50 protein-coding genes (2 of these 50 running past the window's edge) are annotated in these 56,802 nt (G+C 72.3%); 17 read left to right on the top strand and 33 right to left on the bottom strand.

The annotated features are described in order from the left end of the window. On the top strand, window positions 1-142 hold the end of the coding sequence (locus DQ392_RS29895) for a peptide MFS transporter (RefSeq protein ID WP_245982140.1). It extends 1,295 nt beyond the left edge of the window; 142 of the gene's 1,437 nt are visible here — the last part of the coding sequence; its start codon lies off the left edge, out of view; its stop codon occupies window positions 140-142. Window positions 143-286: 144 nt separating this feature from the next. Next, window positions 287-2,314 (top strand): CocE/NonD family hydrolase, encoded by a 2,028-nt coding sequence (locus tag DQ392_RS29890; RefSeq protein WP_114018838.1) that lies wholly within the window; start codon window positions 287-289, stop codon window positions 2,312-2,314. A gap of 144 nt (window positions 2,315-2,458) precedes the next feature. Here DQ392_RS29890 and DQ392_RS29885 read toward each other — a convergent pair whose 3' ends face one another. Next, window positions 2,459-3,778, bottom strand: coding sequence for a hypothetical protein (locus tag DQ392_RS29885; protein ID WP_245982131.1), 1,320 nt, complete (start codon window positions 3,776-3,778; stop codon window positions 2,459-2,461). 25 nt (window positions 3,779-3,803) lie between these two features. Then, entirely contained in the window at window positions 3,804-5,963 is a 2,160-nt protein-coding gene (locus DQ392_RS29880) for a hypothetical protein (protein ID WP_114018836.1), read from the bottom strand. A 126-nt stretch (window positions 5,964-6,089) separates the two neighbouring features. Here DQ392_RS29880 and fahA point away from each other — a divergent pair, with 126 nt between their 5' ends. Continuing rightward, window positions 6,090-7,292 carry a fumarylacetoacetase gene (fahA, locus tag DQ392_RS29875; RefSeq protein WP_114018835.1) on the top strand — a complete coding sequence of 401 codons (1,203 nt, stop codon included), beginning with the start codon at window positions 6,090-6,092 and terminating at the stop codon, window positions 7,290-7,292. 100 nt (window positions 7,293-7,392) lie between these two features. Here fahA and recQ read toward each other — a convergent pair whose 3' ends face one another. Then, a complete protein-coding gene (gene recQ, locus DQ392_RS29870; RefSeq protein WP_181856636.1) occupies window positions 7,393-9,483 on the bottom strand; it encodes a DNA helicase RecQ in 2,091 nt (696 codons plus the stop codon). 476 nt (window positions 9,484-9,959) lie between these two features. Here recQ and DQ392_RS29865 point away from each other — a divergent pair, with 476 nt between their 5' ends. Beyond that, on the top strand, window positions 9,960-10,568 hold the full coding sequence (locus DQ392_RS29865; RefSeq protein ID WP_181856635.1) for a hypothetical protein: 609 nt from the start codon (window positions 9,960-9,962) through the stop codon (window positions 10,566-10,568). Between the two features lie 152 nt (window positions 10,569-10,720). Here DQ392_RS29865 and DQ392_RS29860 read toward each other — a convergent pair whose 3' ends face one another. From DQ392_RS29860 to DQ392_RS29790, 15 genes are all read right to left on the bottom strand, one after another. Beyond that, window positions 10,721-11,104 (bottom strand): cupin domain-containing protein, encoded by a 384-nt coding sequence (locus DQ392_RS29860; protein WP_114018833.1) that lies wholly within the window; start codon window positions 11,102-11,104, stop codon window positions 10,721-10,723. A gap of 146 nt (window positions 11,105-11,250) precedes the next feature. Further along, window positions 11,251-12,921 (bottom strand): NADH-quinone oxidoreductase subunit NuoN, encoded by a 1,671-nt coding sequence (nuoN, locus tag DQ392_RS29855; protein WP_114018832.1) that lies wholly within the window; start codon window positions 12,919-12,921, stop codon window positions 11,251-11,253. A 5-nt stretch (window positions 12,922-12,926) separates the two neighbouring features. Beyond that, entirely contained in the window at window positions 12,927-14,576 is a 1,650-nt protein-coding gene (locus DQ392_RS29850; RefSeq protein WP_114018831.1) for an NADH-quinone oxidoreductase subunit M, read from the bottom strand. Window positions 14,577-14,579: 3 nt separating this feature from the next. Further along, window positions 14,580-16,526, bottom strand: a complete 1,947-nt coding sequence (gene nuoL / locus DQ392_RS29845) for an NADH-quinone oxidoreductase subunit L (protein ID WP_114018830.1) — start codon at window positions 16,524-16,526, stop codon at window positions 14,580-14,582. Between the two features lie 13 nt (window positions 16,527-16,539). Beyond that, complete coding sequence (gene nuoK, locus DQ392_RS29840) at window positions 16,540-16,839, bottom strand: NADH-quinone oxidoreductase subunit NuoK (RefSeq protein ID WP_027738854.1); 300 nt, start codon at window positions 16,837-16,839, stop codon at window positions 16,540-16,542. Continuing rightward, on the bottom strand, window positions 16,836-17,759 hold the full coding sequence (locus DQ392_RS29835; protein WP_114018829.1) for an NADH-quinone oxidoreductase subunit J: 924 nt from the start codon (window positions 17,757-17,759) through the stop codon (window positions 16,836-16,838). Before DQ392_RS29835 ends, nuoK begins: the two co-directional genes overlap by 4 nt. Beyond that, the gene (gene nuoI, locus DQ392_RS29830; protein ID WP_425470638.1) at window positions 17,756-18,382 is read right to left on the bottom strand and encodes an NADH-quinone oxidoreductase subunit NuoI; all 627 of its coding nucleotides are present in this window, start codon (window positions 18,380-18,382) and stop codon (window positions 17,756-17,758) included. The genes DQ392_RS29835 and nuoI overlap by 4 nt, the downstream gene beginning before the upstream one ends. A 37-nt stretch (window positions 18,383-18,419) precedes the next feature. Beyond that, window positions 18,420-19,817, bottom strand: coding sequence for an NADH-quinone oxidoreductase subunit NuoH (nuoH, locus tag DQ392_RS29825; RefSeq protein WP_114018827.1), 1,398 nt, complete (start codon window positions 19,815-19,817; stop codon window positions 18,420-18,422). Then, on the bottom strand, window positions 19,814-22,327 hold the full coding sequence (locus DQ392_RS29820; protein WP_114018826.1) for an NADH-quinone oxidoreductase subunit G: 2,514 nt from the start codon (window positions 22,325-22,327) through the stop codon (window positions 19,814-19,816). Before DQ392_RS29820 ends, nuoH begins: the two co-directional genes overlap by 4 nt. Then, entirely contained in the window at window positions 22,324-23,721 is a 1,398-nt protein-coding gene (nuoF, locus tag DQ392_RS29815) for an NADH-quinone oxidoreductase subunit NuoF (protein WP_114018825.1), read from the bottom strand. Before nuoF ends, DQ392_RS29820 begins: the two co-directional genes overlap by 4 nt. After that, the gene (gene nuoE, locus DQ392_RS29810; RefSeq protein WP_425470637.1) at window positions 23,721-24,440 is read right to left on the bottom strand and encodes an NADH-quinone oxidoreductase subunit NuoE; all 720 of its coding nucleotides are present in this window, start codon (window positions 24,438-24,440) and stop codon (window positions 23,721-23,723) included. The genes nuoF and nuoE overlap by 1 nt, the downstream gene beginning before the upstream one ends. An 11-nt stretch (window positions 24,441-24,451) precedes the next feature. Then, the gene (locus DQ392_RS29805) at window positions 24,452-25,783 is read right to left on the bottom strand and encodes an NADH-quinone oxidoreductase subunit D (protein ID WP_114018823.1); all 1,332 of its coding nucleotides are present in this window, start codon (window positions 25,781-25,783) and stop codon (window positions 24,452-24,454) included. Beyond that, complete coding sequence (locus DQ392_RS29800) at window positions 25,783-26,520, bottom strand: NADH-quinone oxidoreductase subunit C (protein ID WP_114018822.1); 738 nt, start codon at window positions 26,518-26,520, stop codon at window positions 25,783-25,785. The genes DQ392_RS29805 and DQ392_RS29800 overlap by 1 nt, the downstream gene beginning before the upstream one ends. Next, window positions 26,517-27,071, bottom strand: coding sequence for a NuoB/complex I 20 kDa subunit family protein (locus tag DQ392_RS29795; protein WP_027738848.1), 555 nt, complete (start codon window positions 27,069-27,071; stop codon window positions 26,517-26,519). The genes DQ392_RS29800 and DQ392_RS29795 overlap by 4 nt, the downstream gene beginning before the upstream one ends. Window positions 27,072-27,087: 16 nt before the next feature. Beyond that, the gene (locus tag DQ392_RS29790; RefSeq protein WP_114018821.1) at window positions 27,088-27,447 is read right to left on the bottom strand and encodes an NADH-quinone oxidoreductase subunit A; all 360 of its coding nucleotides are present in this window, start codon (window positions 27,445-27,447) and stop codon (window positions 27,088-27,090) included. An 838-nt stretch (window positions 27,448-28,285) separates the two neighbouring features. Here DQ392_RS29790 and DQ392_RS29785 point away from each other — a divergent pair. Beyond that, complete coding sequence (locus DQ392_RS29785) at window positions 28,286-29,089, top strand: C40 family peptidase (RefSeq protein ID WP_114018820.1); 804 nt, start codon at window positions 28,286-28,288, stop codon at window positions 29,087-29,089. A 116-nt stretch (window positions 29,090-29,205) separates the two neighbouring features. Here the strand turns inward: DQ392_RS29785 and DQ392_RS29780 are convergent, their stop codons facing one another. From DQ392_RS29780 to DQ392_RS29750, 6 genes are all read right to left on the bottom strand, one after another. Then, the gene (locus DQ392_RS29780; RefSeq protein ID WP_114018819.1) at window positions 29,206-30,519 is read right to left on the bottom strand and encodes a geranylgeranyl reductase family protein; all 1,314 of its coding nucleotides are present in this window, start codon (window positions 30,517-30,519) and stop codon (window positions 29,206-29,208) included. A gap of 111 nt (window positions 30,520-30,630) precedes the next feature. Beyond that, a complete protein-coding gene (locus tag DQ392_RS34650) occupies window positions 30,631-32,253 on the bottom strand; it encodes an NACHT domain-containing protein (RefSeq protein WP_181856634.1) in 1,623 nt (540 codons plus the stop codon). Window positions 32,254-32,938: 685 nt separating this feature from the next. Next, a complete protein-coding gene (locus DQ392_RS29765) occupies window positions 32,939-33,637 on the bottom strand; it encodes a demethylmenaquinone methyltransferase (protein WP_114018817.1) in 699 nt (232 codons plus the stop codon). 18 nt (window positions 33,638-33,655) lie between these two features. Next, the gene (gene mqnC / locus DQ392_RS29760) at window positions 33,656-34,897 is read right to left on the bottom strand and encodes a cyclic dehypoxanthinyl futalosine synthase (RefSeq protein WP_114018816.1); all 1,242 of its coding nucleotides are present in this window, start codon (window positions 34,895-34,897) and stop codon (window positions 33,656-33,658) included. Window positions 34,898-34,960: 63 nt separating this feature from the next. Beyond that, complete coding sequence (locus DQ392_RS29755) at window positions 34,961-36,742, bottom strand: serine/threonine-protein kinase (protein WP_114018890.1); 1,782 nt, start codon at window positions 36,740-36,742, stop codon at window positions 34,961-34,963. A gap of 186 nt (window positions 36,743-36,928) precedes the next feature. After that, window positions 36,929-37,768 (bottom strand): menaquinone biosynthetic enzyme MqnA/MqnD family protein, encoded by an 840-nt coding sequence (locus DQ392_RS29750; protein ID WP_114018815.1) that lies wholly within the window; start codon window positions 37,766-37,768, stop codon window positions 36,929-36,931. A 316-nt stretch (window positions 37,769-38,084) separates the two neighbouring features. Here DQ392_RS29750 and DQ392_RS29745 point away from each other — a divergent pair, with 316 nt between their 5' ends. Next, a complete protein-coding gene (locus DQ392_RS29745) occupies window positions 38,085-38,288 on the top strand; it encodes a cold-shock protein (RefSeq protein ID WP_027739251.1) in 204 nt (67 codons plus the stop codon). A 107-nt stretch (window positions 38,289-38,395) separates the two neighbouring features. On the opposite strand, the gene DQ392_RS29740 is transcribed toward DQ392_RS29745, so the two are convergent. The 5 genes from DQ392_RS29740 to DQ392_RS29720 all read right to left on the bottom strand — a co-directional run bounded on the left by DQ392_RS29740 (window position 38,396) and on the right by DQ392_RS29720 (window position 44,049). Continuing rightward, the gene (locus DQ392_RS29740) at window positions 38,396-38,881 is read right to left on the bottom strand and encodes a ribose-5-phosphate isomerase (RefSeq protein WP_114018814.1); all 486 of its coding nucleotides are present in this window, start codon (window positions 38,879-38,881) and stop codon (window positions 38,396-38,398) included. Window positions 38,882-38,986: 105 nt separating this feature from the next. Further along, window positions 38,987-40,759, bottom strand: coding sequence for a dihydroxyacetone kinase family protein (locus tag DQ392_RS29735; RefSeq protein WP_114018813.1), 1,773 nt, complete (start codon window positions 40,757-40,759; stop codon window positions 38,987-38,989). Between the two features lie 82 nt (window positions 40,760-40,841). Beyond that, window positions 40,842-42,290, bottom strand: coding sequence for an FGGY-family carbohydrate kinase (locus DQ392_RS29730; protein WP_114018812.1), 1,449 nt, complete (start codon window positions 42,288-42,290; stop codon window positions 40,842-40,844). A 2-nt stretch (window positions 42,291-42,292) separates the two neighbouring features. Continuing rightward, a complete protein-coding gene (locus DQ392_RS29725) occupies window positions 42,293-43,375 on the bottom strand; it encodes a 2-hydroxyacid dehydrogenase (protein WP_114018811.1) in 1,083 nt (360 codons plus the stop codon). Then, window positions 43,372-44,049 (bottom strand): HAD family hydrolase, encoded by a 678-nt coding sequence (locus DQ392_RS29720; RefSeq protein ID WP_114018810.1) that lies wholly within the window; start codon window positions 44,047-44,049, stop codon window positions 43,372-43,374. Before DQ392_RS29720 ends, DQ392_RS29725 begins: the two co-directional genes overlap by 4 nt. Window positions 44,050-44,197: 148 nt before the next feature. Here DQ392_RS29720 and DQ392_RS29715 point away from each other — a divergent pair, with 148 nt between their 5' ends. Continuing rightward, window positions 44,198-44,983, top strand: coding sequence for a DeoR/GlpR family DNA-binding transcription regulator (locus DQ392_RS29715; RefSeq protein WP_114018809.1), 786 nt, complete (start codon window positions 44,198-44,200; stop codon window positions 44,981-44,983). A gap of 100 nt (window positions 44,984-45,083) precedes the next feature. Beyond that, the gene (locus DQ392_RS29710) at window positions 45,084-46,397 is read left to right on the top strand and encodes an MFS transporter (protein WP_114018808.1); all 1,314 of its coding nucleotides are present in this window, start codon (window positions 45,084-45,086) and stop codon (window positions 46,395-46,397) included. A gap of 106 nt (window positions 46,398-46,503) precedes the next feature. On the opposite strand, the gene DQ392_RS29705 is transcribed toward DQ392_RS29710, so the two are convergent. Then, window positions 46,504-46,635 carry a DUF3224 domain-containing protein gene (locus tag DQ392_RS29705; RefSeq protein ID WP_245982138.1) on the bottom strand — a complete coding sequence of 44 codons (132 nt, stop codon included), beginning with the start codon at window positions 46,633-46,635 and terminating at the stop codon, window positions 46,504-46,506. Between DQ392_RS29705 and DQ392_RS29700 the strand changes: the two genes are divergently transcribed. The 9 genes from DQ392_RS29700 (at window position 46,634) to DQ392_RS29660 (ending at window position 54,910) form a co-directional block, all read left to right on the top strand. Beyond that, window positions 46,634-47,200: an HTH domain-containing protein gene (locus DQ392_RS29700; protein WP_114018807.1), complete on the top strand. Its 567-nt coding sequence runs from the start codon at window positions 46,634-46,636 to the stop codon at window positions 47,198-47,200. The genes DQ392_RS29705 and DQ392_RS29700 overlap by 2 nt on opposite strands. A gap of 159 nt (window positions 47,201-47,359) precedes the next feature. Then, the gene (locus DQ392_RS29695; protein ID WP_114018806.1) at window positions 47,360-48,193 is read left to right on the top strand and encodes a helix-turn-helix domain-containing protein; all 834 of its coding nucleotides are present in this window, start codon (window positions 47,360-47,362) and stop codon (window positions 48,191-48,193) included. Continuing rightward, entirely contained in the window at window positions 48,184-48,393 is a 210-nt protein-coding gene (locus DQ392_RS29690; RefSeq protein ID WP_114018805.1) for a DUF397 domain-containing protein, read from the top strand. The genes DQ392_RS29695 and DQ392_RS29690 overlap by 10 nt, the downstream gene beginning before the upstream one ends. Window positions 48,394-48,644: 251 nt before the next feature. Beyond that, the gene (locus DQ392_RS29685; protein ID WP_114018804.1) at window positions 48,645-49,673 is read left to right on the top strand and encodes a TetR/AcrR family transcriptional regulator; all 1,029 of its coding nucleotides are present in this window, start codon (window positions 48,645-48,647) and stop codon (window positions 49,671-49,673) included. 91 nt (window positions 49,674-49,764) lie between these two features. After that, window positions 49,765-50,658, top strand: coding sequence for a beta-keto acid cleavage family enzyme (locus tag DQ392_RS29680; RefSeq protein ID WP_114018803.1), 894 nt, complete (start codon window positions 49,765-49,767; stop codon window positions 50,656-50,658). 48 nt (window positions 50,659-50,706) lie between these two features. After that, the gene (locus DQ392_RS29675) at window positions 50,707-51,672 is read left to right on the top strand and encodes a 3-hydroxyacyl-CoA dehydrogenase NAD-binding domain-containing protein (protein WP_114018802.1); all 966 of its coding nucleotides are present in this window, start codon (window positions 50,707-50,709) and stop codon (window positions 51,670-51,672) included. Continuing rightward, window positions 51,669-52,166: a thioesterase family protein gene (locus DQ392_RS29670; protein WP_114018801.1), complete on the top strand. Its 498-nt coding sequence runs from the start codon at window positions 51,669-51,671 to the stop codon at window positions 52,164-52,166. Before DQ392_RS29675 ends, DQ392_RS29670 begins: the two co-directional genes overlap by 4 nt. 335 nt (window positions 52,167-52,501) lie before the next feature. Beyond that, entirely contained in the window at window positions 52,502-53,461 is a 960-nt protein-coding gene (locus tag DQ392_RS29665) for a TauD/TfdA dioxygenase family protein (RefSeq protein WP_181856633.1), read from the top strand. Between the two features lie 159 nt (window positions 53,462-53,620). Then, a complete protein-coding gene (locus tag DQ392_RS29660; RefSeq protein WP_114018800.1) occupies window positions 53,621-54,910 on the top strand; it encodes a lipase family protein in 1,290 nt (429 codons plus the stop codon). Window positions 54,911-54,965: 55 nt separating this feature from the next. On the opposite strand, the gene DQ392_RS29655 is transcribed toward DQ392_RS29660, so the two are convergent. From DQ392_RS29655 to DQ392_RS29645, 3 genes are all read right to left on the bottom strand, one after another. Then, entirely contained in the window at window positions 54,966-55,364 is a 399-nt protein-coding gene (locus DQ392_RS29655) for a zinc-binding dehydrogenase (protein WP_114018799.1), read from the bottom strand. Between the two features lie 115 nt (window positions 55,365-55,479). Then, on the bottom strand, window positions 55,480-56,463 hold the full coding sequence (locus DQ392_RS29650) for a hypothetical protein (RefSeq protein WP_114018798.1): 984 nt from the start codon (window positions 56,461-56,463) through the stop codon (window positions 55,480-55,482). Window positions 56,464-56,610: 147 nt separating this feature from the next. Next, window positions 56,611-56,802 carry the end of an AMP-dependent synthetase/ligase gene (locus DQ392_RS29645; RefSeq protein ID WP_114018797.1) on the bottom strand. The gene runs 1,695 nt beyond the window's last position, so 192 of the gene's 1,887 nt are visible here — the last part of the coding sequence; its start codon lies beyond the right edge, outside the window; its stop codon occupies window positions 56,611-56,613.

Below are 56,802 nucleotides of genomic sequence, written 5' to 3'. Positions count from 1 at the left end.
CCAGGCGCAGACGGTGAAGTTCTACGGGCGGATCGCGGACAGCCTCTACTTCACGCTCAACGGCGCCGTCGCCGTCGTCGTCGGGCTCGCCGTCCTCGCCGTGGCCCCGTGGCTGCGCCGCACCATGCACCCGATCCACTGAGCACGCACGGCGGCCGACGCCGTGCCGGGGCGTACGGGCGCCGGGTCCGCCACACCGCCCCCGTGCGCCCGAACCGCCGGACGCGTCGCCCGGCCGACCCCCGGTGCCCGGAAACCTTCCGCACATGTCCGAAGATTTACAGCTATGCACATCCGCACCCCTGAACAGTTCCCGTACCGCGTCGTCCGTGAGGACCTGTGGATTCCCACGCCGACCGGCGAACATCTGTACGCGCGCGTGTGGCGGCCCGTCACCGAGGAGCCCGTCCCCGTGCTCCTGGAGTACCTCCCCTACCGGCTGAGCGACTGGACGGCCCCGCGCGACGCCCAGCGCCACCCCTGGTACGCGGGGCACGGCTACGCCTCCGTCCGCGTCGACGTGCGCGGCCACGGCAACGCCGAGGGGCTGCCCGGCGACGAGTACGACGAGCGCGAGCTCGCCGACGGCGAGGCCGTCATCGCCTGGCTGGCCGCCCAGCCCTGGTCCAGCGGCGGGGTCGGCATGTTCGGCATCTCCTGGGGCGGCTTCAACAGCCTCCAGCTGGCCGCGCGCGCCCCCGAAGCCCTCAAGGCGATCGTCACCGTCTGCTCCTCGGACGACCGCTACGACAACGACGTGCACTACATGGGCGGCTCCGTGCTGGCCGTGGACATGCACGCCTGGGCCTCCACCATGCTCGCCTTCGCCTCACGCCCGCCGGACCCCGCGCAGGTCGGCGACGCCTGGCGGGAGATGTGGCTGCGCCGCCTGGAGGCGATCGACCCGTTCATCCACACCTGGCTGGACCACCAGACCCGCGACGACTACTGGCGGCACGGCAGCGCCTGCGAGAACTACGCAGCCGTCGACGCGGCCGTCCTCGCGGTCGGCGGCTGGCACGACCCCTACCGCGACACCGTGCTGCGGCTCGTCGAACACCTGCCCGGCGCGAGCGGCGCTCCGGTACGCGGGCTGATCGGCCCCTGGTCGCACCAGTACCCGGACCGCGGCCTGCCGCCAGGACCCGCCATCGGCTTCCTCCAGGAGACGCTGCGCTGGTGGGACCGGTGGCTCAAGAACGAGGACACCGGCGTCATGGACGAGCCGCTGCTGCGCTCGTGGATCAGCGAGTCGCACCCGCCGGCGACGGTCTACGAACAGCTCGAAGGGCGCTGGGTGGGCGACCGGGAGTGGCCCTCACCCGCCGTCACCATGACGCCGTACGAGCTGCCGGGCAGCGGCCCGTTCGTGGTGCGCTCGCCCCAGCACACCGGGGTGGACGCGGGGCGCTTCTTCCCGTTCGGGAACGAGGCCGACCTGCCGCCCGACCAGCGCGAGGAGGACGGGCGCTCCGTCTGCTTCGACTCCGCGGTGCTGGACGGGCGCGTGGAGGTACTGGGACGGCCGCGGGTGCGGCTGCGCCTCACCAGCCAGGTCCCCCGCGGCCAGGTCGTCGCGCGCGTCTGCGACGTAGCGCCCGACGGCTCCTCCACCCTGGTGACCCGGGGCGTACTCAACCTCTCGGCCCGGCACGGACGCGACCGCGTGGTGGAGTGGGAGCCCGGAGCGACGGAGGACGTCGGCTTCGAACTCAACGGCATCGGCCACGCGTTCCCCGCCGGGCACCGCATCAGGATCGCGCTCTCCTCCGCCTACTGGCCCTGGATCTGGCCCCAGCCGGGCAGCGAGGCGGGCTGGGTGCTCGACCCCTCACACAGCGCGCTGGAACTGCCCGTGAGGAACCCGGCCGCCGACGAGGGCGCCCCCGCGATCCGGTTCGGGGAACCCGAGCAGGCCGAACCCCTCGGTGTGCGCTACCCGGACGCCGAGGGCGGCACCCAGCGGCCCGAGAGGCGCGTGGTGCGCGACGTCGCCGCCGGCCGGTGGCGGCTGGAGGTCGACCCCCGCTACGGCGGCACCCGCATCTACCCGGACGGGCTGGAGTTCACCGAGAACGCCCTGGAGACCTACGTCATCGACGAAGGCGACCCGCTCAGCGCCCGCGCCGTCTCCGAGTGGGAGGTCGGACTGCGCCGCCGGGACTTGGGCTGGCACGCCCGCCTGCGCACCCGCTCCGAACTCCGCGCCGACGAGACCGACTTCATCGCCGTGAACGAGGTCACCTGCTGGGACGGGGAGACCGAGGTCTTCTCCCGGGCCTGGGAGCGGCGGATCAGGCGCACAGCCGGCTGATCCCCGGCCCCGGCGCCCCCGGCCCCCGTCCGGGGGCGCCGGGGCGTCCGCCCGCGGACCGCACCGCACGCCCGCGGGCGGTGGCACCCCCTGGCCGGAGCACGGGCAGTGGCACCCCCGTCACCGGAGCCCGCGGGGAAAGCCCTAAGCACGGGCCCGGTTCGCCGCCGCGCGGGTGAAGTCGCCCCGCTGGACGCGGACGGCCAGCGGACCGGCCGTCAAGGAGCCGTAGCCGGTGGCGGCCCACAGGCTCCGTTCCGGGGAGATCTCGAAGTAGGGCACGTCACGGTCGCCGTCTGGTGCCCTCAGCACCTCGGGCGGGCGGTGTGCACGGACCGCCTCGGCGCACTCGTGGCACGCGGCCACGCGCAGCGGTTCGCGCTGCCCGAGCGGGCGCCAGCGGACCCGCCGCACGCCACGCCCGTGCAGCGGATGGAAGAAGCACAGCGGCAGCACCCCACGACTCCCGGCCGCCCGCGTGCCCCGCTTGGCGGAGGCGCGCAGCGCGGCCCGGCCCTCCTCGACCAGTGCGAGGGCCCCTGCCAGGTCGGCGAGGCCCTCGGCCGCGTCCAGCACCGTCGTGGCCGCCTCGTACGCGTCCAGGGCGCGGCGCGCCCCGTCAGCGCCACCGTCCGCGGCTTCGCGCCCGGACACGTCCTCCCCCAGGCGGACGACCTCCTCGCGTACCCGGTCGCGCAGCGCGCCGGCCTGCTCGCCGCGAGCGGTGGCGAACACCGACCGCGGCCCCGCCGCGGGGAGCACGGCGGCCCGCCGCGCCCGCCACCACAGCAGGGCGGCCACGCCGAGCACCAGTACGGTCGCCCCTCCCGCGAGGAAGGCCGCGGCGGCGGCCTGAACACCTGGGCCCTCGCCGTCCGCGGCCGCCGGTTTCCCGGACGGCGCCGCGTCCTGCGGCGGGTCCTTCTCGCGCGCCTTCTCCCGCGCCCTCTCGTAGACGCGCATGCCGTCGCCCTCGGCCGTGAGGTCGACCGCGCGGGAGAAGCGCGCGGCGAAGCCCTTCGTGCGCATGCTGTCGAGTTCGCCGACGGCCCAGGCCGCGTACCGGGCCTCGTACCGCTCCTCGTCGGGCCACTCGTGGCCTTCCAGGGAACGTTCCTCGTCCCAGCCGGAGTTGGTGAGCAGGATGAACTCCTCGTCGCCACGCGCCAGTTCCTCGTGCATGACGGCGGCGAACTGCTCGGCGGAGCCGCTCCAGGCGTCCCGCCCTGTGCCCCCCTTGTCCGTGAACGGCATCAGGACGACCTTGATGGGCAGCCCGCTTCTGGCGATCCGCCTGCCCAGCGCACGCTCCTGGCCCCGCGACATCCGCGCCCTGTAGGAGTCGGCGACGTACACCGGGGAGGAGCGCAGGGCGGACGCGATGCGGTCGCCCTGCGAGCCGTCCGGCGAGGCGGCCCCCGCGGACGCGGACGAGCCGAGGACCGCCACGGACAGCGCTGCCACCACAGCGCCCGCCCGACGGCGGCGGTCAGCCGGAGACGTCTGACACATGGAAGCGCTCCCTGACGTGGTCGATGAGGTGTCGGACCTCACTCGTGGCGGCAAGGCCGAGCGGGCCCGGCGACTCGCGGTAGGGCACCGGAGCGCCGTCGGTCCCCGGCAGCAGCAGGCCGCGCGCCCGATCGGGCCCGGCGGCCGCCGCGCGGCAGGCCGCACACCCGGCCGCGCGCCCGGCGGGCTCGTAGGTGCCGTGCAGCGGGTTGACGGAGCACAGCCGGCGCCGCACCGCCTGCCGGCCGCTCCCGCCGAGTGCCGCCCGGCCCGCCCGGACCAGCGCGAGCGCGGCCGCGAGGTCGCCCCTGTCCGCGTCCGCGTCGATCCGTCCGTCGCCCTGCCGGTCGAGCAGGAGCACCGCCGCGTCCAGGCAGGCCCACACGTGGCCCCTGGCGGCCTTGTCGAGTCCCCCCTCGGCCGCGGCGAACGCGGCGGCGAGTTCGTTGAGTTCCCGCCCCGCGGTCCGGCGGAGCCAGCGGCGGCGCGGACGGGCGGGCGCGTCCCGTCCTCCCGCCTCGGGGACGGCCCAGGCCGCCGGGATCCGCGGCAGCGAGGCAGTGAGACCTGTGCCCTCGCGTATCCGCCGCCGGGCGGCGAGCGCGCCCCACCCGGCCAGTACCAGCCCGGCCGCGCCACCGGCCGCGGGGCGGTAGGCACCGGAGTCGACCGGCGGCAGGGACGTGTCCGCGGGCTCGTCCACCCGCCCCGCGTCCTCGGGACGGCCGGGCGGGCCCTGGGGCACGTCCTCGACGTGCCGGGCCAGCGCGGTGATCCGGCGTCCCAGCGCCGGTTCCTCGTCGCTGTCCTCGGGGCCGTAGCGGATCCAGTCGCCGTAGTCGTCCAGTTCCTTGGCGGCGAGCTTCACGCCGTAGTTGGCGACGGTGACGTCGAACCCGTCGAAGCCGTCGCCCCCCGCGAGGATGTAGAGACCGTCCTCGCCGAGAGTCTCGTGCAGCCGCTGGAGGAAGAGGTCCGCGTCGCCGCCCGACTCGTCCTCGTCCGCCAGCGCCGGAAGGACGACCAGCCGGGCGGGCACCTCCAGCGCGGACAACCGCTCCCTCACGGCGGTCAGGTGGCGGCCGTCGAGCGCGGCAGGCGACTCGGGGTCCTGGTAGACCGGTGCCCGGCGCAGCCCCTCCGCGACCCGGTCCGCGCGCAGTTGCAGGTCGTGCGCGGTCGGCCGGGCCGACGGAACGGCCTTCTCTCCCTGCGCGAAGGCCACCGCGCCCGAGTGCACGAGGACCGCGGCGCCGATCGCGCACACGAGCGGCACCCCGTAGCCCAGGAATCCGCGGCCGTGACCGCGGTGGCGCCGGCAGACCGTGCAGCCGACGGCGAGGACGAGGAGCGGCACCCCGCCCGCCAGGGCCCCCGCCACACCGGAGCTGACGGACCGGTCCCCGCGCGTCGTGTAGAACGGCTCGGGACGCTTCTCGTCGACGAGGCGTCTCTCCTCCGCCTCCGACGCGCGCGCGGCGGCCCGCGCCCCGCTCTGCCGCACGACGTCCACGAACCGGGTGAAGACGTCGAGCGCCGTCGCGTCCGAGGGCATCTCCCACCCCGCCGCCCGCGCCGCGTCCTCGGCCGGGACGGACACCCCGTAGGCCGCGGCCTCCAGCTGATCGCCGGACGTGCCGTCCACCACGACGTAGAGACCCTTGCGGTCCACCTTCCGGTGGACGGCGCCAAGAAGCTCGCGCGCGTCGAGGGCGGTCTGGAACGGGACCACGAGGACGTAGGTCGGAACGCCGGTGCGCGCGGCCTGCGCGGCGAAGCGGGACGCGGCCGAGCGGGGGTGGGCGAACGGGATCTGGTCCGAGACGTGCACCGGGTCCGCACGCAGTCGCCGCGCGAACCAGGCGGCCTGCCGCGCCGCCCCGTCGGCCTCCTGACCCGTCGGCGCCTTGACTGCCCGCGATCCCCGGGTGGCTGCGGTCGCGGCGGATGCGGAGCGCTCGGCGGTCGCGGTGGATACGGAGCGCCCGGCGGTCGCCGCGCTCCCGGCGGCTGCGGTGGTTGCGGCGGGTGCGGAGCCCGCGGCGGCTGCCGGGGTCGCCGCGGTCGCGGCGCTTGGCGCGGGACCGAGCAGAGCGCCCAGCGACAGGGCGGCCACGGTCAGAACGACGCGTCGCACGGCAGCCCCCCTCACACCTTCGCGAGCATCCTAGGCGGCGGGCCGCGCAGGACACGCGGCAGGGACCGGCCCGACAAGCTCGCGCACCGGTGTTCCCGCGTCACGCTCCCTCATAGTGTGACCTCCATGAGTGACACTCTCTTCGGCCCGGACAACCTTCCGTACGGCCTCTTCACCACACCGGACGCGCCAGGCCACCGCCGGCTCGGCGTCCGGTTCGGCGACGACGTGCTCGACCTGGGCGCGGCCGCCGCCGCGTTCGGCTCCCTGCACACCGAGGTGCTGCGAGCACCGTCGCTCAACGCCCTGATGGCCGCCGGACGCCCCGTCTGGCAGGCCGTACGCGCCGAGGTGCGCGCCTGGCTGACCGACGAGACGCACCGCGAGACCGCCGCGCGCCACCTGCTGCCCCTCCCCCAGGTGCGCCTCCACCTGCCGTTCGAGGTCGCCGACTACGTCGACTTCTACGCCAGCGAACACCACGCCACCAACGTCGGCCGCATCTTCCGCCCGGACAGCGAAGCGCTCACCCCCAACTGGAAGCACCTGCCCATCGGCTACCACGGGCGGGCCGGCACCGTCGTCGTCTCCGGCACGCCCGTCACCCGCCCCCGAGGACAGCGCAAGCCCCCGAGCGAGCCGGTCCCGGCCTTCGGCCCCTCGCAGCGGCTGGACATCGAGGCGGAGGTCGGGTTCGTCGTCGGCACCCCCAGCACCATGGGCACCCCCGTCGGGCTGGCCGGCTTCCGCGAGCACGTGTTCGGCGTGACGCTGCTCAACGACTGGTCCGCGCGGGACATCCAGGCCTGGGAATACGTGCCCCTGGGCCCCTTCCTCGGCAAGTCCTTCGCCACCACGGTCTCCCCCTGGATCACCCCCCTCGACGCCCTCGACGCCGCCCGAGTGGCCCCGCCTCCCCGGGACTTCCCCCTGCTGCCCTACCTGGACGACTCCGCCGGCGGCATCGAACCCGGCGGCTACGACCTGCGCATGACGGTGCGGCTGAACGGCCACACCCTCGCCGAACCGCCCTTCTCCACCATGTACTGGACAGCCGCCCAGCAACTCGCCCACATGACGGTCAACGGCGCCTCGCTGCGCACCGGTGACCTGTACGCCTCCGGCACCGTCAGCGGAGCCGAACCCGCCCAGCGCGGCTCACTCCTGGAGCTGACCTGGGGCGGCCGCGAACCCCTGGAACTCCCCGACGGCAAGCGCACGTTCCTGGAGGACGGCGACGAGGTGACCCTCACCGCGTGGGCACCGGGGCCCGGCGGAACCCGCGTCGGCCTGGGCGACGTGACAGGCCGGGTGACACCCGTCGAGTGACGCCCCTCGCATGACGCCCGTCGAGCAGCCGCCCGTCGAAGGACGGCCGCCGGGCGTCACCTGGCCGGTGGTGGCCGTCGGTGACGGCCACCGCCGTGCGTCAGGGCTGCGGCGGGACCTCGGTTTCCGCCCACAGGGACTCGGGGGTGGCCTCCGCTCCCGGCTCGTCCGGCGCCGCCCCGGCGCCGGCAAGGGCCCCGGCCACCGGCTCCGAGCCGTCGCCCACCGGCCCCGCCGGTTCCGCGGAGTCCGCCCCCGCCGCCGCGGAGTCCTTCCCCTCCGCTGCGGACTCCTCCCCCGCCGCCGCCAGCGCGGCCAGCAGGCTCTCGCCGTACGTCGCGAGCTTCTTCTCGCCCACCCCGGCCACACCGCCCAACTCACCCAGCGAGCCGGGACGCTGCACCGCGATCTCCCGCAGCGTGGCGTCATGGAAGACGATGTACGGCGGCACGCCCTGCTCCCGCGCCTGCTCGGTGCGCCAGGCACGCAGCGCCTCGAAGAGCGGCTGGGCCTCCTCGGGAAGGTCGGCAGGGGCCTGGCGCTTCGCACCGCCGCCACGCGCACCCCCGCCAGAACCCGACCGGGAGCCCGGCACCCGGTCCGGCACCGGATCCTTGCGCAGCCGCACCTCCCGCTCCCCCCGCAGCACCGTCGCACTCGCGTCGGTCAGCACCAGCGTGCCGTGCTCCCCCTCGATCTCCAGCAGCCCCTGGGCGATCAACTGGCGGACGACACCCCTCCACTCGCCCTCCCCGAGCTCCGCGCCGACGCCGAAAACGGACAGCGCGTCGTGGTCGAACTGGATGACCTTCGCCGTCTTGCGGCCCAGCAGGATGTCGACGATCTGGCCCGAACCGAACTTCTGCCCCCGCTCCCGCTTGAGCCGCACCACGGTGGACAGCGCCTTCTGCGCCGGAACCGTGCCGTCCCACGACTCCGGCGGCGTCAGACACGTGTCGCAGTTGCCGCAGGCCACCTGCGCCGCGCCGTCCGCCGGCTCCTGACCGAAGTAGTCCAGCAGCTGGGCGCGCCGGCAGCGGACCGTCTCGCACAGGGACAGCATCGCGTCCAGATGGCTGCGCGCCCGCCGCTGGAAAGCCGCGTCACCCTCGCCGTTCTCGATCAGCTTGCGCTGCTGCACGACGTCCTGGAGGCCGTAGGCCAGCCACGCGGTCGACGGCTCCCCGTCACGGCCCGCGCGGCCCGTCTCCTGGTAGTAGCCCTCCACGGACTTCGGCAGGTCGAGATGGGCGACGAAGCGCACGTCCGGCTTGTCGATCCCCATGCCGAAAGCGATCGTCGCCACCACGACCAGGCCGTCCTCCCGCAGGAACCGCGCCTGATGCGCGGCGCGCGTACCCGCGTCGAGACCCGCGTGATACGGCACGGCCTCCACACCGCTGCGGCACAGGAACTCGGCGGTCCGCTCGACCGAGTTGCGGGAGAGGCAGTAGACGATGCCCGCGTCACCCGCGTGCTCCTCCTTGAGGAAACGCAGCAACTGCTTCTTCGGATCCCGCTTGGGAACGATGCGGTACTGGATGTTGGGGCGGTCGAAGCTCGCGACGAAATCCCTCGCCCGCTCCAGGCCCAGCCGCTGCACGATCTCCTGATGGGTGGCGCGGGTCGCGGTGGCCGTCAGCGCGACCCGCGGCACCTCGGGCCAGCGCTCGCCCAGCATCGAGAGCGAGAGGTAGTCGGGGCGGAAATCGTGGCCCCACTGAGCGACACAGTGCGCCTCGTCGATCGCGAAGAGCGACACCTTGCCGCGCTCCAGCAACGCCGTCGTCGCCTCCAGGCGCAGCCGCTCCGGCGCCAGATAGAGCAGATCGAGCTCCCCCGCCAGGAACTCGGCCTCCACCACGCGCCGCTGATCGAAATCGAGCGTGGAGTTGATGAACCCCGCGCGCACACCCAGCGCGCGCAACGCGTCCACCTGGTCCTGCATCAGCGCGATCAGGGGCGAGATCACCACGCCCGTGCCCGGTCTCACCAGCGCCGGGATCTGGTAGCACAGCGACTTGCCGCCACCGGTCGGCATCAGCACGACGGCGTCGCCACCGTGCGTGACGTGCTCGATGACGTCCTCCTGCCGGCCGCGGAAGGCGTCGTACCCGAAGACCTTGCGCAGCACTCGCAGCGCGGCCGTCTCGGACGCCCCGCCGGAACCCTCGGCACTCTCCTGAAGCATGCCCGCCACGATAGGCGGGGCCGGTGACATGTGCGGCCCCGCCTGTGGATAAGTCCTCCGCCGGTGGTGCCCACCGTGGCCGCGAGCCCCGGCCCCGGCCCCGGCCCTGTGCCTGTGCCTGTGCGGGCCGGACGACCCCCACGTTCCTCAGCGGCCGCCCCCCCTTCCGCCCGCCCCTCGCCGTCGTGGCGCGCCACCGCGCCGAGAAGAAGGGCCAGCCCCCTGACAGGCCCCACACCGGGCGGTGGACCATTCCGCCGGATCCTCGCCGTTGGGGTTCGCCGCCGCTGCGGCGAGAACAGGGGGGCGGCACGGGCATCCGGGCTCCCGGCGACAAGCATCCGGACCTCCCCACGGATTTTCCGTCGGCCGAGGACCCGTTCCGCGGCGTCGGGAGACGGGGTGGGGCGGACAGGGCCCCTGCTAGGTTGTCGTGACCCTGCAATCGACCAGGGCGGGACGACCGAGGAGGGACAGTGCGCACGTCAGCGCGGACGACGGGGGCGGTGGCCGCGACGGCGGCCGCCGCGCTGCTGGTGGGTGGCTGCGGCAGCGGCGACGACGGCAAGGGGGACGGCGGCGCGTCCAAGGCCGACGAGAAGAAGTCCGCCGCGCCCGCGCCGGACAAGAGCGAGGAGCCGGCGGGCGAGGGGCGGCTGCCGGGCGTCTGGAGGGCCGACGCGGAGGGCCAGAAGCTGACGCTCACCGTCGTCGACGACGCCGCGTCCCTGCTGCGGGGCAAGGACAAGAAGGTGTGCACAGGGCGCGTCATGGCGGCGGGCGCCGATAAGTCGCTCGTTCTCAAGTGCCCCGCGGGCGTCGGCGAGGAGCGCGCGACGGGCAAGGTCGGCACGGTGACGGCGACCTCGATGAAGGTCACCTGGAACGGCGGGGTCACCGACACCTACACCAGGGCGGCGGACGCTCCGGCGAAGCTGCCCAAGGACCCCGACGAACTCGGTGACCTGCCCGACAAACTGCCCGAGAACCTCCCCGACAAGCTGGACGACGTCACCGGGCAGTCGCACGAGAAGACGGAGAGCTCGGAGAACGGCCGCAAGGTCCGCGAGTACCCCGGGGGCTGAGCCGCCGTTGCGCGCGGCAGGTCAGGGCAGCCGGGGACCACGGGCCCGGCCCCTTCCGGGTCCGGGCCCGGCCCGCGGTCCGTGTCACCGCGCGCGGGCGCCCCGGCGCCACCGCGGCGGGTCCCCGGCCCGCCGGCGCCCGGCGGGCCCCCTCAGGGGTCCCGCGGCGAGAGCAGGTGGACGGACTCCTGTTCGCGTGGGTCGGTGCGCGCCACCACGACGGTGACGGGCTCGTCGCCGGTGACCGGCATGTGCGGCATGTTCGCGGGGACGTAGACCATGTCGCCGGGGTGGAGGGTGTCGCGGTTCTCCAGGTCCTCCCCGTGCCATATCTCGTGCACCCCGTTGACGACATAGATGGCCGATTCGTGGCCCGCGTGCAGGTGTGGTTCCCCCTTCGAGTTCGCCGGGATGTGCAGGACGTGCAGACACAGACCCTTGGCGCCCACCGACTCGGCGGAGACCCCTTCTGTGAAGATTCCGCCCTGTTTTCCTTGGTATCCGCCTTTTTCCTGGCGGAGAATCACACAACCCATGCTTCGAGTTCCTACCGTTTCCGCACACGTCTTGTCACTGGTGCATCGGACAGTGCTCATTACAAAGCGCCGCCGGACGCGGCCCGTTGGGGCGTCTGGCGGCGCTTCGTACAGCTAGGGCGGGGGGCCGGTGAGCGGTATGTGGTTCACCGGACGAACACTCCGGCGTGTCCCGCCAGGTCGAGGAAGTACTGCGGTGCCACGCCGAGGACGACGGTCACCACGACGCCGATCGCGATGGCCGAGGTCGTCATGGCGCTGGGTACGGCCACGCTCGGCCCGTCGGCCTGCGGCTCGCTGAAGAACATCAAGACGATGACGCGCAGGTAGAAGAAGGCGGCGATGGCCGAGGCGAGGACACCGATGACGACCAGTGCGCCCGCGCCGCCCTCGGCCGCCGCCTTGAACACGGCGAACTTCCCGGCGAAGCCCGAGGTGAGCGGGATACCCGCGAAGGCCAGCAGGAAGACGGCGAAGACCGCCGCCAGCAGGGGTGAACGCCGCCCGAGCCCGGCCCACTTGGACAGGTGCGTGGCCTCGCCGCCCGCGTCCCGTACCAGGGTGACGACGGCGAACGCGCCCAGCGTCACGAACGAGTAGGCACCCAGGTAGAACAGCACCGAGGAGATGCCGTCCTTGGAGGTGGCGATGACGCCCGCCAGCAGGAAGCCCGCGTGGGCGATGGAGGAGTAGGCCAGCAGCCGCTTGATGTCGGTCTGGGTGATGGCGACGACGGCGCCGGCGAGCATCGTCAGGATGGCCACGCCCCACATCACCGGGCGCCAGTCCCAGCGCAGCCCCGGCAGCACCACGTACAGCAGCCGCAGCAGCGCGCCGAAGGCGGCGACCTTGGTGGCGGCCGCCATGAAACCGGTCACCGGCGTCGGCGCGCCCTGGTACACGTCCGGGGTCCACATGTGGAAGGGAACGGCACCGACCTTGAAGAGCAGCCCCATCACCACGAGTGCGCCGCCGATGAGCAGGAGCGCGTCGTTGCCGGCCGTCTGGGCCAGTACCGGGTCGCTGATGGCGTCGGACCCCGAGACGACGCGGGCGATGCCCGAGTAGCTGACGGTGCCCGCGTAGCCGTACAGCAGCGCCGTGCCGAACAGCAGGAAGGCGGAGGAGAACGCGCCCAGCAGGAAGTACTTGACCGCCGCCTCCTGGGAGAGCAGCCGCCTGCGGCGGGCGAGCGCGCACAGCAGGTACAGCGGGAGGGAGAAGACCTCCAGCGCGATGAAGAGGGTCAGCAGGTCGTTGGCGGCCGGGAAGAGGAGCATGCCGCCGACCGCGAACATCAGCAGCGGGAAGACCTCTGTGGTGGTCCAGCCCGCCTTGACGGCCTGCGTTTCGCCCTCGCCGCCGGGCACCGAGGCGGGCTGCGCGGCGAACGAGTCGACCCTGGAGCCGTGCGCCGAGGGTTCCAGCTTCCGCTCGGCGAAGGTGAAGACACCGACGATGCCGACCAGCAGCAAGGTGCCCTGGAGGAAGAGCGCGGGCCCGTCCACGGCCAGCGCGCCCATGCCGGCGATCTGGGCCCCGGTGGTGCCCGCGCCGGAGGCGGCCAGTCCGATGACGGCGGCGAACGCGGCGGCCAGCCCCACCAGCGCCACGAACAGTTGGGCGCCGTAGCGGGCCCTGCGGGGCGCGAAGGCGTCGATGAGGACGCCGAGGGCCGCGGCGCCGAGGACGATCAGCGTCGGGGAGAGCTTCCCGTACTCGATGCTGGGCGCCTGGAGCTTGTCGCCCGCGCCGGCCGCGACCGTCCACAGGCTGTGGACGCCGGGAGTGCCTCCCGCCGACGCGACGTCGATCATGCCAGTCACTCGTGGTCACCTCCGCCGTGCCCGGCCGGCTTGTCGTCGGACCCCGCGTGCTCCGCGACGGGATGCTGCGGCTTCGGGTCCTTCTTCTGTACGTCCGAGAGGGTGTGCTCCACGGCGGGGTTCACGATCTCGGTGAGCGGCTTGGGGAAGACGCCGAGGAAGAGCAGCAGGGCCACCAGCGGCGCCACCACCGCGACCTCGCGCACCTTCAGATCGGGCATCTTCTCGATCTCCGGCCTGCGGATCGGCCCGGTCATCGTGCGCTGGACGAGCACCAGCACGTACAGCGCGGCGAGGATGATGCCCGCGGTGGCGATGATCCCGGCGACCGGGTAGCGGCTGAACGTGCCGACCAGGACGAGGAACTCGCTGACGAACGGCGCGAGCCCCGGCAGCGAGAGGGTGGCCAGGCCGCCGATCAGGAACGTGCCGGCCAGTACGGGTGCCACCTTCTGCACCCCGCCGTAGTCCGCGATCAGACGCGAGCCGCGGCGGGAGATGAGGAAGCCGGCCACCAGCATCAGCGCGGCCGTCGAGATGCCGTGGAAGACCATGTAGAGCGTGGCGCCGCCCTGGCCCTGGCTGGTCATCGCGAAGACGCCCAGGATGATGAAGCCGAAGTGCGAGATGGACGCGTACGCCACCAGCCGCTTGATGTCCCGCTGCCCGACCGCGAGCAGTGCCCCGTACAGGACGCTGACCAGCGCCAGCGAGAGCACCACAGGGGTGGCCCAGGAACTGGCCTCGGGGAAGAGGCCCAGGCAGAAGCGGAGCATCGCGAAGGTGCCGACCTTGTCGACGACGGCCGTGATGAGCACCGCGACCGGCGCCGTGGACTCGCCCATGGCGTTGGGCAGCCAGGTGTGCAGCGGCCACAGCGGCGCCTTGATGGCGAAGGCGACGAAGAAGCCGAGGAAGAGCCACCGCTCGGTGGACGTCGCCATCGCCAGGTCGCCGCTCGCCCGCGCCTTGAGCAGCTCCGGCAGCGAGAAGGTGCCCTGTCCCAGGGAGTCGGCGCTGACGACGAACAGCCCGATGACGGCGGCCAGCATGACCAGCCCGCCGGCCAGGTTGTAGAGCAGGAACTTCACGGCCGCGTAGGAGCGCTGCTTGGCGCCCTCCTCCTCACCGGCCGCGTGCGCCCGGTCCCCGAAGCCGCCGATGAGGAAGTACATCGGGATGAGCATCGCTTCGAAGAAGATGTAGAAGAGGAAGACGTCGGTGGCGGCGAAGGAGACCAGCACCATCGCCTCGACGGCGAGGATGAGGGCGAAGAAGCCCTGCGTGGGCCGCCAGCGGCGGTTGGCCCGCTCACCCTCGAGGTCGTCGGCGTCGTGCCAGCCCGCACCGATGACGAACGGGATGAGCAGCGCCGTCAGCGCCATCAGGGCCGCGCCGATGCCGTCGACGCCGAGTTCGTAGCGGACCCCGAAGTCGGGAATCCAGGCGTGCGACTCGGTCAGCTGGTAGCGGGCGCCGCCGGGGTCGAAGCGGATCAGCACCACGGCGGCCAGCACGAGGGTGGCCAACGAGACCAGCAGCGCCAGCCACTTGGCGGCGGTGCGCCGGGCCGCCGGGACGGCGGCGGTGGCGACGGCCCCGACGGCGGGCAGCGCCGCCGTGACCGTCAGCAGAGGAAAAGACATGTGTCAGACCGCCCTCATCAGCAGGGTCGCGGCGATCAGCACCGCCGCGCCGCCGAACATCGAGACCGCGTAGGAGCGGGCGAAACCGTTCTGGAGCCGCCGCAGCCGCCCCGACAGACCGCCGAACGAGGCGGCCGTGCCGTTGACGGCGCCGTCGACGACCTTGTTGTCGACGTAGACCAGGCTGCGGGTCAGGTGCGTACCGCCGCTGACCAGCACGACGTGGTTGAAGTCGTCCTGGAGCAGGTCGCGGCGGGCGGCGCGGGTGAGCAGGCTGCCGCGCGGGGCGAGCGCGGGCACCGGCTTGCGCCCGTACTGGAGGTACGCGGCGCCCACGCCGAGGACGAGCGCCACGATCGTGGCGGCCGTCACCGCGGTCGCCGAGACCGGGGAGTGCCCGTGTTCGAACTGCGTGACCGGCTCGAGCCACCCCACGAAGGACTCGCCCGCCTTGAAGAGGCCGCCCGCGAAGACGGAGCCGAAGGCGAGCACGATCATCGGGATCGTCATGATCTTCGGGGACTCGTGCGGGTGGGGCGGCGTGTACGCGCCCCGTGTCTCCGCCGCGGGTTCCACGTCGGGCTCGGCCGGCGAGGGGGTGGGCGCCTTGCGCCAGCGCTCCTCGCCGAAGAAGGTCATCAGCATTACCCGCGTCATGTAGTACGCGGTGATGGCCGCGCCCAGCAGGGTGACCGCGCCCAGGATCCAGCCCTCGGTGCCGCCCTTGCCGAAGGCGGCCTCGATGATCTGGTCCTTGGAGAAGAACCCGGACAGGCCGGGGAAGCCGATGATGGCGAGGTAGCCGAGGCCGAAGGTGACGAAGGTGACCGGCATGTGCTTGCGCAGCCCGCCGTAGCGGCGCATGTCGACCTCGTCGTTCATGCCGTGCATCACGGACCCGGCGCCGAGGAAGAGCCCGGCCTTGAAGAAGCCGTGGGTGACCAGGTGCATGATGGCGAACGCGTAGCCGATCGGTCCGAGCCCGGCGGCCAGGATCATGTAGCCGATCTGCGACATGGTCGATCCGGCCAGCGCCTTCTTGATGTCGTCCTTGGCGCAACCGACGATCGCACCGAACAGCAGCGTGACCGCGCCGACGATCACCACGACCAGCTGTGCGTCCGGCGCCCCGTTGAAGATCGCGCCGGAGCGGGTGATCAGGTAGACGCCCGCGGTCACCATCGTCGCGGCGTGAATCAGCGCGGAGACCGGGGTGGGGCCCTCCATGGCGTCCCCGAGCCACGACTGGAGCGGCACCTGCGCCGACTTGCCGCAGGCCGCCAGCAGCAGCATCAGACCGATCGCCGTCAGCTTGCCCTCGCCCGCCTCGCCGGCGGCGGAGAGGACCGGCGCGAAGGCGAAGGTGCCGAAGGTGGTGAACATCAAGAAGATGGCGATGGCCAGGCCCGCGTCACCGACGCGGTTGACCAGGAACGCCTTCTTCGCCGCCGTCGCCGCGCTCGGCTTGTGCTGCCAGAACCCGATCAGCAGGTACGAGGCGAGACCCACGCCCTCCCAGCCGACGTACAGCAGCAGGAAGTTGTCGGCGAGGACGAGCAGCAGCATCGCCGCGAGGAAGAGGTTCAGATAGGCGAAGAAGCGGCGGCGCTTGGGGTCGTGCTCCATGTAGCCGACCGAGTACAGGTGGATGAGCGTGCCCACGCCGGTGATCAGCAGGACGAACGTCATCGACAACTGGTCGAGCTGGAAGGCCACGTCCGCCTGGAAGCCCTCCACCGGCACCCAGGAGAACAGCTTGCTGTGCATCGCCCGGCTCTCGGCGTCCTCGCCCAGCATCGAGGCGAACAGCACGGCCCCGATCACGAAGGAGGCCGCGGCCAGCAGTGTCGCCAGCCAGTGCCCGCTCCGGTCCAGGCGCCGCCCGCCCAACAGCAGCACGGCGGCGCCGAGCAGGGGCACTCCGACGAGCAGTCCGATCATTGACTCCACTGGTACATACCCCTTAGAGCTTCATGAGGTTCGCGTCGTCGACCGAGGCCGAGTGGCGGGAGCGGTAGAGCATCACGATGATCGCCAGCCCCACCACGACCTCGGCGGCGGCGACGACCATGACGAAGAACGCCATGATCTGGCCGTCGAGGTTGCCGTGCATGCGGGAGAAGGCGACCAGCGTCAGGTTGGCGGCGTTCAGCATCAGCTCGATGCACATGAACACCACGATGGCGTTGCGCCGGATGAGGACTCCGGCGGCGCCGATGGTGAACAGCAGCGCTGCCAGGTAGACGTAGTTGACCGGGCTCACTTGGTGGCCTCCTCACGCTCGCTGCCAAGACCGGCGGGCCGGTCCAAACCGTCGTCCTCGGCACGGCCGGCCGCGTCCTCGGCCCGGTCGGCGGCCCGTTCGCCCGGGTCCTTCGGGCCCGGGTAGGTGGCGCGGCCCTGGTACTCGGCGGTGCGCTGCTCGATCGCGGCCAGCTGCGCCAGCTGCTCGGCGTTGACCTCGCGGACCTGGCCCCGGTCGCGCAGCGTGCGGCTGACGCTGAGCTCGGAGGGCGTGCCGTCGGGCAGCAGCGCGGGACGGTCGTTGGCGTTGTGGCGGGCGTAGACGCCGGGCGCCGGCAGCGGGGTGACCTGCTTGCCCTCGCGCACCCGCTCCTCGGCCTGCTCGCGCTGCGACTTGTTCTTCTCGACGCGCTCGCGGTGGGTCAGCAGCGTGGCGCCGACCGCGGCGACGGTCAGCAGGGCGCCGACCACCTCGAAGGCGACGACGTACTTGGTGAACAGCAAGGAGGCCAGCGCCGGGACGTTGCCCTGCGCGTTGGCGGCCCCGAGCCCGTTGAAGCCGCCCACCGAGACCTGCCCGATGCCGGTGATCAGCAGGATGCCGACGCCCAGTGCGCAGGCCGCGGCGAGCCAGCGCTGCCCCTTCAGCGTCTCGCGCAGCGAGTCGGCGTGGGAGACACCGACGAGCATCAGCACGAACAGGAAGAGCATCATGACCGCGCCGGTGTAGACGACGATCTGCACGACGCCGAGGAAGTAGGCGCCGTTGGCGAGGTAGAAGAGCGCCAGGATGATCATTGTCCCGGCCAGGCAGAGCGCGCTGTGCACGGCGCGGCGCAGCAGCACCGTACCGAGCCCGCCGAGGACGGCGACGGTGCCCAGCACCCAGAACTGGACGGCCTCGCCCGTGGAGGTGGCGGTGGCGGCGAGTGCGTTCATCGCTCCCCCTCCCCGCCGGACGTCACGGTGCCGTGTGTCATGGGGCCGTAGCCCGCGGCCTCGCCCGTGGCGGCCTCACTCGCGGCGGGTTCGTCCGCGCCGTAGGTGTCTGCCGACTCCTGCGGCGCCCCGGTGTCGGTGGTGCGCTGCTGCACGGTGCCGGGCGCGGCCTCGCTGACCAGGCCCCGGTAGTAGTCCTTCTCCGTCATGCCCGGATAGATGGCGTGCGGAGAGTCGACCATGCCCTCCTCCAGGCCCGCGAGCAGCTCCTCCTTGGTGTAGATGAGGGACTCGCGGGAGGAGTCGGCGAGTTCGTACTCGTTCGTCATGGTCAGCGCCCGGGTGGGGCAGGCCTCGACGCACAGGCCGCACAGGATGCAGCGCAGGTAGTTGATCTGGTAGACGCGGCCGTAGCGCTCGCCGGGCGAGTACCGCTCCTCCTCGGTGTTGTCGGCCCCCTCGACGTAGATGGCGTCGGCGGGGCAGGCCCAGGCGCACAGCTCGCAGCCGACGCACTTCTCCAGCCCGTCCGGGTGCCGGTTGAGCTGGTGGCGGCCGTGGAAGCGGGGAGCCGTCGGCTTCTTGTACTCGGGGTACTGCTCGGTCAGCCGCTTCTTGAACATGTCCTTGAAGGTCACGCCGAAGCCGGCCACGGGGTTTTCAGGCACCGTCAGCCCCCTTGCTCTCGGTGGTTGCGTCAGTTGCGTCGCCAGGAGAGCCGGGCCCGCCCGCACCGGCGCCGACCGGCTCGCGCTCCCGCTCACGCGGCGCGCGCGAGGGCCGCCGCGGCACCGGCGGCAACTCCTGGCCTGGCAGCGGCGGTACGGGGAACCCGCCGGCCATCGGGTCGAAGGGCTTGTCCTGCGCGACCGTTTCCTCCTCCTCGCCGCCGCCGCGGAAGAAGTCGACGACGAAGGAGATCAGCAGCAGCGCCAGCGCCGTGCCCGCGACCCAGTAGACGACCGAGCTGTAGTCCCAGCCCTCGTTGCGCATCGCGCGGACGGTGGCCACCAGCATCAGCCACACCAGGGCGATGGGGATGAGCACCTTCCAGCCCAGCTTCATGAACTGGTCGTAGCGCACGCGGGGCAGCGTGCCGCGGATCCAGATGAAGAAGAAGATCAGCACGACCAGCTTGGCGCTGAACCACAGGATGGGCCACCAGCCGTGGTTGGCGCCCTCCCACCAGGTGGAGATCGGCGCGGGCGCGCGCCAGCCGCCCAGGAAGAGCGTGACCGCCAGCGCGGAGACCGTCACCACGTGGATGTACTCGGTCAGCATGAACATCGCGAACTTGATCGAGCTGTACTCGGTCTGGAAGCCCGCGACCAGGTCGCCCTCGGACTCCGGCATGTCGAACGGCGCCCGGTGCGCCTCACCGACCATCGAGATCAGATAGATCAGGAAGGAGACCGGCAGCAGGTAGGCGAACCAGCCGTCCGCCTGCTCGCCGACGATCGCCGAGGTGGACATCGAGCCCGAGTACAGGAAGACCGCGGCGAAGCTCAGGCCCATCGCGATCTCGTAGCTGATGATCTGCGCCGTGGCGCGCACGCCGCCCAGCAGCGGATACGTCGATCCTGACGACCAGCCGGCCAGCACCACGCCGTAGGAGGCGATGGAGGCGGTGGCCAGGATGTAGAGGACGGCGACGGGCATGTCCGTCAGCTGCATCGCCGTCCGGTGCCCGAAGATCGAGATCTGGTTGTCCGCGGGGCCGAACGGGATGACCGCGATCGCCATGAACGCGGGCACCGCGCCGATGACCGGGGCCAGCAGATAGACCAGCTTGTCGCTGCCCTTGACGATGATGTCTTCCTTGAACATCAGCTTCACGCCGTCGGCCAGCGACTGGAGCATGCCCCAGGGCCCGTGCCGGTTGGGGCCGACGCGCAGCTGCATCCAGCCCACGATCTTGCGTTCGAAGACGATGGAGATCAGCACCGTCACCATCAGGAACGCGAAGCAGAAGACCGCCTTGATCAGCACCAGCCAGAACGGATCGGTGCCGAACATCGACAGATCCTCCTGGGCGAGGTGCTCCACCGGCCCGTTCATGCGCCCACCTCCTGCGGGGTCTGGTTGACGCCGGCGCTTCCGGGTGCGATCCGCACCAGCTGGCCGACCAGCGCCCCGGTGTCGGCCGCGACGCCGCCGCCGACCGTGTTGAGCGGCAGCCACACCACCCGGTCGGGCATCTCGGTGACGCACAGCGGCAGCCGCACCTCGCCGCGCGGTCCCGCGACGGCCAGCGTCTCGCCGTCCGCGGCGCCGATCTCGGCGGCGGTGGCGGCCGACAGCCGCGCGTACGCCGCGTGCCGGGTGCCGGCCAGTGCCTCGTCCCCCTCCTGGAGGCGGCCCTGGTCGAGCAGCATCCGGTGCCCGGCCAGCACGGCCTCGCCGGCGGCGGGCTGCGGCGCGGTGCGGGCCCCGGGGATCGGCGCTTCCAGCCGGGCCGTGCCCGTGCGGTGGCCGAGGCGGTCGAGTTCGCCGCGCACCATGCGCACGTCCGGCAGCCCCAGGTGGACGTCGAGCGCGTCGGCGAGCATGTTCAGGACCCGCGCGTCGGGCTGGACGTGGCGGCGGGTCATCTGGTCCGGCTTGAGCGCCGCGTCGAACGTCCGCAGGCGGCCTTCCCAGTTGAGGAAGGTGCCGGACTTCTCCGGGACCGCCGAGACGGGGAGGACGACGTCGGCGAGACCGGTCACGGTGCTGGGCCGCAGCTCCAGGCTGACCAGAAAGTCCACCGCCTCCAGCGCCTCGCGGGCGCGGGCCGGATCCGGCAGGTCCTCGACGCCGACTCCCCCGACGACCAGCGCGGACAGCTCGCCCGTTGCGGCGGCCTCGATGATCTGGGAGGTGTCGCGCCCCGGCGCGGTGGGCAGTTCGGCGACGCCCCAGGCGCGGGCCACCTCGGCGCGCGCCCCGGCGTCGGCCACGGCCCTGGCCCCCGGCAGCAGTCCGGGCAGGCACCCGGCCTCCAGAGCGCCGCGCTCGCCCGCGCGGCGCGGCACCCACACCAGGGTGGCGCCGGTGGCCACCGCCGTGCGCAGCGCCGCGGTGAGCGCGCCCGGCACCGTGGCCAGCCGCTCGCCGACCAGCATCACCGCGCCGTCGCCGCGCAGCGCCTCGGCGGCCGCCGCGCCCTTCTCGTCCAGGCCGACGCCGCCCGCGAGCGCGTCCAGCCACTCCGTCTCGGTGCCGGGGGCCGCGGGCAGCAGCGTGCCGCCCGCCTTGTGCAGGCCGCGGGTGGCGTGCGTGGCCAGTGCCCAGGTGCGCTGGCCCCGGGTGCGCCAGGCCTTGCGCAGCCGCAGGAAGATGCCCGGTGCCTCCTCCTCGGCCTCGAGGCCGAGGAGGAGCACGGCGGGCGCGGCCTCCAGCGCTGAGTAGGTCAGGCCCGCCTGGTCCAGGTCCCGGCCGTGGCCCGCCACGTGGGAGGCGAGGAAGTCGGCCTCCTCGGCGGAGTGCGCCCGTGCGCGGAAGTCGATGTCGTTGGTGCCCAGCGCCACGCGGGCGAACTTGGCGTAGGCGTACGCGTCCTCGACGGTGAGCCGCCCGCCGGTCAGCACGCCGGTGCGCTCCCGCTTGCCGGCGAGTCCGCGCGCGGCGGCCTCCAGCGCCTCGGGCCAGCCGGCCGGGGCCAGCCGGCCGTCCTGGCCGCGGACCAGCGGAGTGTGCAGCCGGTCGGGGCGCTGTGCGTAGCGGAACGCGAAGCGCCCCTTGTCGCACATCCACTCCTCGTTGACCTCCGGGTCGTTCTCGGCGAGGCGGCGCATCACCTTGCCGCGCCGGTGGTCGGTGCGGATGGCGCAGCCGCCGGAGCAGTGCTCGCACACCCCCGACGAGGAGGTGAGGTCGAAGGGGCGGGAGCGGAACCTGTAGGCCGCCGAGGTCAGCGCGCCGACGGGGCAGATCTGGATGGTGTTGCCGGAGAAGTACGACTGGAAGGGGGTGTCCTCCCCCGTGCCGACCTGCTGGAGCGCGCCCCGCTCGATCAGCTCGATCATCGGGTCGCCCGCGATCTGGTTGGAGAAGCGGGTGCAGCGCGCGCACAGCACGCACCGCTCCCGGTCCAGCAGCACCTGCGTGGAGATCGCGACGGGCTTCTCGTAGGTGCGCTTCCTGCCCTCGAAGCGGGAGTCGGCGTCCCCGTGCGACATGGCCTGGTTCTGGAGCGGGCACTCGCCGCCCTTGTCGCAGACGGGGCAGTCCAGCGGGTGGTTGATGAGCAGCAGCTCCATCACGCCGCGCTGCGCCTTGCTCGCCACGTCGGAGGTCAGGTGCGTCTTGACGACCATGCCGTCGGTGCACTGGATGGTGCAGGACGCCATCGGCTTGCGCTGGCCCTCCACCTCGACGATGCACTGGCGGCAGGCGCCCGCCGGGTCGAGCAGGGGGTGGTCGCAAAAGCGGGGGATGTCGATGCCGAGCTGCTCGGCGGCACGGATGACCAGCGTGCCCTTGGGGACGGTGATCTGGGCGCCGTCGACGGTCAGCGACACCGTCTCCTCGGGCGGCGGGGCTGCCTCCCCGCCGCCGGTGGAGGTGCCAGTAGCGGTGACGGTCACGCGTTCACCTCCAGGTGAGCGGAGTGGGGGTTCGCTGCCCAGGCGGTGGACTTCTCGGGGTCGAAGGGGCAGCCACGGCCGCCGAGGTGGGCCTCGTACTCCTCGCGGAAAAACTTCAGCGAGGAGAAGATGGGGGACGCGGCGCCGTCGCCCAGCGCGCAGAACGACTTGCCGTTGATGTTGTCGGCGATGTCGGCGATCTTCTCCAGGTCGGCGGCCTGCGCCTTGCCTGCCTCGATGTCGCGGAGCAGCTGGACGAGCCAGTAGGTGCCCTCGCGGCAGGGGGTGCACTTGCCGCAGGACTCGTGCGCGTAGAACTCGGTCCAGCGGGTGACGGCCCGCACCACGCAGGTCGTCTCGTCGAAGCACTGGAGCGCCTTGGTGCCGAGCATGGAGCCCGCGGAGCCGACGCCCTCGTAGTCGAGGGCCACATCCAGGTGTTCGTCGGTCAGCAGCGGGGTGGAGGAGCCGCCCGGGGTCCAGAACTTCAGCCGGTGCCCGGGCCGCATGCCGCCGCTCATGTCGAGGAGCTGGCGCAGCGTGACGCCCAGCGGCGCCTCGTACTGGCCTGGACGGGCGACGTGGCCGCTGAGCGAGTAGAGCGTGAAGCCGGGGGACTTCTCGCTGCCCATCGAGCGGAACCAGTCCTTGCCGCGGTCGATCAGGGCGGGAACCGAGGCGATGGACTCGACGTTGTTCACCACGGTGGGGCACGCGTACAGGCCGGCGACGGCCGGGAAGGGGGGACGCAGCCTTGGCTGACCACGGCGGCCTTCCAGGGAGTCGAGCAGCGCCGTCTCCTCGCCGCAGATGTAGGCGCCCGCGCCGGCGTGCACGGTGAGGGTGAGGTCCTTGCCGGGGCCGAGCGCGTCGGGGCCCAGATAGCCGGCCTCCTGTGCCTCCTTGGCGGCCAGCTGGAGGCGGCGCAGCACGGGGACGACCTCGCCGCGCAGGTAGATGAAGGCGTGGCTGGAGCGGATCGCGTGGCAGGCGATGGCGATGCCCTCGATGAGGGAGTGCGGGTTGGCGAACAGCAGGGGGATGTCCTTGCAGGTCCCCGGCTCGGACTCGTCGGCGTTGACGACGAGGTAGTGCGGTTTGCCGTCGCCCTGCGGGATGAACTGCCACTTCATGCCGGTGGGGAAGCCCGCGCCGCCGCGTCCGCGCAGGCCCGCTTCCTTGACGTAGGCGATCAGGTCGTCCGGGTCCATGGCCAGCGCCTTGGGCAGCGCCTGGTAACCGCCGTGCCGCCGGTAGCCGGCCAGCGTGTAGGAGTCGGGCTCGTCCCAGTGCGCGGACAGGACGGGTGAGAGGAGCTTCTGCGGGTCGGCGTCGCCGTGGGCGCTGGGCTGCGAGGTCTCGTCCTGGCCGCCGTCGTGTGCTGCCACCGTCATCACTTCCCCTCCTCGTCGGCAGCGGCGCCGCGCGGTGCGACCACGCCGGGTGTGCTCTCGCCCTTGGCCAGCCGGAGCCCGGCCAGCGAGGCGGGGCCCGCCGGGCCGGACGCGTCGGTGGCGCCCTCGCGCTCGTCGGGGAAGCCGGCGAGCACCCGCGCGGTCTGCTTGAAGGTGCACAGCGGGGCGCCCCGGGTGGGGGCGACCTCGCGCCCGGCGATCAGGTCGTCGACGAGGGCGCGGGCCGAGGCGGGGGTCTGGTTGTCGAAGAACTCCCAGTTGACCATCACGACGGGCGCGAAGTCGCAGGCCGCGTTGCACTCGATGTGTTCGAGGGTGACCTTGCCGTCCTCGGTGGTCTCCCCGTCGCCCACGGCCAGGTGTTCGCGGAGCGAGGCGTAGATGGCGTCGCCGCCCATCACGGCGCACAGCGTGTTGGTGCACACGCCGACCTGGTAGTCGCCTGAGGGCTTGCGGCGGTACATGGAGTAGAAGGTGGCCACCGCGTTGACCTCGGCGGTGGTCAGCTCCAGCATCTCGGCGCAGAACCGCTGTCCGGTGCGGGTGACGTGCCCGTCCTCCGACTGCACCAGGTGCAGCAGCGGCAGCAGCGCGGAGCGGCTGTCCGGGTAGCGGGCGATGACCTCGCGCGCGTCGGCCTCAAGACGCTGACGCACCTCGGCCGGGTAGTCGGGTGCGGGCATCGCGGGGATGCCCATGTCGACGTTGCTCACCGGTCGACGCCTCCCATCACGGGGTCGATGGACGCGACGGCGACGATCACGTCGGCGACCTGGCCGCCCTCGCACATCGCCGCCATGGACTGCAGATTGGTGAAGGAGGGGTCGCGGAAGTGCACCCGGTAGGGGCGGGTGCCGCCGTCGCTGACGACGTGCACGCCCAGCTCGCCCTTGGCCGACTCGACGGCCGTGTACACCTCGCCGGGTGGCACCCGGAAGCCCTCGGTCACCAGCTTGAAGTGGTGGATGAGGGCCTCCATGGAGGTGCCCATGATGTTCTTGATGTGGTCGAGGGAGTTGCCGAGCCCGTCGGGGCCGAGCGCCAGCTGCGCGGGCCAGGCGATCTTCTTGTCCCCGACCATGACGGGGCCGGGCTCCAGCCGGTCGATGCACTGCTCGATGATGCGCAGCGACTGGCGCATCTCCTCCAGGCGCAGCAGGAACCGGCCGTAGGAGTCGCAGGTGTCGACGGTGGGGACCTCGAAGTCGTAGGTCTCGTAGCCGCAGTAGGGCTGCGCCTTGCGCAGGTCGTGCGGCAGGCCCGCCGAGCGCAGGATCGGGCCCGTGGCGCCCAGCGCCATGCAGCCGGCCAGGTCGAGGTAGCCGATGTCTTTCAGCCGGGCCTTGAAGACGGGGTTGCCGGTGCACAGCGCGTCGTACTCCGGCAGGTTCTTGCGCATCTTCTTCACGAACTCGCGCAGCGCGTCGACGGTGCCGGGCGGCAGGTCCTGGGAGAGGCCGCCGGGGCGGATGTAGGCGTGGTTCATCCGCAGCCCGGTGATCAGCTCGTACAGGTCCAGGACGTGTTCGCGGTCGCGGAAGCCGAAGATCATCACCGTGGTGGCGCCCAGCTCCATGCCGCCGGTGGCGATGGCGACCAGGTGCGAGGAGATCCGGTTGAGCTCCATCAGCAGGACGCGGATGACGTTGGCGCGGTCGGGGACGTCGTCCTCGATGCCCAGCAGCCGCTCGACGCCCAGGCAGTACGCCGCCTCGTTGAAGAACGGCGTCAGGTAGTCCATCCGCGTCACGAACGTGGTGCCCTGGGTCCAGGTGCGGTACTCGAGGTTCTTCTCGATGCCGGTGTGCAGGTAGCCGATGCCGGCGCGGGCCTCGGTCACCGTCTCGCCGTCGATCTCCAGGATGAGCCGCAGCACTCCGTGCGTGGAGGGGTGCTGGGGACCCATGTTGACGATGATGCGCTCGTCGTCGCTCTTGGCGGCGTGCGCGGCCATCTCGTCCCAGTCCCCGCCGGTGACGTCGTAGACGGTGCCCTCGGTGGTCTCGCGGACCCCGGCGGGTGCGTGTGTGCTGGTCGCCATCAGGTGTAGGACCTCCGCTGGTCGGGGGCGGGAATCTGGGCGCCCTTGTACTCGACGGGAATGCCGCCGAGCGGGTAGTCCTTGCGCTGCGGGAACCCCTGCCAGTCGTCCGGCATCAGGATCCGGGTCAGCGCGGGGTGGCCGTCGAAGACGAGACCGAAGAAGTCGTAGGTCTCCCGCTCGTGCCAGTCGTTGGTCGGATAGACGTCCACGATCGAGGGCACGTGCGGGTCCGCGTCGGGCGCGGTGACCTCCAGCCGGATCAGCCGGTTGTGGGTGAGCGAGCGCAGGTGGTAGACGGCGTGCAGCTCGCGGCCCGTCTCGCCCGGGTAGTGGACGCCGCTCACCCCGGTGCACAGCTCGAAGCGGAGCGCCGGGTCGTCGCGCAGGGTGCGGGCGACCTGCGGCAGGTGCTCGCGGGCGATGTGGAAGGTCAGCTCGCCGCGGTCGACGACCGTCTTCTCGACGGCGTTCTCGGGGGCGAGCCCCTGCTCCTCCAGCGCGCCTTCGAGTTCGTCGGCCACCTCGTCGAACCAGGATCCGTAGGGGCGCACGCTCTCCCCCGGCATCCGCACGGTGCGTACCAGCCCGCCGTATCCGGAGGTGTCGCCGCCGTTGCGGGCGCCGAACATGCCGTGGCGCACCTCGATGACCTCGCCGGCGTTGCCCCGCTGGACGGGGACCGAGCTGCCCTCGTCGGGCTCCTGGGGCCCGTCGCCGTTCGCCTGTGCGCTCACCGCAGCAGCCCCTTCATCTCGATGGTGGGCAGCGCCTTCATCGCCGCCTCTTCCGCCTCACGGGCCGCTTCCTTCTGATTGACGCCGAGCTTGGTGTTCTTGACCTTCTCGTGCAGCTTCAAAATGGCGTCGAGCAGCATTTCCGGGCGCGGCGGGCAGCCGGGCAGGTAGATGTCGACGGGAACCACGTGGTCGACGCCCTGCACAATGGCGTAGTTGTTGAACATGCCGCCCGAGGAGGCGCACACCCCCATGGAGATGACCCATTTGGGGTTGGGCATCTGGTCGTAGACCTGACGCAGCACCGGGGCCATCTTCTGGCTGACGCGGCCCGCCACGATCATCAGGTCGGCCTGTCGCGGCGAACCCCGGAAGACCTCCATGCCGAACCTGGCGAGGTCGTAGCGGCCCGCGCCGGTCGTCATCATCTCGATGGCGCAGCACGCCAGCCCGAACGTCGCCGGGAACATGGACGATTTACGCGCGAGCCCGGCCGCTTTCTCCACGGTGGTGAGCAGAAAGCCGCTCGGCAGTTTCTCTTCAAGTCCCATTGCTTTACCCCTGCCCCTAGTCCCATTCCAGGCCGCCGCGCCGCCAGTCGTAGGCGTACGCGATACCGATGAGGGCGACGAAGACCAGCATTTCGACGAGACCGAACATCCCGAGGGAGTCGAAATGGACGGCCCACGGGTAGAGGAAGACGATTTCGATGTCGAAGATGATGAAGAGCATCGCCGTCAGGTAGTACTTCACCGGGAAGCGCCCGCCTCCGGCCGGCTGCGGCGTGGGCTCGATGCCGCACTCGTACGCCTCCAGCTTGGCCCGGTTGTAGCGCTTGGGGCCGATGATCGAGGCCGCGACCACGGAGAAGACCGTGAACGCCGCCGCGATGGCTCCCAGTACGAGGATTGGTGTGTAGACGTTCACCGCTCCCGTCTCCTTCCAGGCGTCGACTCCGACTGCCGGCAGACCGCTGGGCCGCTGCCCCGACCCGGGAAGACCGATCCCACGAAGATCGCTCTTATGTGAGGCAGTTCACAAGCCCTGTTCGCAGGCATCTTAAGCCCGCCCCTCTGTGATCTGCGACACGGGGGGCGGCAACTGCTTTGTGATCTCCACCACCTGACGGCCAATCATCCCGTCTGATGAGCGTTGATCTTCACACGCAAAGCCTCTAAGTGATCACCTGAGGTGACATTCATCCGTGCTCACAGCCGTCGAAGGTGGGTGGCTGTACCAGCCACTGGCATGCAGCGGCAAATTAGCGCTGGACGGTTTCACCTGGTATAGGCGAACCACTTGACCTCGTGCGCTCGTGAAGTCCGGCACAAGCCGCGCGACCCCCGCGTCCTTCCGGAGGGATCTTCGGAACCGGCCCCCGGCGATCCGCCGGAACGACCCCGCACCCGCGTCGAGACCACCCCGCGATCCGGCCGAGTCCGCGCCGTGACCGAGCGAGATGGGTGATTGGGCCTCAATGTTCTTTTCGCACGAAGAGTTGAGTCGGCGGAAGTGAGCTGCGTCACTCGCCTTTTCCGGCAGCCACTGCCTTCTTTGCGCTCCCCTTTTCCCCGTGGTATATGCGCCCGAGAGATTCCGGCAATGCGGACAACTACATGGTCACAGCCCCGTAGTTGGGCAATGATCACGTCGCGGAAGGGTCGGCGCCCCACCCCCGGAGGCATCAACTGGCCGCGTACGCGACGACTGTGGCGCATCGCACGATTGTTGAGCGGAGGGTTTATCGCCTGCTAGGCATTCCCTCATGTCCCCGAAAGCTCAGATACCCAGCCACCGGAAGCCCCGCAACAGCAAGATGAATACGGCGCTGCGTGCGGGTGTGACGGGCGGCGTCATGGGCACCATGGCCCTCACCGCGGCGGCGGCGCCGGCCTTCGCGGCCGACAAGAACGCACCGGACCAGACCGTCGAGATGCCCACCCTCTCCACGGCCGGCTCCAACGCACGTGCGGCCGAGTCCCTCCAGAACTCGGCGCAGCAGTTCCAGCTCCAGCAGGCACAGGAGAACGCCGCCTCCGAGGCCAAGGAACAGGCCAAGGAGAACAAGGAGAGGGCCAAGGCGAAGGCCGAGGCCAAGCGCAAGGCCGAGGCGGCCCGCAAGGCGCGTGAAGCCGCCCAGCAGAACGAGGCTCCCGCCTCCCGCTCGGCCGACCGCGACTCCCTGACGACGGCGTCCGCCTCCGCGCCGCAGGGCGGCAACGCGGCCACCCTCATCAACTTCCTGCGCGCCCAGGTCGGCAAGTCCTACGTCATGGGCGCCTCCGGGCCCTCCGCGTACGACTGCTCAGGGCTGACCCAGGCGGCCTACAAGCAGGTCGGCGTCAACCTGCCGCGGACCTCGCAGCCGCAGTCGACCGCCGGCACGTCCGTCTCCCTCGACAACCTCCAGCCCGGCGACCTGCTCTACTGGGGCAGCGCGGGCAGCGCCTACCACGTGGGCGTCTACGTGGGCGGCGGCAAGTTCATCGGCGCCCAGAACTCCTCCACGGGCGTCGTGGAGCGCCCCCTGAGCTACGACCAGCCCACCGGCGCGGTCCGCGTGCTCTGACGTACCGCGTACCGCTCCCGGTACGTCACCTCGCACGGTGAAGGGTCCACCGCCTCGCGGCGGTGGACCCTTCGGCGTGTGCGGGGGTTCGGGCTCGCGGAGCCCGGGGCGGTGTCTCAGGCCCTGGGTGCCACCTTGGCCAGGCCGTTGATGATGCGGTCCATCGCGTCGCCGCCGGTGGGGTCGGTGAGGTTGGCGAGCATCTTGAGGGTGAAGCGCATCAGGAGAGGGTGCGAGAGGCCACGTTCGGCGGCCAGCTTCATGACCTTGGGGTTGCCGATGAGCTTCACGAAGGCGCGGCCCATCGTGTAGTAGCCGCCGTAGGTGTCCTTGAGGACCTTCGGGTACCGGCGCAGGGCCAGCTGGCGCTGCGCCGGCGTCGCACGCGCGTGCGCCTGGACGATCGTCTCGGCGGCGATGACGCCTGACTCCATCGCGTACGCGATGCCCTCGCCGTTGAACGGGTTGACCAGCCCGCCCGCGTCCCCCACCAGCAGCAGCCCGCGCGTGTAGTGCGGCTGCCGGTTGAAGGCCATCGGCAGCGCCGCGCCGCGGATCGGACCCGTCATGTTCTCGGGCGTGTAGCCCCACTCCGCCGGCATGGAGGCGCACCAGGCCTTGAGGATCTCGCGCCAGTCGAGCTCCTTGAACGAGGAGGAGGTGTTGAGCACGCCAAGCCCCACGTTGGAGGTGCCGTCGCCCATGCCGAAGACCCAGCCGTAGCCGGGCAGCAGCCGGTCCTGCTCGCCGCGCCGGTCCCACAGCTCCAGCCACGACTCCAGGTAGTCGTCGTCGTGCCGCGGCGAGGTGAAGTACGTGCGCACCGCGACGCCCATCGGACGGTCCTCGCGGCGGTGCAGGCCCATCTTCAGCGACAGCCGCGTCGAGTTGCCGTCCGCGGCGACGACGATCGGGGCGTGGAAGGTGACCGGGGTCTTCTCCTCGCCCAGCTTGGCGTGCACACCGGTGATGTGGCCCGTGCGCTCGTCCAGGACGGGGTCGCCGACGGTGCAGCGCTCGTACAGCCGCGCGCCCGCCTTCTCGGCCTGGCGGGCGAGCTGTTCGTCGAAGTCGTCGCGCCTGCGGACCAGCCCGTAGTCGGGGTAGCTGGCCAGCTCGGGCCAGTCCAGCTGGAGCCGCTGCCCGCCGCCGATGATGCGCAGGCCCTTGTTGCGCAGCCAGCCCGCTTCCTCGGAGATGTCGATTCCCATGGCCACCAACTGCTTGGTGGCGCGCGGGGTGAGACCGTCGCCGCACACCTTCTCGCGCGGGAAGGCCGTCTTCTCCAGCAGCAGCACGTCCATACCGCTGCGGGCCAGGTGGTAGGCCGTCGTCGAACCCGCGGGGCCCGCCCCGACGACGATCACATCCGCGGACCGCTCGGAGGCTGGTGTCGGCCTGGGATCGGCCTTCTGCTGGGGATCGGCCACGAGGACTCCCGCGATGCTGGCTGGGTCGGCTGACCGGGCCAGTCTATGCGGGCATTCGGGGCACCCCCCGGACCGCCCCCCGGCCCGGGGCCGCCCCGGTCCCCGCCCGGGCTACGGCGGCGGTACGGTGCCGCCGTCGCCGCCACCCGCCGGGTGGGGCGGACGCGGGCCGGGCCCGTCGTCTCCGGACGTGCCCGGACCTCGTCCCTGCCCCGCCGGCCCCTGTCCCGCGTGTCCCTGTCCCGCGGGCCCGGGTACGGACTGCCCGTAGCCCGGCTGCCCGTACGCCGGCTGTCCGTGGCCCGGTTGTCCCGACTGCCCCCAGCCCGGTTGTCCGTACCCAGGTTGCCCGTACCCCGGTTGCCCAGGGCCCGCGGGTCCCGGTTGCGCATGTCCCGGAGTTCCGCCCGGGTGTCCGGGCTGTCCGTAGCCCTGCGGGCCGTACCCCGGGGGATACGGCTGCCCGGCCCCGGGCCGGCCGTACTCCCCCTGGGCGCCGCCGGGGCCCAGCCCCGTACGGCCCGGGCCGCCCTTGCCGAACTGCGCGCGCACCAGCGGCACCAGCAGTGCGCCGCCGAACGACCACAGCAGGGCGAAGAGCAGCAGCTCGGCCGAGCCCGCCGCGACCTGCGCGCTGGAGGTGAAGCTCTCACCGGTCAGGCCGGGCCCCGTGGAGTAGCCGGGCTCCTCCAGGGGATTCGAGCCCTCGTGGAAGCTCGCCTCGAAGCCCGCGCCCGCCACCGCGGCCAGCAGCAGCACGCCGAGCACGAAGAAGCCCGCGGCCCACAGCTGTTCGCCGCGGGTGGTGCTGCGGCGGGCCACCAGCACCCCCAGCAGCAGCGCGCAGGCCAGCCCTCCTGCAAGCGTGCCCACGACGGCCCAGCCGCCCGCCGCGTCCGCGAGCTCCCCGTAGCCGGCCGACTCACGTCCCGCGTCCCAGTCGCTGATGTTCCACTTCACATCGAGCGGGGCGCCCCAGGCGAACGCGAGGGCGAGCGCACCGACGTTGGGCAACAGCGCCAGCAGGCCCCCCACCTCGCCCGCGCTGACCTGGCCATCGGCGGCCTCGGCGGCCAGCAGGGCGACGAACGCCACCACGGACGCCAGCGCCACCACGCTCACCAGCGCGAGCGCCGCCGTGCGCAGGGCGCCGGTGGCGACGCGGAGGCCGGAAGCGTGCCGCCTCGCCAGCCACGCGTCCGCCTCGCCGCGGGTGAGGACGAGCGCGGCCACGAGCGTGGAGAGCAGGAACGAGAACAGCAGGGTGAGTCCGGGCGCCGAGTCGAGTTCAAGACCCTCGTAGGAGGGGCTCGCGTACAGGCCGAGCGCCAGTCCGGCGAGCCCGCAGACCGCGCCGATCCGCAGAGCGGACTCGAAGCCCGCCGAGAGGGAGACCCGGCCCAGGCGCCGCCGCTCGGAGCGGGCCGCGAGGACGAGGGCGCCGATCCACACGGCGGTGGCCAGCAGCGGCAGCCCTGACACCTCGGCCTCGCCGACGACGGACGCGCCGCCGAGATCGGACGTACCGTCGGAGGAGACGCCGAAGCCGCCGCCGACGCCCTGCAACAGGGCGGCCAGCGCGACCCGCATGCGGGTGCCCCAGCCGATGTCGAGGTCGTCGATGTCCTGGTTGGACCAGATGCCCAGGGCGCAGGCCGCGACGAACAGCAGCGCCGGCGGCCAGGCGGCGACCCGCAGCGCGCCGAGCCAGTCCCCCTTGACGGTGCGCACCATGAACAGTCCGAACGGCGTCGGCCGGGCGGGCGCGGTCGGCGCCGCGGGCGGGGCGGGCGCGGCCTGTTGCCGAGGGACGAACGGCGGAGGCATCGGCGGAGCCCCGGGCGGCGGTGCGGGGGCGCCTGACGGTGCAGCGGGTGCCCCCGATGGTGCTGCGGGTGCGCCCGGCGGCGCTGCCGGAGCCGTGGACGGCGGTCCTGGCGGCGGCGCGGCAGACGCGGGTGGCGGAGGCGGAGTATCCGGAGGCACAGCCGGAGCCCCCGGAAGGGTGGGCGGAGCCTCCGGAGGAGCGGCCGGAGCCCCCGAAGGAGCAGGCGGAGGTTCCGAGGGAGGAGCCGGAGCCTCCGAAGGGGCAGGCGGAGCCGACGAGGAGACAGGCGGAGCCGACGACGGGGTAACCGGAGCCGTCGAGGGGGCGGGCGGGGCCGTGGGGGCCGCCGGGGCTCCGCAGGACATGCAGAACCTGGCCTCGGCGGGCGAAGCGGCCCCGCAACGGGGGCAGGGGGACGGCGGCGACGACATGGCGCTCCGATGCGTTCCGGGGACGAGGCGGCGCGAGAGTGCGACCGCGCGTGTACGTGCAGACACGCATTGCACACCCATGGTTCCGCGCCCGCGCCTTAGCCGGAAGCGAATTTATCCAAGCGCAACCCGCGGGGGAACGGCCGCCGTCGACGGGGCGTCAGGAGCGGGGCTTGAACCCCCGGTGCAGCGCCACGATGCCGCCCGTCAGGTTGCGCCACGCCACCCGGGCCCAGCCCGCGTCCTGCAACCTGGCGGCGAGGCCGGGCTGGTCGGGCCACTCGCGGATGGACTCGGCGAGGTAGACGTAGGCGTCGGGGCTGCTGCTGACCCGCCGGGCGATCGGCGGCAGTGCTCGCATCAGGTACTCGCTGTAGACCGTGCGCAACGGCGTCCACGTCGGGTGGCTGAACTCGCAGACGAGCACCCGGCCGCCCGGCTTGGTGACCCGGTGCAGCTCGGCCAGCGCGGCGTCGACATCGCTGACGTTACGGAGCCCGAAGGAGAGGGTCACCGCGTCGAACGCGCCGTCGGCGAACGGGAGCCGGGTCGCGTCCCCTGCCGTGAACGGCATCCAGGGGTGGCGCTGCTTGCCCTCCCGCAGCATGCCGAGGGAGAAGTCGCAGGGGACCGTGAAGGCGCCCGCCTCGACGAACGGCAGCGAGGAGGTGGCCGTACCGGCGGCCAGGTCGAGCACCCGCTCGCCGGGGCGCGCGTCCACCGCGTCGGCGACGGCCCTGCGCCACAGCCGCGCCTGGCCGAGCGAGAGCACGTCGTTGGTCAGGTCGTACCTGGCCGCCACGTCGTCGAACATGGCGGCGACCTCGTGCGGCTTCTTGTCCAGGGTTGCCCGGGTCACTGTCGTCTCGTCCGCCTGTCAGTTCGCGTCGATCAGGGCCAACTCGGGGTGCGCGGTGCCCCCGTCGATGGCGGTGGAGGACAGATGGGAGACGACCTTGTCGTCCACCGGGTCGTTCGCCGGGTCGTCGTGCACCACCAGGTGTTCGTAGGTGGTGGCACGCTGCGCCGGGACGCGGCCCGCCTTGCGGATGAGGTCGATCAGCTCCATCCGGTTGGAGCGGTGCCGGGCGCCCGCCGAGGAGACGACGTTCTCCTCCAGCATCACCGAGCCCAGGTCGTCGGCGCCGTAGTGCAGCGACAGCTGGCCGATGTCCTTGCCCGTGGTCAGCCAGGAGCCCTGGATGTGGGCGACGTTGTCGAGGAAGATCCGCGCGATGGCGATCATGCGCAGGTACTCCAGGACCGTCGCCTGCGTCCGCCCCTTCAGGTGGTTGTTCTCGGGCTGGTAGGTGTACGGGATGAACGCGCGGAAGCCGCCCGTGCGGTCCTGCACGTCGCGGATCATCCGCAGGTGCTCGATCCGCTCGGCGTTGGTCTCGCCCGTGCCCATCAGCATCGTGGAGGTGGACTCCACACCCAGCCCGTGGGCGATCTCCATGATCTCCAGCCAGCGCTCGCCCGACTCCTTGAGCGGCGCGATGGCCTTCCGGGGCCGGGCGGGCAGCAACTCGGCGCCCGCGCCCGCGAAGGAGTCCAGCCCCGCGGCGTGGATGCGCTCGATCGCCTCCTTCGGGCTCACCCCGGAGATCCGCGCCATGTGCTCCACCTCACTGGCCCCCAGGGAGTGGATGACCAGCTGCGGGAACGCCTTCTTGATGGCGGCGAAGTGCTCCTCGTAGTACTCCACGCCGAAGTCGGGGTGGTGGCCGCCCTGGAACATGATCTGGGTGCCGCCCAGCTCCACCGTCTCGGCGCAGCGGCGCAGGATGTCGTCCAGGTCGCGGATCCACACCTTGTCGCTCTTCGGCGAGGCGTAGAAGGCGCAGAACTTGCACGCGGTCACGCACGAGTTCGTGTAGTTGATGTTCCGCTCGATGATGTACGTGGCGATGTGCTCGGTGCCCGCGTACCGGCGCCGTCGCGCCTTGTCGGCGGCGGCGCCCAGGGCGTGCAGGGGCGCGCGGCGGTAGAGGTCGAGCGCCTCCTTTGGGGTGACACGTCCGCCGGTGGCGGCGCGGTCGAGGGCGGAGAGCAGGTCGGCTTCCGACGCGTGCGCTGTCACCGTGGCGTCCCTCCAAAGGTCGCGCGTTTCGCACATTTCGATACACCTCGCCGCTTACCACCAGCACAGCGGCGCCCGACCAGCCTACGCCAGGGGTTCTCAGCCGATCTTGCGGAGTGTCCCCGAGGCGTCCCCGTTGCCGTCACCGTGCGTCTGGAGGCGCAGCCGGTCGTTCTCCCGCAGCGTGAACTCCTCGTCGGGGCTGCCGGGCGCGCACAGCGGGGAGCTGGGCTCGCTGCCGGAGGCGTCGGCCACCATGCGCTTGCCCGACGCCGAGACGAGGGTCCACTCCGAGGAGCACTCGGTCCCGCCCAGCTCGGCGGTCCCGGTGGCCACCGTGTCGCCCTTGCCACCCTGCTTGATGGTGACCGTCAGCGTGCCCACCGGGATGCCGCGCTCGGAGTAGAGGTCGCCCCGCCACTTGCCGAGGAAGCCCTTGGGCACGGTGGCGGGGCCGCCCCCGCCGGCAGGCGGATCCTCCTTTGAGCCCCCGCTCGATCCGCCACCGCCTGAGCCCTTCCCCGTGGGGTCGTCCTTCGGGGGCGGCTCGGCCGAGTTGTCGTGCCCGGAGCCGCCGGTTCCGGGCAGGATGCCCGCGAAGTAGGTGCCGAACAGCGCCGCCGCGACCACGCAGGCGAGCGAGAGCACCAGCGTGCAGCTGACCCGCCGCCGACGCCGCGCACCGGGCCCGTTCTCCCCCGGCGCCGGGGTGCCCGCGCCGCGCTCGATGACGAGGCCGTTACCGCCGGCACCGCCTGGGGGAGGACCGGCGGGGGTGGTGGGTGCGGACGCGGGCGTTCCGGCTGCGGTGACGGGGTGGGCGACGGCCTCGCCGAACGAGGGGTCCGGCGGGCCGAACCCCGTCCCGTGCGCGGCCGGCGGCGGGGTGCCCGGCGGCGACGCGGGGGCCGGTGGCACGAGGCCCGCGTCAGGTCCGTACGCGGGCGTCGTGAACGGCACCGGGCCCGAACCCCGCGGGGTCTGCGGCTCCAGCTCCAGCAGTTCGACGGCGCGCCTGCTCACCTGTTCCACGATCGGCCCGGGCAGCCAGCCGCTGCGCACCAACCCGGCGGCGCCCGACGCACCCGCCAGCTCCCCGGCGAGGGCGCCGGTGGAGGGCCGTACGCGCGGGTCCTTGGACAGCGCCCGGGTCACGGTCTCGCGAAGCCCGTCCGGCAGGCCGTCGAGCCGGGCTTCGCCGTGTACGACGTGGTAGAGCAGCGCGGCGGAACTGTCCCCGGGGAAGGGCGCCTCGCCCGTCGCCGCGTACACCAGCACGGCGCCCAGCGCGAAGACGTCGGTGGACCCGGCGACCTGCTCGCCGAGGATCTGTTCCGGCGCCATGTAGCCGGGCGAACCGACCGAGACGCCGCTGGAGGTGAGCGAGGCCGTCCCGTCCTTGGCCCGCGCGATGCCGAAGTCGATCAGGCGAGGACCGTCCAGGGTGAGCAGCACGTTGGAGGGCTTCACGTCGCGGTGCACCAGGCCGAGACCGTGCACATGGTCCAGCGCCTCGGCGAGCCCCGCCCCGACCGCGCGCACCGTCGGCTCGGGCAGCGGCCCGTGCTCGGCGACGGCCTGCGCCAGCGAGGGTCCCGCCACATAGCCGGTGGCCACCCACGGGGTGGGTCCGTCGGTGTCGGCGTCCAGCACCGGTGCCGTCCACGCGCCGCCGACCCTGCGCGCCGAGGCGACCTCGCGCCGGAAGCGGTGCCTGAACTCCTCGTCCACCGCGTGGTGCGGGTGGACGACCTTCACCGCGACGGTGCGGCCACTGGTCGAACGGGCGAGGTACACCCTGCCCATCCCGCCCGCGCCCAGCCGGCGCAGCAGGCGGTACTCGCCCAGCGACTGCGGATCCTCAGGCTCCAGCGGCTGCATCGTGCCCCCCTCGTCGCTGCCCCGCACCCTCCCCTCGGGCACCTTCCCTCCGGGTCCCCTCGGGCGCCACCAGCTTAGGCGCAGCCTCCGAGGCCGGCCCGGGCGCGGGCAGCGTCCGACGCGGGCGGCGTCCGGCGCGGCGGCACAGGGCGCCGGCTCACTCGGCCGGGGCGCGGCTCTCCCGGTTCAGGGCCGCAGCATCTCGACCCGGACGTCCGGCGGGAACCCGGTCGTCGCGCCGGTGCGGCGGGCGAACTCGGACACGCCCTCCAGCTGCCGCTCGCCGAAGCGGAAGTCGAGAGTGGTGAAGTACTTCTCCAGCACCTTCGGGTCGAAGACCTCGTACCGCGCGGCGTGCTCGGCCACCTGGTCGACCTGCTCCATGGCCAGGTCGCGGGAGTCGAGGAAGGCGCGGTGGGTCTCGCGGACCGTCTCGGGGGAGCGCGCGAGGAAGTCGCGGCGTACCGCCCAGACGGCGAAGACGAACGGCAGGCCCGTCCACTCCTTCCACAGCCGGCCCAGGTCGTGCACCTGGAGGCCCTCCTCCGGCAGCCGGTGCAGGTAGGCGCGCAGGCCCACGTCGCCGATGACGACGGCCGCGTCCGCCTCCTTCATCATCCGCTCGAGGTCGGGCTCGCTGGTGTAGTAGTCCGGCTGGACGCCGTAGCGCTCGGCCAGCAGCAGCTGGGCGAGCCGCACGGACGTGCGCGAGGTCGAGCCGAGGGCCACCCTGGCGCCGTCGAGCTGGTCCAGCGGCACGCGGGAGACGATCTCGCACGACATGACGTCGCCGTCGCAGCCGACCGCGATGTCGGGGAGCGCCACCAGGTCGTCGGCGTTGCGCAGGAACTCCACGAGGGTGACGGGCCCCATGTCGAGCCGCCCGTCGATGATCATTTCGCTGAGCTTCTCGGGGGTGTCCCGAGTCAGGTCGAGGTCCAGCAGGGTGTGCGTGTGGACCAGGCCCCAGTACAGCGGGAGACAGTTGAGGAACTGGATGTGCGCGACGCGGGGGCGGGTGCGCACATCCCTCGAATCAGCCGGTTTAGCAGTCACTCTCCGGAGAGTACGCCCCGGAATATCGGGTTTCCCACGAGGGGCGCGGTGGCCTGCGCACCCGCCGGTCACCGGGCGGCGAGCGGCCCTCGGCAGCCGGCTCCCAACCCAGTGATCTTCGACCCTTCCACCGTCGGCGCCCCCGTGCTAGTCTCGCTGCAAGTTGCAGTTTGGTTTCCCTTGCAGTACAGAGCCTGCGGAGCATGTGACCGCGGGCTCTCGTCGTTTTCAGGCTTCTTAGTGGGTTCTGGGAGCAGGGACACCCTTATAGGCCCAAGGAGGGCTTATGGCTACCGGAACCGTGAAGTGGTTCAACGCCGAAAAGGGCTATGGCTTCATCGCCCAGGACGGTGACGGTCCCGATGTCTTCGTCCACTACTCCGCTATCAACGCATCCGGGTTCCGCTCGCTCGAGGAGAACCAGACGGTGACGTTCGACGTGACGCAGGGGCCCAAGGGCCCGCAGGCTGAGAACGTCACCGCGCAGTAGGTCCCTGCGACGTACGCAGCACCCCAAGGAGCCCCCGCCGACGGCGGGGGCTCCTGCCTTTGTGTGTGCCTGTGCGGGCTGCTTTCGTATGTGCTCGTGCTGCTCGCTCAGCAGCCGCGCTGCTCGTAGCCCGTGATCGCGGCGACCTTCTCGGCGGAGGCGGAGCTCTCGTCGAAGCGGTGGTCGAGCCACTCGGCCGCCAGCGTCCTGGCCAGCTCCAGGCCGATGACGCGCTGCCCGAAGCAGAGGACCTGCGCGTTGTTGCTGAGCACGGAGCGCTGCACGGAGTAGCTGTCGTGTGCCGTCACGGCGCGGATGCCGGGCACCTTGTTGGCGCTGATGGCGACGCCGAGACCGGTGCCGCACACGAGCAGCGCCCGGTCCGCCTCGCCCTCGGCGACGCGGCGGGCGGCCTCGACGGCGACGTGCGGGTAGGCGGTGTGCTCGTCGCTGCCGACGCCGACGTCGGTCACCTCGGCGACGCGGGCGTCGCCCTCCAGGTCCTTCTTGAGGGCTTCCTTGTAGTCGAGTCCCGCGTCGTCACAGCCGACGACGACACGGAACGGCCGGGGCGCTGCGGGGTCGGTGCTCATGGTGCGTTCCTCCAAGGGGAGCGTCTGGTACGTCGCGCGGTGCGATCCCCCGGCCGGTGCCGACGCGGTGCGGCCCGCACCGGATCGGCACCGGCCGGGTCCGGGTCAGTCGGTCAGAGGGGTGGTCGCCGACACCTCGGTCAGGACCATGGCCAGGGAGGTGGCGCCCGGGTCCGGGGTGCCGAGACTGCGTTCGGCCAGCGGCCGGGCCCGGCCCAGCTTCGGGCGCAGCTCGGCGGTGGCCTCGGCCGCGGTGCGCGCCGCCTCGGCGGCCGCGGCGAACGCCTCGGCGGCCGAGGCGCCGGCGTCGGTCCGCTCGGCGAACGCGGTCACGAACGGGGCGAGCGCGTCGACCAGCGTCTTGTCGCCGGGCTCCGCCTTGCCGAGCGAGGTGACCGCCGCCAGCGCCGCCCGGGCCCCTGCCACCAGTTCGGCGGCCTCGGGCGCGCGGTCGGCGGGCAGCGCAGAGCCGAAGGCACGCAGGCCCGCGCCCCACAGCGCCCCCGACGTGCCGCCCGCCTCGGCCGCCCACGCGTCACCGGCCGCGCCCAGCAGGGCGGCCGGTGCCGCGTCGCGCTCGCGCTCCCGCTCGGCGGCGGCGAGGGCCGCGTCCACGCCCTTGCACATCCCGCGCCCGTGGTCGCCGTCGCCCGCGACCGCGTCGAGCCTTCCGAGGGCTTCTTCCTGGTCGTGGAGGAGGGTGTGGGCCGCGCGGAACGCCTCCACGGCGGCGGCCAGAGTGGTGAGCGCGGCTCCTGTCGCGGTCCCGGCCCCGCTGCCGGGCGCCGGGCCGGCCGCGGGGGTGCCGCTCGCGCGGGCGGTCCGCCGCGCGGGGGCGGCCTCCCGGGCCGGCGCCGCCTGCCCGTCGGCCATCCGGCCCCGCCGGAACGCGGGGGTGTCGGCCGGGGCCAGCCAGAGGCGTTCCAACTCCTCGTCCAGCCAGGTGAGGGTGAGGGAGCAGCCGGCCATGTCCAGTGAGGTGACCAGCTCGCCCACCTCGGGCCTGATGAGGTCGAGCCCGGCGTCGGCGAGCCGCTCGGCCACCGAGGCCCACAGGACGTACAGCTCCTCGTACTTGGTGGAGCCCAGGCCGTTGAGGAGGACCGCCACCCGGTTGTCGTCCGCCGCCTCGGCGGGCCGCTCGGCCAGCAGCCCCTCCACCAGCGTGCCGGCCAGTTCGTCGGCCGTCGCCAGCTCGCTCTCGCTGACGCCGGGCTCGCCGTGGATACCCAGGCCCAGGCCCAGCTTGCCCTCCGGAACGGTGAACAGCGGTTCGTGCTGGCCCGGAAGCGTGCATCCGGCGAAGGCGACGCCCAGGGAGCGGGTGCGCGCGTTGGTGCGTTCGGCGACGCGGACGACCTCGTCCAGCGAAGCGCCCTCCTCGGCCGCCGCCGAGGCCGTCTTGTAGACGGTGAAGCCGCCCGCGATGCCGCGCCGCTTGGCGGCGTCGGCCGCGGGGGCGCTCGCCACGTCGTCGGTGACGGCGAAGCACCGGGCCGGTATGCCCTCGTCGGTCAGGCGCTGGGCGGCCTGGCCGAAGTTCATGACGTCGCCCGCGTAGTTGCCGAACAGGAACAGGACACCGGCGCCGGATTCGGCCTCGGTCGCCACGGAGTGGGCCTGGGCGGCGGACGGTGAGGTGAAGACGTTGCCGATGACGGAGCCGTCGGCGAAGCCCTCGCCGACCACGCCGCAGAAGGCGGGGTAGTGCCCTGAGCCGCCGCCGGTGAGGACGGCGACCTTGGGTGCGTGGGGGCGGGCCGCCCTGACCACACCGCCGCCACCGGGCGCGGCCCTGACGTGCTCGGGGTGCGCCGCCGTGAAGCCCTTCACCAGGTCGTCGGTGAAGCGGGAGGGGTCGTTGAATATCCGGGTCATGTGTGTGCTCCAGCTCGTCCTTCGTGCCCTGTCCCCATCCGTGGCCGCGCCGGCCGCGCCCCGGCGCGGGCCTCGCCGGTGGTCACCAGGACTGGCGGGCCTTTTCGAGGGTGTCGAGGTAGCGGTGGTAGCCGTCTTCGTAGAAGGCGACCGCGTCGGGGTCGGCGCGGGAGACGCGGGCGAAGGAGGAGGCGGGGGTCCCGGGTGCGGTCCCGAGCGCGTCCCAGGCGACGCGGGCCGCTCCGCGGATGCCGACCGCGTCCTCGCGGACGTGGACGTCGCGGCCGAGGACTCCGGCGAAGACGCGCCCCCACTCTCCGGAGCGCGCGCCGCCGCCGCAGGCGGTGATGTCGCCTGCCACGCCGAGGGTTTCCAGGCAGTGGCGGGCGGAGTAGGCGACCGCTTCGCACAGGGCGCGGACCAGGTCGGCGCGGCCCGTGAGGGGGGAGAGCCCGTCGAGACGGCCGCGGGCGCGGGCGTCGACGAAGGGGGCGCGTTCGCCGCTGGTGGACAGGAAGGGGAGGGCGGTGACGCCGCCGGCGCCGTAGGGGGACTGGGCGAGCAGCGCGTCGAGTTCCTCGATGCGCACGCCGAGCATGCCCAGCAGCCAGTCGAGCCCTGCCGTGCCGATCATGGCGGGCATGACGCGCAGGTAGCGGTCGGTGTAGGGGGTGGCGAGGACCATGCCGGCCGGTTCGCCCGAGCCGGGTGCGGGGTCGGCGGCCAGGACCTGGCAGGCCAGGGTGGTGCCGATGATGAGGTTGCCCTGGCCGGTCTTCTCAAGGCCCGAGCCGAAGCCGCAGGCGGGGATGTCGAAGGGGCCCGCGCTGACGGGCAGGCCCGCGGGAAGGCCGAGTTCGGCGGCGACCTTGGGCAGCAGCCCGAAGAGGGCGCCGGGGGGCGCGGGTTCTGCCAGGAGTCCGCGCCAGTCGGTGAGGCCGCACAGGTCGAGTGCCTCGTCGTCGTAGGTGCGGGTGGAGACGTCGAGGAAGGGGACGGAGGCGTCCGAGGCGTCGACGGTGCGTTCGCCGGTGAAGCGCTGGGTGATGGCGTCCACGCAGTAGCCGGCGGTCTCGGCGGCTGCCAGCCGGTCGGGTTCGTGTGCGGCGAGGTGGGCCAGGAGGGGGCCCGCCGCGCCGGGGAACATGCCGGCTCCGGTGCGGCGGAAGACCGCGTCGGTGGTGCCGTCGGCGCTCCAGCCCTCCAGCACGGGCGCGGCACGTCCGTCCATCCAGGACAGCGCGCGGCCGACGGGGCGGCCGCGCGCGTCGCGCAGCCACAGGCCGTCGCCCTGCCCGGTGAGGGCGAGGGCTTCGACGGGCTCGTCGGGGGCGAGCTGTGCGGCGTCGGCGACGGCGGCCCGCACGACGGTGACGACCGTGCCGATGACCTCGTCCATGTCCTGCTCGACGCGGTTGCCCGGCAGCGTGTAGAGGGTGCTGCGGGCCTCGTGCGCGGGGCCTGTGCGCCCGTCGCGCGCGACGAGCTGGGCCTTGGTGACCGAGGTACCGACGTCGACCCCGACGATCATGGCTACCGTCCTCCGTCGAGGGTCTGCGGGTTGACGACGTACTCGGGGCGTTCGCCGCGCAGGTGGGCGGCGGCCTGTGCGGCGGTGATGGCGGCGGCGCGGTCGGCGGTCTGCCGGGTGGCGCCGGCCAGGTGCGGGGTGGTGATGACGTTCGGCGCCGCGTGCAGCGGCCAGTTCGCGGGCGGCGGTTCGACGTCGTACACGTCGAGGGCGAGGGCGCCCAGGTGTCCCGACTCCAGCAGCGCGGGCAGCGGTGCGTAGTCCATGAGTTCGCCGCGCGCGGAGTTGACGAGGACGGCGCCCTGGGGCAGCAGCTTGAGGTTGTCGGCGTGCAGCATGTGCCGCGTCTCGGGGGTGACGCGGGCGTGCAGGCTGACGACGTAGCTGCGGCGCAGCAGGTCGTCGAGAGCGACCAGTTCCACCCCGTCGGCCGCCGCCTTGGCCGGGTCGGTGTAGGGGTCGGCGACCAGGACGCGGGAGCCGAAGGCGCGCAGGACGCGGGCGACGATGGAGCCGATGGCGCCGTAGCCGACGAGGCCGACGGTGGTGCCGTCGAGTTCGATGCCGGCGTTCTCGATGGCGTAGTAGTCGCCGCGCCAGGTGCCCTTCTTCAGCTCGGCGTCGGAGGCGGGGATGCGGCGCAGCGCGGCGAGCATCAGGCCGAGGGCGAACTCGGCCGCGGCGGCGGCGTTGCGGCCCGGGGTGAAGGTGACGGGGATGCCGGCGCGGGTGGCGGCCTCGACGTCGACGTTGACGGGGCCGCCGCGGGCGACCGCGATCAGCTTCAGGTTCGGAGCCTCGCGGATGACGCGGTCGGTGAAGGGCGCCATCTGCACCAGGGCGATCTCGGCGTCGCCGAGGGCTTCGAGCAGCTCGTCCTCGGTGCCGGACGCCTCCTTGACGTTGCCGACGGGCCCGAAGGGGGTGTGCGGCCACGGGGTGGTCTGGGTGCGGAAGGCGAGCTCCGCGCCGGGCGCCGCGGTCCTGAGCGCGTCGACGAACAGCTGGGGGGCGATGAAGTGGTCGCCCGAGGCGAGGACCGTGGTCGCACCGGTCGCGCCCGCGGCGGGTTTGGGGTCCGTCATGCCCGGTCACCTTCCTTTTCCTTGAGCTTGCCGAGCAGGTAGCGGCGTACGGCGTCGTGGTCTGTGGCACAGTAGGCGGCGCCCGCCAGCGCGTCCTCGGCCGGTGGGTAGCCGGGGTTGGGGATGGCGACGACGGTCATCCCGGCAGCGGCGGCGGCGCGCAGCCCGTTGCTGGAGTCCTCGACCGCCAGGCAGTCGGTGGCGGGGACGCCGAGCTTGTCGGCTGCCGCGAGGTAGACGTCCGGGCTGGGCTTGCCGCGGGGCACCTCGGCGCTGGAGACGGTCGCCTTGAAGTGGTGGTCGACCCCGTGGTGGGTCAGTACGGCGTCGATGACGCGGCGCGGCGCGGACGAGGCGAGCGCGATCGGGCCGAGGGCCGCGGCGTCGGTGATCATCTCGCGGGCGCCGGTCAGCAGCTCGATCTCGCCGTCCTCCAGGGCCTTGATCATGCCGTCCACGACGGAGCGCTCGGTCTCGGCGACGCTGTCGCCCGCGCCGGCGAAGTCGGTGAGGAAGGCGGCCCACTCGGGGGCGCTCATGCCCTGGCAGCTCTTGGTCTGCTCCGGGCCCCACTGCCTGCCGCGTTCGGCGGCGAACGCGCTCCACAGCCGCTCCCAGAGATGCTCGCTCTCGACGAGCACTCCGTCCATGTCAAACACCACTGCATCGGCCACGGCCGGAACTCCTCACATTCGGCTCCCAGCAAATTAACACCGGTTTTGTTATCTGTCACTTGTGACCTGATACGCGTCCCAGGAGGGATGTGAGGCGCGGAGCGGTCCGGGGGCCGACGGGTGTGGCGCCGGGTGCAGGATGGTCCGTATGACCGCCCAGGGAGCAGCGCGCGCCTCGCGCCAACAGCGTCAGCAGCAGATCGTCGACCACGTGCTGGCCAAGGGCGACGCCTCGGTGGCGGAACTGACCGAGCTGACCGGCGTCAGCGTGATGACCGTGCACCGCGACATCGCCGAGCTGGCCGACCGCGGCATCCTGCGCAAGTACCACGGCGGCGTCTCGGCCCAGCCCTCCACCGTCTTCGAGTCCAGCTCCGACTTCCGGCTGCACGCGCACACGGGCGAGAAGGACGCGCTGGCCCGGGCCGCGCTCGACCTCGTGGCCCCCGGCATGTCGCTGATGCTGGACGACTCGACCACCGCGCTGGCGCTGGCCAAGCTGCTGCCGCAGGTCGGGCCGCTGACGGTGGTCACCAACTACCGGCTGATCACCGAGGAGCTGCGGGCCGCGGACGACATCCGACTGATCGGCATCGGCGGCGAGTACTCGCGCACCCACGACTCCTGGATCGGGCTCTCCGCACTGGAGATGATCAAGAGCTTCTCGGTGGATCTGACCCTGGTCTCCACCTCCGCCATGACCGGCACGATGACCTACCACCAGGAGCAGGAGATCGTCGCGCTCAAGCGGGCGATGCGCCTCGCGGGCTCGGTGAGCGTGCTGCTGATGGACCACAGCAAGGTGGGCCGGAGCGCGCTGCACCGGCTCGACCCGGTGGACGCCTTCGACCACGTGGTGCTGACAGGACCCGTCGACGACGAGCCCGTGGCCGAGATGCGCAAGCTGACCGACGTACGCGTGGTAACGACGTAACAAAAGATTCCGTTACCTTTAACACTCCTCTTGATATTTCTCGCGGCCGGGCTGAGGATCTGCGGTGCACCAACTGGTTACCTCAGAGCGGAGGCCCCCGATGACGGATGCAGCGACGCGTGTGCCCGACAGAGGGCTGCTCGATCGCATAGGGCTGCCCAAACCCCTGGTCCTCGGGTACGTCGGCGTCCTGCTGTTCATGATCGGCGACGGGGTCGAGAGCGGCTTCATCGCCCCGTACATGGCCGACCACGGCGCGGGCACCGACGTGAAGGCCGGCTACGTCATCACCGTCTACGGCATCGCCGTGATGCTGGCGTCCTGGTTCTCCGGAGCGCTCTCCCAGGTGTGGGGCCCGCGCAAGGTCATGTGGGTAGGGCTGGGCATCTGGGCGGTCTTCGACGCGCTCTACCTGGTCTTCGCGCTCGGCACCGAGAACTTCCCGCTGATGCTGCTCTTCTACGGCATCCGCGGCTTCGGCTACCCGCTGTTCGCCTTCGGCTTCCTGGTGTGGATCACCGGCAGCGCGCCCAAGGCCCGGCTGGGCACCGCCGTCGGCTGGTTCTACTTCGCCTTCACCGGCGGCCTGCCCACCCTCGGCTCCCTGTGGTCCAGCTTCACCATCCCGCAGATCGGCGAGATGGGGACCCTGTGGACCGCGCTCGGCCTCATCCTGATCGGCGGCGCCATCGCGCTGGTCGGCGCCAAGAAGCGGGGCGGCGGCGAGCGGCTGGCCGAGCCCGGCATCACCACGGGCCAGTCCCTCTACAACAGCGTCTCGATCGTGTGGACCCACCCGCGCGTCCTGGTCGGCTGCCTGGTGCGGGTCATCAACACCGCGCCCGAGTTCGGCATGCTCGTCTACCTGCCGCGCATCTTCTCCGACGACGTCGGCTTCGGCACCGACAAGTGGCTCCAGCTGCTGGCGATCATCTACGGCACCAACATCTTCTTCAACCTCATCTTCGGCGCCCTCTCCGACAAGATCGGCTGGCGGACCACCATCGCCGGATTCGGCGCCCTCGGCTGCGCCATCAGCGTCACCGTCCTCTACTTCGTGCCCACCTGGCTCGGCCCCGACTACTACTGGGTCGCCGTCCTGGCCGGCATGCTCTACGGCGCCACGCTGGCGGGCTTCGTGCCCATCTCCGCGCTCATCCCCAACATGGCGCCCGAGAACAAGGGCGGCGCCATGGCCCTCCTCAACCTGGGTGCGGGCGGCGCCACCTTCGTCGGACCCGCCATCGCCTCCCTCTTCCTCCCCCTCGTCGGCGCCGGCGGCGTGACCATCGTCTTCCTCGCCCTCTACCTGGTCGCCCTCGTGCTGACCCTGTTCCTCAAGATGCCGGAGGAACAGGGTGCCGCGAAGGACGAGCCGGCCGCGCCGCGACCGCAGGCGACCACGGCGGTGTGACGCGGGCCCGGCCCCGCGACCACGCGGGGCCGGGCTTCCGGGCTTCCGGGCTTCCGGGCTTCCGGGCTTCCGGGCTTCCGCGAAGGTCCGGGCTTCCCTGTGGGGGTCAGCCCAGGGTGTAGGAGAAGGTCACCGCGACCTTCTCCTGGCCGTGGCGGACCTCGTAGGAACCGTCACCGGTCAAACCGGTGAGCGCTGCGGTGGCTGAGCCGGGGGCGACGTCGAAGGTGCAGCGGATGGTGCCGTCCTCGTCGAAGGTGCCGGACTGCCGGATGACGGCACCCGAACTCGCCGGAGAACTCGACGTCTCCGTGCGGACCGTCTACCGGGACATCGACGCGCTCAGCGCCTCCGGTGTCCCCGTCTACGCCGACCGCGGCCCGGCCGGCGGCTACCGCCTCATGGACGGCTACCGCACCCGGCCGACCGGACTGACCGACTCCGAGGCGGGCTCGCTGTTCCTGTCCGGACTCCCAGGCGCCGCCGAGGAACTGGGCCTCGGCGCCGTTTTGACCACCGCCCAGCTCAAGGTCCAAGCCGCGCTGCCCACCGCCCTCGCCGAGCACACCCGGCGCGTCCAGAACCGCTTCCACCTCGACGCACCAGGATGGTTCCGGAACGCCGACCCGGTGCCGCACCTGGAGGCCGGCTGGATCGAGACCGACCTCGACGTCGAGTCCCAGCCCGTCGCCGTCTGCGACCTCCTCGGCCTCGGCGCCGAAGCCGAGGTCCTGGGCCCACCCGCCCTGCGGGCCGCCATGACCGAGGCGGTCACGGCACTGTCCGCGCGCTATGCGATATGAGCGCTTTCCCCAACTTCGCCCCTCTTGAGCGGAATTGTACTACCGTCGATACTTCCGCCGGGCTGAGCATGGACCGGGGAGAGAGGACGTAAGCCGCCGCCGCGCTGTCTTTCCCGCCCGCGGGTCGGTAGTTCCACACCTTCCACGAAGGAGCGCGGCATGCCGCAGAGAAGAGTGGTCACAGGCAGGAGCCAGGAGCCCAGGAAACGGTTCGCGGAGGAGCTGCGGCTACTGCGGGCCGGCAGCGGTGAGAGCCTGCGCCGGCTCGGTGAGGTCCTCGGCTGGGACTGGTCGCTGTTCGGCAAGATGGAGAGCGGGGAGACCCTCGGCGGACCCGAGGTGGTCGAGGCCCTCGACCAGCACTACGGAACCTCCGACCTCCTCCTCACCCTCTGGGAACTCGCCCTCGCAGACCCTTCACAGTTCCGCGAACGCTATCGCCGGTACATGAGCTTGGAGGCCGAGGCCATCAGCTTGTGGCACTACGCGGTGAGCAACTTTCACGGCCTGTTGCAGACTCCTGCGTACGCACGGACCTTGCTGGCCGCAGGCGGCCTGACGGGCACCGAGCTGACCCGGCAAGTGGAGGCGCGCATGGGGCGACAAACACTGCTGGACCGGGAGGGGGCGCCCAGGTTTCGCGCGATCCTTTCGGAGGCGGCGCTACGCACCCCGTTGGAGGAGCCGCAGGCGTGGCACCAGCAGCTCCGGCACCTGGTAGAGATGGGCGAGCGGCAGAACGTCGTACTGCACGTCGTACGGGACAGCGGCGGTCTGCACGCACTGACCAACACGGACACCATGTTCCTCCGCACCACGGACGGCCGTACGGTTGCATGGGTTGAGACCGGTTACTCCGGTGACCTCGTGGAGGCAACGTCCGCTGTGGAGCGCCTACAGCTCGGTTACGACGCCGTGCGCGATCGCGCCATGTCCCCCGCCGAGTCCCGGAAGTTCATCGAGCGAATGCTGGAGGAAGCGCAGTGCGCATAACGAACCTGAGCACCGCAGCGTGGCGCAAGAGCTCACACAGCAACCAGGACGGCGGCGCCTGCGTCGAGGTGGCCGACAACATCCCCACCCTCGTCCCCGTCCGCGACAGCAAAACACCGGACGGGCCCCACCTCGCCTTTGAGGCAGCCGCCTGGACCACGTTCGTCAGCGCTCTCCGGCAGGAACGACTCGGCGGTTGAGCACGGCCCGATGAGGGGCCGGGGACGGGTGTCCCTGCGCACCCTGGCCCTCACCGCGGTCGTGGTGCCCGTCTCCGCGTACGCGCTGATACCGGCACTGAATCGCCTCGCCGCCCGCGTGTTGCGCTCCTGACTAACGCATCAGTCAGGGGTGCAACGCCCTGGATTTTCCGGTAGTTAACCGGACAAAAGGGCACGTAACACTCGGCACGTTATTGCGGTTATCTCAATGCGTCCCTACGGTGGTCGGCATGCGGCACACAGCGGGCGACAGGATCGAGGACAGCGCGGGCGAGGTCGCCGAGCGGGTCAGGAAGGTCGTCGAGGCTGCCGGGTGCACCCAGCGGGAGTTCGCCCGGCGGGTCGTCATGGACCCCTCCAAGCTGTCGCGCGCGCTCAGCGGCACGCGCCGGTTCACCGTCGCGGAGCTCGCCCGTATCGCCGACGCGGGTGAGGTGGACGCCGGGTGGCTGCTCGGCTCCCCCAACGCGGAGGCGGCCTCCCCCAACGCGGAGGCGACCCCACCCGGCACAGCGCCGGCCTCCCGCAGCGCGGTGCCCGCCTCCCCGGAGACGGTCACCGCCCCGCCAGCCGCCGCACCGTCTTCCGTCACGTCGAGGGAGCCCCTACTCCCCTCCGCGGGGCGCCCGTTGCAGATCGTGCGGGAGACGGTGCGGTTGATCGCCGAGCACGGGTTCCACGCCGTGCGCGTCGCCGACATCGCGGCCGCCTGCGACGCGAGCACCGCCGCCATCCACTACCACTTCCCCGGCCGTGCGGAGCTGCTGGAGGCGGCCGTGCGGTGGTGCATGGACGAGGACACCGCCAGCCGTGCGGCCCGCATCGCCGAGGCGGGGGCCGGGAACGCCGCCGTCGAGCTGCGCGAACTCCTCGCGTTGCAGACGCCGCGCACCGCTCAGCAGCGCAGGCAGTGGCTGGTGTGGCTGGACCTGTGGGCGGAGGCGGCGCGGTCGACCGCGATCGGCCGGCTGCACGTGGACTACTACCGCCAGTGGCGCACCACCGTCGCCGACGTCATCCGGCGCGGCATCGCCCAAGGCGTCTTCTGTGACGTGGATCCCGAGTTCAGCGCCCTGCGCCTGACCGCGCTCATCGACGGTCTGGCCTCGCAGGTCCTGGCCAGCGCCGCCGGCGCGGAGGACGCCGCAGGCGCGGGCGCCCGCCCCGACACCGGCCCCGACGACATGTACGCCGCGCTGCTCGCCCACGTCCGCACCGAGCTGCTTTCCGAGACCGACGAGAGCCTCCTCACGCTCTGAGACGTCCCCTTCGCCGTCTCCCCGGCACCCCCTTCGGCGCCTTGTCCGAGCGCCGTCCCACACCCCCGACCGTCCATACGGAGGTATCGCCATGCCCATCACCGAGAACGTCATCATCACCGCGGCGCTCACCGGCGCCGGTGACACCGTCGGGCGCAGCCCGCACGTGCCGGTCACTCCGGAGCAGATAGCCACCTCGGCCGTGGAGGCGGCCGAGGCCGGTGCCGCCGTCGTGCACATCCACGTCCGCGACCCCGAGACGGGCAAGCCCTCCCGGGAGCGGCACCTCTACCGCGAGGTGCTGGAGCGGATCAAGGAGACGGGCACCGACGTCGTCATCAACCTGACGGCCGGCATGGGCGGCGACCTCGTGCTCGACGCGGACCAGCCGCTGGAGAAGGGCGCGCTGGACGGCACCGACCTGGTGGGCGGGCTCGACCGGCTCCCCCACGTCGAGGACCTGCTCCCCGACATCTGCACCCTGGACTGCGGCTCCCTCAACTTCGGCGACCAGCTCTACATCTCGACCACGGAGATGCTGCGCAAGGGCGCGCGCCGCATCCAGGAGCTGGGTGTGCGGCCCGAGTTGGAGATCTTCGACACCGGGCAGCTGTGGTTCGCCAAGCAGCTGCTCGACGAGGGGCTGCTGGACGAGCCGACCCTCTTCCAGCTGTGCATGGGCATCCCGTGGGGCGCGCCCGCGGACCCGGGCGTGCTCCAGTCGATGGTCAACTTCCTTCCGTCCGGCGCGCAGTGGGCGTCCTTCGCGCTGGGCCGCATGCAGATGCCGTGGGTGGCGCAGTCGATCCTGCTCGGCGGCAACGTGCGGGTCGGTCTGGAGGACAACCTGTACCTGTCGCGGGGTGTGAAGGCGACGAACGCGCAGCTCGTCGAGCGTGCCGTGCAGATCACCGAGTCCCTCGGCGCGCGGGTGGCCTCGCCCGACGAGGCGCGCGAGCAGCTCAGGCTGAAGCCCCGCGCCTGACGCTCTCGGCCCCCTCCCCCACCCCTTCCACCTCAGGAGCACCACCACATGACCACCCCTCCCACAGAGCCCACCGGCGTCACCAAGGTCACCTGCGTCGGCGCGGGTGTCATCGGCGGCGGCTGGGTCGCCCACTTCCTGGCGCGCGGCTACGACGTGACCGCCTGGGACCCGGCACCCGACGCGCGGGAGAAGCTGCGCCGCCTGGTGGACGCCGCCTGGCCCGCGCTGATCCAGCTCGGCCTGGCCGAGGGCGCGTCCCGCGACCGGCTGACGATCGCCGGCACGCTCGAAGAGGCGTGCGCCGAGGCGCAGTTCGTGCAGGAGAGCGCACCGGAGAAGCTGGACCTCAAGCGCGACCTGCTCGCCCGGCTCGACGCGGCGACACCCCCGGGGGTCGTCATCGCCTCCTCGACGTCGGGCTACCCCATGACGGACATGCAGACCGAGGCGGCCGACCCGAGCCGGCTGCTGGTCGGCCACCCGTTCAACCCGCCGTACCTGATCCCGCTGGTGGAGGTGGTGGGCGGCGAGCGCACCGCCGGCGAGGCCGTCGAGTGGGCCTCGCGGTTCTACGAGGTGGCGGGCAAGTCGGTGATCACCATGGACCGCGAGGTCCCCGGCTTCATCGCCAACCGCCTCCAGGAGGCGCTGTGGCGGGAGGCGCTGCACATGGTGGCCAACGGCGAGGCCACGGTGAAGGAGATCGACGACTCGATCACCGAGGGGCCCGGACTGCGCTGGGCGTTCATGGGGCCGTGTCTGACCTTCGCGCTCGCGGGCGGCGAGGGCGGAATGGGCCACATGCTCGACCACTTCGGTCCTTCCCTGAAGTCGCCGTGGACCCGCCTGGAGGCGCCGGAGCTGGATGCGGCGCTGCGGGACGCGATGGTGGACGGCTGCGACGAGGCGGCGGAGGGCCGCACGATCGCGGATCTGGTCGCCGAGCGGGACCAGGGCGTCATCGACGTGCTGCGCGCGACCGGCCGGCTGCCGAAGGGCGGAGCGGAATGACGGGTCGGCCGCTGCCGCTGTTCCACCAGACGGTCCGCGCGGAGTGGATCGACTACAACGGCCACATGAGCGAGGCCTTCTACGTCCTGGTGTTCGGCCACGCGACGGACACGATGATGGACGCCGTCGGTCTGGATCCGGCGTACCGGGAGAGTTCCGGTTGTTCGCTCTACACGGTCGAGGCGCATGTGCGGTACCTGAAGGAGGTGCCGGAGGGCACCCCGCTCGCCGTGCGGACGCGGATCCTCGGCGTGGACGGCAAGAAGCTGCGCTTCGCCCACGAGATGTACGCCGGTGACGCGGCCGGCGGCCAGGAGGCCGGGCAGGACGGAGACGCGGAAGCGGTCGCCAGCATCGAGCTGTTCGCGCTGCACGTCGGCGCTCAGGGCAGCGCGCCGTTCCCCGAGCCGGTGCGCGAGCGGCTCACCGCTCTGCTGGAGGAGCCCCCCGCCTGGGCGGGGCGCGCCATCGGCCCGGTACCGCGCGCCGTCTGACGCGCCCAAGGGGGCCGGCAGGGACGCGAGGACAGCTCCCCGCCGGCCCCCTCATGCCTCTCCGACCCTCTCCGACCCCCTTCCGACCAGCGGCCTGTGGAGGGTGACGGGTGAGAGGCCGTGTTGACGTTCCCGGGGCGCCGCTCCCACAATGACCTCCATGGTCGCGCACTCCTCTTTCCCGCTCGGACGCCTCGGCGTCCCGTGGCGGCGTGGGTGCGAGCGATCCGGTCTCTAGCTGGGGCCCGGCTTCGCAGGTGCGTCGCGGAGCCACGGAACCAGTCCGCCCACGCGGCGCTTTCACCCCGACCGGATCCCTCTGGAGGACCCTTCCCATGAGCATCACCACCCCTGGTACTGCCACGTCCACTCCCACTACTCTGCGTGACGCCCGCGTTCCCGAGGGCGGCCTCTACGAGGGCGTGCGCACCCTGCGGCCCTACCCCGAGGGCTGGCAGGAGCGCCCGTACGAGCTGATCGAGGTCGTTCCGCAGACGCGGGTCATCGGCGCGGAGATCCGCGGCGCCGACCTGACGCGGCCGCTGAGCCCGGCGCTGCGCGAGGAGCTGAACCGGGCGCTGCTGGAGTGGAAGGTCATCTTCTTCCGCGGCGCGGACCTGGCGCCCGAGCAGCAGGCCGCGTTCGCCCGCCACTGGGGCGAGCTGGAGACCAACCCGCTGCTGGCGCGCGGCTCCAGCGACGAGATCGTCCGCTTCGAGAAGGCCGCGGACAGCGCGGGGACGCGTCCGACGTACGAGAACGTCTGGCACACGGACGTCACCTTCCGCGAGCGCCCCGCCATGGGCGCGGTGCTCCAGCTGCGGGAGGTGCCGCCGATCGGTGGCCACACGATGTGGGCGGACATGGCCGCCGCGTACGACAACCTGTCGCCGCGGGTGAAGGAGCGGATCGACGGCGCGACGGCGATGCACGACTTCATCCCCGGTTTCGCGCGCTTCACCTCCGCCGAGCGGCTGGCCGAGCTCCAGGACGAGTTCCCGCCGGTCGAGCACCCGGTGGTGCGCACACACCCCGAGACCGGGCGGAAGATGCTGTTCGTGAACACCTCGTTCACCACGCACATCGTGGGCATGGACCGTGCGGAGAGCGACCGCCTGCTGGCCGAGCTGGTGCGCCAGGCGCACGTGCCCGAGTACCAGGTGCGGTTCGCCTGGCAGCCCGGCGACATCGCCTTCTGGGACAACCGCGCCACCCAGCACTACGCGCTGTTCGACTACATGGGGCACCGCCGCGTCGCCGAGCGCGTCGCCGTCGTCGGCGACCGCCCCTTCTGACCGGACCGCACGTGCGAGACAGCCTCCTGTAGGCGCACCCGCCCGCCGCCGATTTCCGGACGATTCCCCCTTCGCCCCGTGGCGCGGACTCCTGACGCGTCAGTACCGTCGAGTCAGCCGGCCTCACGCTCCGGCGCACCGCGGAGTTGGGAGTGGGCCATGGAGTCGATCCGTACGGCGTCGGCCGGCGGGCGGGGCGCGAGGCGCGGGAGACGGCTTCGCGGCCGCACCGCGGCGGGCGCGGTGGTCTCCGCGCTGGCCGCGGTGGCGCTGACGGGCGCGGCACCGGCGACGGGAACCGGACGGACGGCGGGATGGACGGCCGGCAACGGTGCCGCGACCGCGGTCGGGACGCCGGAGCCGCCCGGGCGCGGTGGCGGCCCCGGCGCCGTGCTGAGCGCGGAGCCGACCAGCTTCCAGTCCTGGCCCGGCGTCCCCACCGCCGCCTCCGCCTGGAAGATCACCTACCGCTCCACCGGCGCGGACGGCCGGCCCAACGCGGTCTCCGGCACGGTCCTGGTACCGCACGACGGCAGGGGCGGCCCGCGCCCCCTCGTCACGTACGCCGTGGGCACCGTCGGCATGGGCGACCAGTGCGCGCCCTCGTCCGGCTTCCCCGACGGGACGACCACCGAGGCGCCGCTCGTCAACGCGGCGCTCGTGCGCGGTTACGCGGTGGCCGTCACCGACTACGAGGGGCTCGGCACCCCCGGGGACCACACCTACACGGTGGCCCGCGCCGAGGCCACCGCCGTACTGGACGCCGCGCGGGCCGCCCAGCGGCTGCCCGGAGCGCGGAAGCTCGGCGTCGGCCCCCGCTCACCGGTCGGCATCATGGGCTACTCCCAGGGCGGGCAGGCCAGCGCGAAGGCGGCCGAGATCGCCGCCTGGTACGCGCCGCGACTGGACGTCAGGGGCACGGCCAGCGGTGGTGTCCCCGCCGATCTGAGCCAGGTGGCCGAGGCCAGTGACGGCGGGGACAACGCCGGGTTCGTCCTGATGTCGGCGATCGGCCACGACGCGGCCTTCCCCCGTCTGCATCTGGAGAAGTACCTCAACGCGAAGGGCCGGCGGCTGACCGGGACGGCCCGCGACGCCTGCGCGAGCGAGATCCTCAAGGCGGCCGCGGGCACCCGCCTCGACGACCTGACCGTGACGAACCCGCTCCGGCGCCCGGACTGGCACGCCAGGATCGCCGCCGACACGCTCGGTGGGCGTGCCCCGGCCGCGCCCACCTTCGTCTATCACGGAGAGGCCGACGAGGTCGTGCCGTACGCCCAGGGCCAGGGGCTGCGCGCCCGCTGGTGCGCCAGGGGCAGCGCCGTCAGCTTCCGGTCGTTCCCCGGCTCCGACCACGTGGGCACGGCCGTCGCGGGCAACGCCCCCGCGCTCGCCTGGCTCGGTGACCGCTTCGCGGGCGAGCCCGCGCCGGACGACTGCCCCGCGTAGGCCGCCGGGCGGGCGCACGGGTTCGTCCGCCCCGCCCCGGCGGACACCGCCGCGCTCACTCCACCGTCAGCAGCGTCTTGCCCCATGCCTCGCGGGCCTCGATCGTGGCGTGCGCCCTGGCCGCGTCCGCCAGCGGTAACGTCTGGCCGACGACGGGCGAGAGGCGTCCCCCCGCGGCCTCGAACAGCGCCCGGTCCAGCAGCGGTTCCGCCTGCTCGGGGGGAAACCGGACCTGCTCGATACCGGTGATCCGCCCGCCGACCGCGCCGCCCGGCACGTGGGGCAGCGGCGGGGTGAAGAACGCCTCGTCGCGCCGCACCTGGGTCTCCAGGAAGAGCACGTCGGCGTAGGCCACGTCGATGACGACCTGCCCGGGTCCTGCCACCGGGCCGGGCAAGTCGACTGCTCGCAGGACGTCGGGTCCGCCGAACCGCTCCAGTTGGACAGCGCGCATCGTGACCAGACCACTTCCCCGCTTCTCGCGCTCCGCGCGTCTCGGCCGCGCCCCTCGCGGGTCCCCCGCGAGGGGCCGAACGGGAAGAAGTCTTCAACTTCAACCGAAGTTCAAGTCAATCGGCGGCCGGCGTCCGCACCTCGTCGCGGATGCCGTCGACGCGGTCGGCCCACTTCTGCAGGTCCACGTCCTCGGGGTCGACCGAGTAGGTGTCCAGGCTGTCCTTGGCGACGTAGGCGGCGGTTCCCGGATCGCTCCAGGCGCACACGGGTATCGTCAGCTTCCGCCCCTGCTGCGTCTTGACCAGCACCTCGCAGGTCAGCGGCTCGTCGGAGCCCGTGGGGGTGTAGTCGCGGCGCTTGACGGCCACGTCCATGGCCGAGCCGGACTCCATGCCGTCCATCATCTGGTTCTTCGACACCTCCGGGTTGCCGTAGTCCTCGCCGCTGGCGGCGCCGTAGAGCAGACGCGAGGTGCCGGCGGCGTCGGCGTAGGAGCCCAGGTGGGCCTCCTCGCCCGGGTTTCCGGTGTCGACCGAGTCGCTCAGGTCGTCCTTGAGCTTGTACGAACCGCCGTCCAGCGTCTTGGGGAACGCCAGTTCGTACTGGGTCTTCGAGGCGGTCGGGCTCGGCGTCGGTTCCTCGGCGTCCTCGGACGGCCCGGTGTCGTCGGCGGGCGCCTCGGAGTGCTCCGACTTCGCCTTGTCCCCCTTGTCGTCGTCGTCACCGGAGACGGCCAGCAGCGTCCCGGCGACCGCGAGCGCCACGACGAGCACAGCCCCCACCACGAGGGCGACCACCTTGTTGCTCCGGTTCGGCGGCGGCCCGGGCGGCGGACCGCCGTACGGGCCGCCCGGACCCGCGGGGCCCGCCGGACCCCCGGGGCCCGGATATCCGGGCTGCCCGAAACCACCGGCGGGCTGCCCGAAGCCGCCGCCGGCGGGCTGGCCGAAGCCGCCACCGGACTGCCCGAAGCCGCCTTGCGGCGCTCCGAAGCCCTCACCCTGCGGCGGGCCGAAGCCCCCTTGGGGCGAGGGCTGCTGCGGCTGCTGCGGCTGCTGGCCGGGGGGCTGGCTCGGCGGCTGCGGAGGGGTCGTCATCCCGTTCCTCCCGACACGAGGGAGGCGCGTACCAAGCCGATCCCCCGACTCGTTCTCCCTGGTACTCCTTTCACGGTACCGCCGTCCCGCCGACACGTGACCGACGGGTGGCCCGTCATACGGCCTTCCGGCACCGGGCGCGCCCCCTCAGCCGCCGTACAACTGGTCGATCTGGTCCGCGTAGTCCCGCACGATGGCCGCACGGCGCAGCTTCATCGACGGTGTCAGGTGCCCGCCCTCCTCCGTGAAGTCGCGCGGCAGCACGACGAACCTGCGGATCGACTCGGCGCGCGAGACCTGCGAGTTGGCCTCGTCGACCGCCTGCTGGAGGTTGCGCAG

Origin of the sequence: Streptomyces reniochalinae, from assembly GCF_003323735.1 — a bacterium.
Lineage (GTDB): Bacteria > Actinomycetota > Actinomycetes > Streptomycetales > Streptomycetaceae > Streptomyces > Streptomyces reniochalinae.
The sequence above is the reverse complement of the archived record's forward strand: the minus strand, read 5'-3'. Positions and strand labels throughout refer to the sequence as shown.

Bases quoted from the DNA above. Each gene is read 5' to 3' on its own strand.
- DQ392_RS29785 (WP_114018820.1), top strand. From the start codon at position 28,286: ATGTCCCCGAAAGCTCAGATACCCAGCCACCGGAAGCCCCGCAACAGC.
- DQ392_RS29740 (WP_114018814.1), bottom strand. From the start codon at position 38,881: ATGAGCACCGACCCCGCAGCGCCCCGGCCGTTCCGTGTCGTCGTCGGC.
- DQ392_RS29725 (WP_114018811.1), bottom strand. From the start codon at position 43,375: ATGACGGACCCCAAACCCGCCGCGGGCGCGACCGGTGCGACCACGGTC.
- nuoN (WP_114018832.1), bottom strand. From the start codon at position 12,921: ATGATCGACGTCGCGTCGGCGGGAGGCACTCCCGGCGTCCACAGCCTG.
- DQ392_RS29745 (WP_027739251.1), top strand. From the start codon at position 38,085: ATGGCTACCGGAACCGTGAAGTGGTTCAACGCCGAAAAGGGCTATGGC.
- DQ392_RS29650 (WP_114018798.1), bottom strand. From the start codon at position 56,463: ATGACGACCCCTCCGCAGCCGCCGAGCCAGCCCCCCGGCCAGCAGCCG.
- DQ392_RS29685 (WP_114018804.1), top strand. From the start codon at position 48,645: ATGCGGCACACAGCGGGCGACAGGATCGAGGACAGCGCGGGCGAGGTC.
- DQ392_RS29675 (WP_114018802.1), top strand. From the start codon at position 50,707: ATGACCACCCCTCCCACAGAGCCCACCGGCGTCACCAAGGTCACCTGC.
- DQ392_RS29670 (WP_114018801.1), top strand. From the start codon at position 51,669: ATGACGGGTCGGCCGCTGCCGCTGTTCCACCAGACGGTCCGCGCGGAG.
- fahA (WP_114018835.1), top strand. From the start codon at position 6,090: ATGAGTGACACTCTCTTCGGCCCGGACAACCTTCCGTACGGCCTCTTC.
- DQ392_RS29665 (WP_181856633.1), top strand. From the start codon at position 52,502: ATGAGCATCACCACCCCTGGTACTGCCACGTCCACTCCCACTACTCTG.
- DQ392_RS29835 (WP_114018829.1), bottom strand. From the start codon at position 17,759: ATGAACGCACTCGCCGCCACCGCCACCTCCACGGGCGAGGCCGTCCAG.
- DQ392_RS29860 (WP_114018833.1), bottom strand. From the start codon at position 11,104: ATGGGTTGTGTGATTCTCCGCCAGGAAAAAGGCGGATACCAAGGAAAA.
- DQ392_RS29655 (WP_114018799.1), bottom strand. From the start codon at position 55,364: ATGCGCGCTGTCCAACTGGAGCGGTTCGGCGGACCCGACGTCCTGCGA.
- mqnC (WP_114018816.1), bottom strand. From the start codon at position 34,897: ATGTGCGAAACGCGCGACCTTTGGAGGGACGCCACGGTGACAGCGCAC.
- DQ392_RS29755 (WP_114018890.1), bottom strand. From the start codon at position 36,742: ATGCAGCCGCTGGAGCCTGAGGATCCGCAGTCGCTGGGCGAGTACCGC.
- DQ392_RS29730 (WP_114018812.1), bottom strand. From the start codon at position 42,290: ATGATCGTCGGGGTCGACGTCGGTACCTCGGTCACCAAGGCCCAGCTC.
- recQ (WP_181856636.1), bottom strand. From the start codon at position 9,483: ATGCTTCAGGAGAGTGCCGAGGGTTCCGGCGGGGCGTCCGAGACGGCC.
- nuoI (WP_425470638.1), bottom strand. From the start codon at position 18,382: ATGTTCAAGAAGCGGCTGACCGAGCAGTACCCCGAGTACAAGAAGCCG.
- nuoF (WP_114018825.1), bottom strand. From the start codon at position 23,721: ATGACGGTGGCAGCACACGACGGCGGCCAGGACGAGACCTCGCAGCCC.
- nuoH (WP_114018827.1), bottom strand. From the start codon at position 19,817: ATGAACGGGCCGGTGGAGCACCTCGCCCAGGAGGATCTGTCGATGTTC.
- DQ392_RS29700 (WP_114018807.1), top strand. From the start codon at position 46,634: ATGGTGCCGTCCTCGTCGAAGGTGCCGGACTGCCGGATGACGGCACCC.
- DQ392_RS29680 (WP_114018803.1), top strand. From the start codon at position 49,765: ATGCCCATCACCGAGAACGTCATCATCACCGCGGCGCTCACCGGCGCC.
- DQ392_RS29695 (WP_114018806.1), top strand. From the start codon at position 47,360: ATGCCGCAGAGAAGAGTGGTCACAGGCAGGAGCCAGGAGCCCAGGAAA.
- DQ392_RS29890 (WP_114018838.1), top strand. From the start codon at position 287: ATGCACATCCGCACCCCTGAACAGTTCCCGTACCGCGTCGTCCGTGAG.
- DQ392_RS29805 (WP_114018823.1), bottom strand. From the start codon at position 25,783: ATGGCGACCAGCACACACGCACCCGCCGGGGTCCGCGAGACCACCGAG.
- DQ392_RS29735 (WP_114018813.1), bottom strand. From the start codon at position 40,759: ATGACCCGGATATTCAACGACCCCTCCCGCTTCACCGACGACCTGGTG.
- DQ392_RS29715 (WP_114018809.1), top strand. From the start codon at position 44,198: ATGACCGCCCAGGGAGCAGCGCGCGCCTCGCGCCAACAGCGTCAGCAG.
- nuoE (WP_425470637.1), bottom strand. From the start codon at position 24,440: ATGGGCATCCCCGCGATGCCCGCACCCGACTACCCGGCCGAGGTGCGT.
- DQ392_RS29795 (WP_027738848.1), bottom strand. From the start codon at position 27,071: ATGGGACTTGAAGAGAAACTGCCGAGCGGCTTTCTGCTCACCACCGTG.
- DQ392_RS29850 (WP_114018831.1), bottom strand. From the start codon at position 14,576: ATGTCTTTTCCTCTGCTGACGGTCACGGCGGCGCTGCCCGCCGTCGGG.
- DQ392_RS34650 (WP_181856634.1), bottom strand. From the start codon at position 32,253: ATGGTGCGCACCGTCAAGGGGGACTGGCTCGGCGCGCTGCGGGTCGCC.
- DQ392_RS29710 (WP_114018808.1), top strand. From the start codon at position 45,084: ATGACGGATGCAGCGACGCGTGTGCCCGACAGAGGGCTGCTCGATCGC.
- DQ392_RS29660 (WP_114018800.1), top strand. From the start codon at position 53,621: ATGGAGTCGATCCGTACGGCGTCGGCCGGCGGGCGGGGCGCGAGGCGC.